Source organism: Streptomyces sp. NPDC093568, assembly GCF_044764945.1.
Classification (GTDB): Bacteria; Actinomycetota; Actinomycetes; order Streptomycetales; family Streptomycetaceae; genus Streptomyces.
Window position 1 is genome coordinate 1 of record NZ_JBIWJD010000022.1, and the last position, 52,519, is coordinate 52,519.

The following is a 52,519-nucleotide window of genomic DNA, read 5'->3' on the forward strand; positions in this document are numbered from 1 at the left end:
AACGCCGGGGGGGGGGCCCCACGCGGTGCTGGGGGGGGTCTTGTCGTTGGCCGCCCACCGGGGGCTGGTGGGCTCCGCCGGTTTCACCTTCTGACCGCCGGCGGCCCGCCCCGGGGGGGGGGGGGCGGGCCGCCGTGCCGGAGTTACAGCGTCTTGCCGGTCGCCGGGCCCACGATCAGCCCGTCGCCGAACGCGTCCACCCGGACCGTGTCGCCGTCCTTGACCTCGCCGGACAGGATCTCCTTGGCCAGCCGGTCGCCGATGGCGGTCTGGACGAGGCGGCGCAGCGGGCGGGCGCCGTAGGCCGGGTCCATGCCCTCGTCTGCGAGCCAGGCCAGGGCCTCGTCGGTGACCTCCAGGGTCAGCCGCCGCTCGGCCAGCCGCCTGGCGAGCCGGTCGATCTGGAGCCGGGCGATCCGGCCCAGCTCGTCCTTGGTCAGGGCGGAGAAGACCACCAGGTCGTCCAGGCGGTTGAGGAACTCGGGCTTGAACGAGGTCCGTACGACCTCCAGCACCTGCTCCTTCTTCTCCGCCTCACTGGTGATCGGGTCGACCAGGAACTGGCTGCCCAGGTTCGACGTCAGCACCAGGATGGTGTTGCGGAAGTCGACCGTGCGGCCCTGACCGTCCGTCAGCCTCCCGTCGTCCAGCACCTGCAGCAGGACGTCGAAGACCTCGGGGTGCGCCTTCTCGACCTCGTCGAGCAGGACGACGCTGTACGGCCGCCTGCGCACCGCCTCGGTGAGCTGGCCGCCCTCCTCGTAGCCGACGTAGCCGGGAGGGGCGCCCACCAGCCGGGCGACGGAATGCTTCTCGCCGTACTCGCTCATGTCGATGCGGACCATCGCCCGCTCGTCGTCGAAGAGGAAGTCGGCGAGGGCCTTGGCCAGTTCGGTCTTGCCGACGCCGGTCGGGCCGAGGAAGAGGAAGGAGCCGGTGGGCCGGTCCGGGTCGGAGATGCCGGCGCGGGTGCGGCGTACGGCGTCCGACACCGCCCGCACGGCCTCCGACTGGCCGATCAGCCGCCGGCCCAGCTCGTCCTCCATGCGCAGCAGCTTCTGCGTCTCGCCCTCCAGCAGGCGCCCGGCCGGGATGCCGGTCCAGGCGGCGACGACGTCGGCGATGTCGTCGGAGCCGACCTCCTCCTTGACCATGGTGTCCTTGGATGCCTCCTCCTCGGCCTCGGAGGCGGCCTCCAGCTCCTTCTCCAGGGCGGGGATCTCGCCGTACAGCAGCTTGGAGGCGGAGTCGAAGTCGCCGTCGCGCTGGGCGCGTTCGGCCTGCCCGCGCACCTCGTCGAGCCGTTCCTTCAGCTCGCCGACGCGGTTGAGGGACTGCTTCTCCTTCTCCCAGCGGGCGGTCAGGCCGCGCAGCTCCTCCTCCTTGTCGGCGAGGTCGCGGCGCAGCTTCTCCAGCCGCTCCAGGGAGGCCGCGTCGGTCTCCTTGTCGAGGGCCAGCTCCTCCATCTTCAGCCGGTCCACGGACCGCTGGAGCTCGTCGATCTCGACCGGCGAGGAGTCGATCTCCATGCGCAGGCGGGAGGCGGCCTCGTCGACGAGGTCGATGGCCTTGTCCGGCAGGAAGCGGGAGGTGATGTACCGGTCGGAGAGGGTGGCCGCGGCGACGAGCGCGCTGTCGGCGATCTGGACCTTGTGGTGGGCCTCGTAGCGGCCCTTGAGCCCGCGCAGGATCGCGATGGTGTCCTCGACGGTCGGCTCGGCGACCAGCACCTGCTGGAAGCGCCGCTCCAGGGCGGGGTCCTTCTCGATCCGCTCGCGGTACTCGTCGAGCGTGGTGGCGCCGACCATGCGCAGCTCACCGCGGGCGAGCATCGGCTTGAGCATGTTCCCGGCGTCCATGGCGGAGTCGCCGCCGGCTCCGGCGCCGACGACGGTGTGCAGCTCGTCGATGAAGGTGATGATCTGCCCGTCGGAGCTCTTGATCTCCGCGAGGACGGTCTTCAGCCGCTCCTCGAACTCACCGCGGTACTTGGCGCCGGCGACCATGGCGCCCAGGTCGAGCGCGACGAGCCGCTTGTCCTTCAGCGACTCGGGCACGTCGCCCTTGACGATCCGCTGGGCGAGCCCCTCGACGACGGCGGTCTTGCCGACGCCGGGCTCACCGATGAGGACCGGGTTGTTCTTGGTCCGGCGGGAGAGCACCTGGACGACCCGCCGGATCTCCTGGTCCCGGCCGATGACGGGATCGAGCTTGCCCTCGCGCGCGGCGGCGGTGAAGTCGGTGCCGAACTTCTCCAGGGCCTTGTACTGCCCCTCGGGGTCGGCGGAGGTCACCCGGCGCCCGCCCCGGGCCTTCTGGAAGGCCTCCAGCAGCTTCTTCGCGGTGGCCCCCTGCTTGGCGAGCACGTCCGCCGCGGGACCGCCCTTGGCGGCGGTGCCGATGAGCAGGTGCTCGGTGGAGAGGTACTCGTCCCCGAGGTCCTGGGCCCGCGCCTGGGCGTCGGCGATGACGGCGAGCAGGTCCCGGTTGGGCTGCGGGGGCGCCACCGTGGACCCGGTCACGCTGGGCAGCGCGGCGAGCGCCTTCTCGGCGCCCGCGCGCACCGAGGCCTGGTCGGCGTCGACGGCCGCCAGCAGATCGATGATGTTCTCGTTGTCCTGGCCCTGGAGCAGAGCCAGCAGCAGGTGGGCGGGGGTGAGATCCGGGTGCCCCTCGGTCACGGCCCGGTTGCTGGCCGCGTTGATCGCGTCCCGGCTCCTGTTGGTCAGCTCGGCGTCCACGTGTCCGTTCTCCTCCTGGCGTCAGCGTCTCCCAGTACTGACTGAGACAGCGTACACAAAGTTGAGTCTATTCCACTCAAGGTGCGGCGGGGAGGCCCGCGGAACGCTAAGTTCCGGGCCATGGCCGCTTACCCCCAGGACCCGGGCGCGCCGGACGCGCCGTACCTCACCTTCTGGCAGGAGAGGCACCTGTGCACCCTCACGACCCTGCGCCCGGACGGCACTCCCCACGTGGTACCCGTCGGAGTGACATACGACCCCGAGGCGCGGCTGGCTCGAGTGATCACGAACAAGTCGAGCGCGAAGGTGGGCCATGTACGGAACGCCGGCCCCGACGGGGCCCGGGTGGCGGTGTGCCAGGTGGACGGCCGGCGCTGGGCGACGCTGGAGGGCCGGGCCCGGGTCAGGGCGGAGCCGGAGCGGGTGGCGGAGGCGGTGCGCCGGTACGCCACGCGCTACGGGCGCACGCCGGCGCCCAACCCCGACCGCGTGGTGATCGAGATCGAGCTGACCCGGGCGATGGGGCACGGATGACCGGAAAGGGCCCACAGGTCGCCCGACCGGTTTTCGGCCACCGGAGAAGTCCGCGGATACCGTGAAATGTCCCGTGAAAACTGCAGCGGCGTCACCGTGTTCAGGTCACGGTGACGCCGCTGCGGGGGGAAGCACCTGAGCGATCTGTTACGACGGGGGAATCGCGTCAGGCACTGCGGGGGGTGGCTGAGATGGTCCTTGGCGTGGGGGCCTCCGGCTCCACCAGCCGGTGGTCGCGCTGATCGAGGTTGACGAAGATCATTCCGTAGCGGATGGCACACCGCACGGGCTGCGGCGCCCCCCGAGGCCGCCGCAGACACCGGTATGCCCGTACGTCCTCGTCCTCGTCCCGCGTCACGACCACCGGTTCTCCGAAGACCGTCACCATCAGTGAGTCACCGGAGTGGGGGATCGCGGTGACCAGGTCGATGAAGTGCCAGCCGGAGCGGTAGGCCGTGGCCATTTCGCGGCGGAAGGAGCGGTCGTCAGGGGGGGTGGTCATGCCGACTCCTCGGCACTGTCCTGAACGGGGGTGTTGGGCCAAGTGCTGTCCTTGGCGATCGTGACGGTCGCACTTGACGACGGCCACGTACTGTCCGCTCGCGAGTCGCCCTTCGCTTCCGAGAGGCCACTCAGGACTCCGAAGGCCACAACGGTGGAGAAGGCGGCGACAAGAATCGAGCGAAGCATTCTGTTCCGCATAGTCGGCTTCGTCCTCACTTGAAGGTCCCCTCTTCCCCCGTCGAATAAGACGATGGCTCATTCGGGCACTTCATGGCCACACGATCGGTGCATCATGTTCCTGCATGTTCAGGACCCTGGGGGGTGGAGATTTGGCAACGAATCAGACTAAAGCGACACATCCCCATGCGATGACCGAGATGTGCGCGGAAGGTGGCCGACTCTATGCGAACGCGCTGCGCACCGGGCGTATCGCACGCGCGGACCTCGAGGCTGCTCCCTGCCTGATGGAGTTCGCCCTGCTCTACCCCGACCCCGACGACGCCGACTTGCTGCGCCCGGTGCCGGCCTCGGTCGCCCTGGCCCAGCGGCTCAATCCGATCGAGCGGGAGATCGCCGAACGCAGGCGGATGTCGGTCGATCTGACCGAGGCGCTACAGCCCTTCATGGACCTCAGTACCCAGGTGACGGGCAGCACGCACTCCATCACCGTGCTCGAGGGCGGAGAACGTATCAACGCCGCCCTCAATCTGGCCACGGCTCAGTGCCGAACGGAGATGCTCACGGTCCAGCCGAGCAACCGCCTCACGGAGCGGCAGCTACTCCAGGGTCTGGAGCGTGATCGGCCGATGACCGAACGAGGCGTGAAGATACGTACCCTCTACCAGCACACGGCGCGGTACAACCCGGAAAAGCTGGCCTACGTGGCCCAGCTCTCGAACGGCAAGGTGGAGTACCGCACGATCGACGAGCTGGTGGAGCGACTCATCATCTGCGACGAGTCGGTGGCCTTCATCCCCACCCGGGACGATCAGCAAGTGGCTCTGGAGCTCCGCCACCCCGGGCTCATCCGCTACCTGATCAAGGTCTTCGAGTTCATGTGGAACCGCGCGGTCCCGCTGACCGCCGGCGCCCCGTACGAAACCGCCCCCGACGGCATCACCGACATCCAGCACTCCATCGCCAAGCTGCTCGTAGAAGGCCACGTCGACGAGGCCATAGCGCGCCGCCTCGGCATGAACGTCCGCACCTGTCGTGCCCACATCGCCAAGCTGGCCGCCGCTCTGGGCAGCGGCAGCCGAGCCCAGCTGGGCTTTCTCATAGCCCAATCAGGCATCCTGGACGGAGATCACGGACCGTCAGGAGGTGAAGGCCCGGCGTGACCATGGCTATGCACAGTCACTCGGAGGAAGAGGTGTGTGCGGCAGGCCTGACGCTGTATGCCCGCGCCCTGCGCGAGGGTTCCGTGTCAGAGCAGGAAGCCACTCCGCTGCCCTGCCTGCTGCATTCAGGACTACTTCGCCCAGACGTGGACGACATGCTCCGGCTGCGACCACTCGCCCCTGCCCTGGCTCTGCCGAGGCTGCTGCGAAATGTTGCCGAGGACATCGCACAGCGCCGACGGGCCGAGACACGACTGGCCGAGGCGTTCGAACCGCTTCTGTCCCTCGGCATGGGGCACGTGGCCCCGCCGACGCCGGCGGAGATCAGCTTTCTGAAGGGCGTCGACCAGATCAATCAGAGCATCACCAAGGCAATGGCCGAGGCCTCGCATGAACTCCTCGCCATTCAGCCCTACAACGGCCGAGATCGCGCCCCCGGCCTGGCCCGGTCCCTGGGCCGGGATCAGGCCCTACTCGACCGCGGCGGCCGTATCCGCACCCTCTACCAGCACACGCAGCGCCACTCCCCCGCTGTAATCGCCCGCTACGAGCAGCTGAACGGCGACGCCGAGGCACGCACTCTGGACCAGGTCACCAAACGCCTCATCGTGATAGACCGCACGATCGCCTTCGTCCCCGCCAGCAAGGACAGGACGCTCGCCCTGGAAATCCGCCAGCCTGTCCTGGTCGACTACTTCGCCTTGACCTTCGACCTCCTCTGGTCCATGGCCAGCCCCATGTACCCCAAGGCCGTCCGACAGCCCACTTTCAACGGCATCACCCCCCGCCAGCGTGCCATCGCCGGCCTCCTCGTCGAGGGTCACACGGACGCCGTCATCGCGAACCGCCTCGGGCTGAACATCCGCACCGCCCGCGTCCACATCGCCAAACTCGCCGCCACTCTCGGCAGCGAAAGCCGAGCACAACTCGGCTACCTCATCGGGCAGTCCGGGATTCTTGATCAGGAAGCCTGATCGATGACGTTGCGATATCCGTGGCCTGTGACGGCGTGTCCAGGCCCACCTGGGCTATGCGGACGCCCAGTTGCGTACGGCTCGCTGCCCCAAGCGTCTCCGAGAGCCGGGCGATGTGGGCACGGCAGGTGCGCACGCTTATGCCGAGCCGTTCAGCGATGACCGCGTCCTGGTGCCCCTCCGCCAGCAGCGCGGCGATCGACTGCTCGCGGTGAGAGATGCCCTCGATGCCGGTGTCGGGGAGCGGGGCGGTCAGGGGGATGGCCAGGCGCCAGAGGCGTTCGAAGACAGTCACCAAGTAGTGGACGAGGGCCGGGTGCCGGAGTTCCAGCGCCATGGTGCGGTCGGCGTTCGCCGGAATGAAGGCAACCGCACGGTCGAACAGGATCAGCCGGTCGATCACCTCGTCCATCGTGCGAGCCTCCACCGAATCGCCCATCAACTCCAGGTAGTTGAGTAGGCCTTGGCCGTGCCGCGCCACATGTGTGTACAGGTCCCGCATCCGCACACCCCGGCCACGTAACGCCAAAGCTCGGTGCAGGCCCTCCGTCAACTCATGCTCCGGGCGGATTCCGCCCGGCTGCACTGTCAGCACCTCTGTCTGGCACGACTCCGTCGCCTCATCCAACGCGACCTGAATACGGAAGGAGCCCTCCAGGACTCGGATCGCCGTTCCTTCGGCGCCGACCTGCGGCGATCCGAGGCCGGCGTACCACTCGAAAGCCGCCACCGCCGAGCCCATCCGCCTCTGGCTCGCGCTGACCTCGTCGTACACCCCCCGCAACAGCCGTGTCATTACCTCCTGCGGGGAGGTTGGCACCAGCCACTCCATGTCATCGGGGTCCGGGTGCAGCAAGGCCAACTCCAGCAGACAGGGAACCGACTCGGCGTCCCGGCGCAGCACGCGCCCCCGCCCTACGGCCCGGGAATACACCAGATCCCCGGCCGCGCACAGTCGGTCAGCTCCGTGTGGATGTTCGTCGCTTCCGCGCTCGGCCATCCTCCACCCCCCGCCTACCGTCCCTTGCCGCGCCGATACGCCTGCGCGGCACGCTCACAGCATTAACGGGCAACCGCCCATGACTTCCGCAGCGCAACTATGCGCAGAGGGGCCTGCCGCCGCAACACGGCTCTGACCTCGACTCCGCACGGTCCACCCGACTTCACGAGACCAGAGGGGCCCAATATGCCGGTCTGCGCACGTTTTTGACCCCCTCCCCTTCAGGCATGTTCAACATCATGAGGCTACCTGCAAGGTGCGCATGCCATGCATGGTTGATCAAGCGACAGCGAACAAAAGCTCGCAAGCACGCCATAGTTCGCAGAACGAGGGGATTACGACAGTGAACTCCATCCGGAATCTGCTCAGGACCACCGTGGCCGGCGCCACCCTGGTAACCGCAGTGGCAACCACAGGAGTGGCCTCCGCAGTCGACGGCTCGACGGCCAGCTAGGCCCTTGCGATTCGTGATCAGCTCCTGATTATTGCTAAGGCACGTGATGCGCGTAGCTGACTACTTCGTCGCATCCGACGGGCAGGCCTTTCCGAAGTATCGAACGACCGGTCCGTCCTGACAGACATACGGGGACAGGGGGACTTATGCCGAGCGCGACGACCGGTGCCGCGAGAGATCCGGGTTCCGTTCAACTCCGGTTACTGGGCCATGACGGCGTCCACCTCGCTGACGACGAGTCCTACCGCCTACCACCGCAGACCGCGGAGCTCCTGGCCTACCTCGAACTGCGCGAAGGGCGAGCCGCTCGCCGCCCTGCGATCATCAGGTCCCTATGGCCTGACAAGGCGGAGCGCCTCGGGCGGCGCAGGCTGAGCCGACTGCTGTGGCGGGTGAACCAGGCTGCACCCCGGGAGCTGGTGATCACGGAGGGCGAGACCGTACACATCTCGGATGTGCTCACCAGCGACTGGCAGCAGGCACACGATGCTCTCACCCACCCGGACTGGCCGCACACGCCATCCCTCACGAACGATCTCGAACTGCTGCGGCTCCCCCTGTTGGTCGACGTGCATTCGCCATGGATTGAGGAACACCAAAGGACGTGGGATCAGCGCAGGTTCTATGCCCTGCGCGAAGCGGCCGAGATGCTGCTGTCCAGCGAGCGACTGCGGGAAACTGTCGAGATCGCGGAACTCCTGGTCACCTGGGAACCGCTTGACGAGCCCAGCCATCTTCTTCTGATACGCGCCCACATGAAGCTGGGCGCCCCAGGAAGATCCACGGAGTTGTACCAGGAATTCCGGCGCCGCCTACGGAAGGAACTCGGAGTCGAGCCCGCGTTCGAGCTCGCCCAGGTAGCGTCCCTGGCCGGATAATCACGGCTTGACCGACATGGCCCTGGACGCCCTGCGTAGTAGGCGGACCAGCCGTCATGGACTCGATCAAGGTCAACTCTGCGCGACGCACAGTCTCCCATCGGCCATGCAGGCCGAACCTGCCAGAGGCGTCCGTACCCATCTGAGCACGAGCGCTCAGATGCCTGCTCCCGCACGGGTGTTGAGTGGAATTCATACTCGACGATTCACCAAATGCCTGTGCCAGGTTGCGTCCAGGGGAGTGGTTTCCCGCGCTGGTCTCCACCGTGATCACGCTTTCTGTGGGTGTCTTCCTCTTCGGTTGTGCCGCGCTTGCCCCGAGGGCCTGCGACAACCGCGATGGAGCGGAGGCCGACCGCTTCACCGACAGTTTCAACACCGCCATCGTGGTGTTCCTGGGTGGGCCTCCCGGTCTCTCTTCTCATGATGCCGGCCAGTTGATGCCTGAAATTTCCCCGTGACCTCGGGCACTCGATGGTTATGCCGCGAGGGCGTGCTGTTGCCGCTGCCTGGTCTCGGCTGGGGTGAGGTAGTCGAAGATCTTGTGCTTGCGCAGGCGGCGGCGTTGTCGAAGCATGATCCGGTGCGCCCGCACTTCTGTCGCAGCTCCAACTCCCCTACCCGGTAACGGGATTGGGCGGTGTACTCGCTTGCGCGATCACTGTGGATCACTCAGCCGAGCTGCAGGTGGCCCCGGCTGCGGGCCATGTCCAGGGCGTCGAAGACGAGTTCGGCGCGGTGGTGGTCGACCATGGCATAGTCGACGACCTCGCGGATGGCAAGGTCGAGCCAGCAAGCGAGGTAGAGCCAGCCCTCGGCGGTGGGCAGGTAGGCGATGTCGCCGACCAGCTTGGTGCCGGGCGTATCGGCGTGAAAGTCGCAGCCGATCAGTTCCGGGGCCGGCTTCGCTTGCTTGTCCGGCCGGGTCAGCGAGCGGTGCTTGCGGCAGGTGACGCCGCGGATGCCGCACTCGCGCATCACGCGGGCGATGCGCTTGCGGTTCACGCGCCGCCCGAGGCGGCGCAGATCGGCGTGGATGGGACACCGTAGGTACGGCGGGAGGCGAGGTGCAGCACGGTGATCTCGTGCGCGAGTGCGTCGTCGGCAGCCTGGCGCCTGCGGCGGGTGGCGTCGCCCTCGCGCCAGGCGTAGTAGGAAGAGCGGGCCACGTGCAGCACCCGGCACAGCAGGGTGACCGGGCAGTTCGCCTTCTCCGCCTGGGTGCCCCGGTACGACTCGCTCACCGGTCGTTGTCGTTCACGAAGAAGGCAGTCGCTTTTTCAGGATCTCGATCGGCTGCTGCTGTTCGCGGTTCTCCTTGCGAAGCCGCCGCAGTTCCTCGCGCTCGGCGTTGGTCAGCTCGCCGCTCTGGTCATCGCTCCGGTCGGCCTTGGCCTTGCGGTACCAGCCGCGCAGGGACTCCGAGCGGATGCCGAGTTCCCGGGCCACCGCGGTGATCGTCTTGCCCGAGGAGTCAACGAGCGCGACCGCGTCCCGCTTGGACTCCTCGGTGTACCGCTTGGTGTATTTGCTTCCCAGCTGGTGCTACTACCTCTGGAACCTCAGGTCCCAGTCTCCAGGTGTCCACGATCAAGGGAAAGCTTCAGGGACTGCGGGTCCGCACCGGCCTGCCCCACCCTGCTCGCGGCCGTGATCTCGCCGGGATACGGCCAAACGCCCCGCCCTGCCCAAGCGGGCGAGGCGGGGCTCGGAGAAGGGCGGCTCCGTGTGCACGGGGGAATTGCGGAACCGCAGGCTGCCGATGACCAGTCAGCGCCTCATCTCCTCACCGGGAAGGGCAAGCCTCTCGCTGCAGGGTGCATCGGCTCCTTCCCGGAGTTCAGGTGTTCCGGGTCGAGATGTCACGGCTCCCGTCGGTTCTGCACCTTGATCGCAGCCGCCAGCATGCCCGTCGTCATGGCCGCCACATAGACACAGGCCAAGTAGGGCCCGCCGGGGAAGGAGACACCGCCGGACTGGCCCTGAAAGTCGCTCAGCGCCAGGAAGGGCATCCAAGGGCCGATGTCGATTCCCCCAAGCCAGTCCCCCGTGGCCGACAGCGCCGGTTCGACGGCCAGCGCCCAGACCAGCAGGACGGTAACGGTCGCGCCACCGCTCTTCAGGAGGAGACCGATGGCCAGGCTCAGCACGCCCACGATGGCGAGCGCGACGGGAAGGGAGAGGAGTTGACGCCATTCGAGCCCGCTGGAGGGCACGACATCGGCGTCGGGCGCCAGGACGGACGCGATGGCGACGCCCCCCGCCCCCAACAGGACTCCCATCAGCGCCGCGAGCGCTGCGATCACCCCGGCCTTGCCCAGCAACAGCCGCGTCCAGGAAGGCACGGCGAGACGAGACTGCCAGATCGTGCCCGTACGGAACTCCATCGTGGCGCTGCGGGACGCGAACACCATGATCAGGAACTGCGCGAAGGCGGGACCGACCAGGACCTCCGATATGCCGGGCTCGTCCCCTTCCATGGGCGAGCGCACGGCGAGGCCGCTGAGGGTGAGCGATACGAGCGCAGTGATGCCCAGTAGCCACGGTGTGGAGGTGAGCGAACGAAGCTTGTACGCCTCGGCTTTCAGTACGGCAGTGCTGCTCATACGGCCCTCTCTTCCGCTGGTCGCACCGAGCCCCGGTACTCCACCGAGCCGCCCGTGAGTTGGAGGTAGGCATCCTCGACGGTGCCGCGGCGCGGCGTCAGTTCGAACACCACGAGGCCGGCTGCGGCAACGGCCCTGCCGATGTCCTCGCAGCTCAGACCGGTGACCAACAGGGGCTGGGCGGACGAATCGGCTCCCGGTACGCCGTCGGCCACGGCGGCGCCCGCCTGGGTGAGCAGTTCGCGCAGACGGCCGGGTTCCGGACCCCGTACGAGCACCTCGCCATGTGCGGCGGCGTCGACCGTGGTGAGTTCCGTGATGGAGCACTGCTTGATGAGCTGCCCGCGGCCGATCACCACCACCTCGTCGGCCAGTTGTGCCATCTCGGCGAGCAGATGGCTGGACACCAGAACGCTGCGACCCTCGGCCGCGAGTTGTCTCAGCAGCCCGCGCATCCACGCAATGCCCTCGGGGTCAAGGCCGTTCGCCGGCTCGTCCAGGATCAGGATTCCGGGGTCCCCCAGCAACGCACCGGCCAGGCCGAGCCGTTGGGCCATACCGAGAGAGAAGCCCCCGGCCCGCTGGTCCGCCACATCGATGAGCCCGACCCTGGACAGCACCTCGTCCACCCGGCCGACGGGAATCCGGTTGCTGTGGGCGAGCCACGTCAGGTGAGCCCGTGCACTGCGCTTTGGATGCACCCATCGCGCGTCCAGCAACGCGCCTACGACGCGCAACGGTTCGGCGTGCTCGTGATAACTGCGCCCCTGGATACGGGCCGTACCACTGTCCGGCCTGGTCAGGCCGAGCGTCATGCGCAGTGTTGTGCTCTTGCCGGCACCATTCGGCCCCAGAAACCCGGTGACGGATCCCGGGGCCACAGTGAACGACAGGCGGTCGACCACGCGCTTCTTCCCGTACGCCTTGGTCAGATCAGCGATCTCGATCGTAGACATCGTTGACACCCCGCCCCATCAGGCCGTGACGAGCTGGCGAACCACGGCGAATCCGGCGATCAGCAGCAGAACGACCACCCAGGCCGCCTTACCGAGGGCAAGACCGCGTCGCACCGCGCGCACGCACTCGACCAGCCCGATCAGCCCTGCCAGCAAGCCTATGCCGCCGATCACCGCACCCACGACGTACGCCCAGGTATGGTCGCCCAGAGTGCGCAGCAGCAGGGCGGCCACGCCGAGCGGGATCACCGGCCAGGCATCGCCACTCACTGAAGCCGGAGCCTCGTTCGGCGCCGCGGGGGGCCTCTCTTTACTCATGTCTTCCTTGGGTCGTCGAAGTGAAATGCGGCGGGAGGTAAGAGGAAGAGGGGACGCGGTGTGCGGGCCTCGGAACGAGAAGAGTCCGAGGCCCGCACACCGCTAGACCACTGCCCGTAGTCGCCCTGGAGCGGCCTGGCCAGACGGTAGGGACGTCAGAGACCGATGAAGTCCCGCACGGCCGTGTAGACCTCGTAGACGGTGGCACCGAGCTCGATCGCCTTGCGGACGAGCCACGGCACGTAGCGCTCGTAGGCACGCTTGAACGCGTCGTAGCCCGCCCGCGCCGCGTCCTTCAGCTTGTTCCAGGTGCCGGAGCCGAGGTCCTTGAGCTTGTTGATGATCCAGGTCCAGCGGCCCCGCTCCCCGGCCCGGTCGGTCTGGACGTCCGTCGACGCCGTGACGGCCTTGCCGGCTGTCGAGGCTGACGGCGTCAGCTTCACCTCGGCGGCCGAGGAGACCGCGCGGTGGGTGTCGACCGTCTGAACCTGTGCAACGCCGGCGGGGCGAGCCTGAGGCATCGCGGATGCGGCCGGAGCGCCCACGCCTATGAGCGCGCCGACGAGCACCGTGCTCGCGATGATGCGGTTCTTGTTCAAGGAATCCTCCATGAATCAACTGCCAGGCCGCCGTGGCCGGTTGGCCGGCGGCCTGCACAGGTTCACGAGGCTCTCTCTTCGCGATCGCTTCGTCGCGACTCCCTGTTGTCTCAGGCATGTGGAGATCATGCCCCTCAGGTGTCTCCGAAGTGTCTCCGCTCCGCCCCCTCTACTGGTCAGCCAGCTGGATCGCGTCAACGCACCACATTCGTGGAATCTTTTTCCCGGCGTGAGCGATCTGATGAGGGACGCACGGCAACAAAAGTCATTCCGTCGGAGCGAGCAACGACAGCCCCACGGCCGACGCCGAACCCGCCTGCCGTATCGCGGGAAATACCGTCCAGAAGCACTACCCGTGGGCGCTCAAGGAGGCGCACCGGGAAACCCATCCGGTGGGCGACAACGCCGAGTTCGGGTGGATCACCAGCTGGCGCTACCAGTCCGGCGGCGTTCTCATGCCTAGGAGCCTGGATGTCCAGGTCAACCGGGCAGGGCGAATCTCCCAACTGAACGTGCAGGATGGTCCGCAGCAGGTGCGTCTACCGCACCGGCGCGTCTCCGAACAGCAGGCGGAACAGGCTGCCCTGCGCCGTGTGGGAGCCGAAAGTCAGACCAAGGCAGAGGCCATCACCGTCAGGGCAGTCCGACGCGAAGGCGTCTGGCGCGCCGAATGGTCCATCGAGATATCGATGCCAGGAAGCGATCCGTACCTCGTATTCGTCGATGCAGAGACAGCGAAAGTCCACGAAGCCGCACCCACGATCTGAATACGGTTCGGGACTGGCGCGGTGGCTGACGCTCCGTTTCCAGTCCCCGCTCTGCGGGCGAGGGGTCGGGCTAACGCCTCCCTACGTACGCGGTGAACTCCACCCACGTCTCCGCCGTGAGCCGGAGTATCGGACCGTCCGTGTCCTTGGAGTCTCGGACGGCGACGGTGCCGGGAATGTTGCGGGCGACTTCGACGCACTCGCCATTGCCGCTGCTGTGGCTGGACTTGACGAACTCGAAGTGCGGCACGGCTCACAGCTCCTTGCGGATGCGTTCGATCAGGGCGACGGAATCGCGAAGAGCGAGCCCGGTCCTGGCGATCCGCTCGAACTTGGTGTTGTGACGTGCGGCATCGGCCTCGCTCTCCAGCCACAGGGTAGACGAGGTGGTGTCCATGTAGACCACATCCATCGCGCCGGTTTCAGCGAACGAGACGACGCTGAAGGCGCTAGTCATTCCGGGGTGGGAGCCCGCGAGGAACGGGACCACCTGAAGCTTGACATTGGGCAGGCGGGACGCCTCGACGAGGTGCGCGAGCTGTACACGCATGACCTCGCGGCCGCCCACAAGCTGGCGCAGCGCTCCCTCGCCCACTACGGCCCACAGGCTGAGCGGAGTGCCGTCCGCCAGTCGAGCCTGCCGTGCCATCTTGGCCTCGACAAAACGCTCGATCTCGTCCGGGTCGTCCCAGTCGGCGTTGCCGATCGCGAGAGCCCTGGCATAGTCCGGCGTCTGCAACAGCCCTGGTACGAAAGCGCCTTGCCACGTGCGAACGGCGGTCGCGATGTCCTCCAGCGCCACATACTCCACGACTGAGCGCAACTCGGGGTACTGGTTCCACCACCCCTTGGCCTTGCGGCGCTCGCGGTCGGTCTTCGCGAGGCTCAGCAGCCGTTCCACGGCCTTCGGGTCTGTCACTCCGTACCGTTCGCACAGGATCCGGATGTCCGGATCGCGGAAGGGCACCCAGCCGCGCTCCATCTTGGCGACCTTGGCCGCGGTCGCCGACAGCGCCTCTGCAGCCTGCGGCTGCGTCAGGCCGCACTCGTCGCGCAGTCGCAGCAGCTCGCCACCCAGCTTGCGGGCAAGGACTGTGGATACGCGGCTGCCGCGCATGAACTGACCTGCGGTCACGTCGGATTACCTCCCTGGTCGCGGCCAGTGTGCAGTTGGCCGCAGGTACTCCGCAAGCACATTTGGGGACAGATATCCCCGGGACTGTTTACGCATGATGCTGCCGCGTCGCTACTTTCAGTACTCAATCGCTCACTCAGCGACACCAGTTGGCGGAAGTGCACCATGCTGCCCAAACCAGAGCCGCCCGGCAGAGCCACCTCCCCCTACCCACCTGACGTCCGCCCCGGGCACTCCGGCCTCGCACAAGGAGGTGCGCTCCTGTGACCGATTCCTGTCCTCCCCACCACCCACAAAGCCCCAAGACGTACGGCCGCTACGACGCCGTCACCTACACCCCGTTCCCCCGCAACATCACCCTCGCCCGCAGACACGTCAGCCAACTGACCGTGGTCTGGGGACACCCCTACGCCGCCGACGACGCGGCCCTGATCGCAAGCGAGTTGTGCACGAACGCCCTACTGCACGGATGTCTACGGGACCGCCTGTTCCGGATGGAGACGTCCCTCACCGGAACTGCCCTGCGCATCGCCGTGACCGACCCACGAGGCGAGCGGCTCCCGCACTCCCGTCCCACCACCAGCAATGACCAGTTCGGCCGGGGCCTGCTCATCATCCGCACGCTCGCCGACCGCTGGTCCGTGGAGGAGCTCACCGTCGGCAAGACGGTTTGGGCGGAGCTGGACCTTAGGGGTGTGGCGGATGCGTAGTCTGCTCGGCCGACTGCGAAGGTGCCGCAGCGGTACCTTGGCCGCACGGCGAAAGGGGACGCACATGGTGATCGAGTGGCGGGACGCGGTGACCGAGGCCAAGGAAGCCACCGGGTTCAGCGGAGAGGTCGTCCCACGCACCGTCGACGGAATCGGATCCGCCCTGCGACTCGACCACCGCGCCGACTTCTACACAGAGCTGGGCGCCCTGGCCGACTCCGCCGGCTTCGACGCGTTCCTCAATCACTGGTGGACCCAGGCACTTGCCGACTCGGCGGGGGACGGGGACGCACGTGAGCAAGCGATCGACTTCGCCGACGTAGCCGTGTCCCTGTACGCACGAACAACGGGCGGCCCCACGTCCACCCAGGCCGAGATCGAGGCCCTCGTCATGGGAGCGGAAGTCTCTTGAGCTACACCATCATCTGGGAGAGGTCTGCCTCCGAAGGCCTCAAGCGGCTCAGGACCCGTGACGGCGACGCCGTGAAACCGCTCCTAAAAGCGATCAACGCCCTCGCCGACAATCCCGAGCCCCCGGCAAGCAGCAAGCTCGGCGGCACCGGCCCTCGACGGTTACGCGTCGGTGCCTACCGGGCCACGTACGAGATCGACGGCTCCAAGGTGTCGATCAAGATCCTCGTGGTCGGCAGCACATCTCTCTGACCACACCAAGAAGGCATGGGCTGCCCCCCAATCAACCCGGGAGGGGCCGCCCGGACCCCACCCCTCCGCGTGCACACCCCCGAAATCCCCCAGTGATCATGGCGTTACAGCCCGCCCTTAACGTCAGCCCATGGCGGACATATTTGACGCATACGCGTTGGCCGACGCGTGGGACGAGATGTTCGAGCGGCCGGGTGAGGTCAGGACCGCCTATGAGCCGGTGCTGGCTGCGCTTCAGCCGATCGAGCCGAGTGAACTGCGCTTCCGGGCCGACCAGATGGCCCGCGCGTTCACCGACAGAGGCGTCACGTACGCCTTCGCGGGCGAGGAGCGGCCCTGGCCGCTGGACCTGGTGCCCCGCATTCTCGACGCCCTGGAATGGGATCTCCTGCAGCGCGGGGTGAGCCAGCGGGTGCGGGCGCTGGAGGCCTACCTCGCCGATGCCTACGGGCACGCCCGCGCCTTCGAGGACGGCGTCGTGCCCTGGCGGCTGCTGCTGAACTCCCCGCACTTCCACCGAGCGGCACACGGGATCGAACCACCGGGCGGGGTGCGGATCCATGTCGCCGGCATCGATCTCGTACGGGACGAGGCCGGGGACTTCCGGGTGCTGGAGGACAATGTGCGTGTCCCGAGCGGGGTCTCGTACGTCATCGAGAACCGGCGCGCGATGACCCGGATCTTTCCCTCCCTCTTCGCCGAGCAGCACGTGCTCCCCGTCGACGGGTACGCCCAGAGGCTGCTCGCCGCCCTGCGCGCCGCCGCGCCCGACGGGACCACCGATCCGCGCGTGGTCGTCCTGACCCCGGGGACCGGCAACGCCGCGTACTTCGAACACGCCCTGCTCGCCCGCCTCATGGGCGTGCAGCTCGTCGAGGGGCACGACCTGGTGTGCCGGGGCAACCGGGTCTGGATGCGGACGACGCGCGGGGAGGTGCCCGTCCACGTCGTATACCGGCGGCTCGACGACGACTTCCTCGACCCCCTCCACTTCCGCTCCGACTCGGTGATCGGCTGCCCCGGCATCCTCGGCGCGGCCATGGCGGGCAACGTCACACTCGCGAACGCGGTGGGGAACGGCATCGCCGACGACAAGCTCCTCTACACCTACGTCCCGGACCTCATCCGGTACTACCTGCGCGAGGAACCGATTCTCCCCAACGTCGAGTCCTACCGCCCGGACGAGCCGGGCGAGTTGGAGGCGGTCCTCGACCAGATCGAGCAGCTCGTCATCAAGCCGGTCGACGGCGCCGGCGGTCAGGGCATCGTGATCGGGCCCCGGTCGGACCGCGAGACGATCGAACGCACTCGCAAAGCTGTCCTCGCCGATCCCCGCGGTTTCATCGCCCAGCGGCCGGTCGCCCTGTCCACCTCTCCCACCCTCGCCGGCGAGCGCCTGGCGCCCCGCCACATCGACCTGCGCCCCTTCGCCGTCAACGACGGCAGCGATGTCTGGGTCCTGCCCGGCGGCCTCACCCGGGTCGCCCTTCAGGAGGGCAACCTGATCGTCAACTCCAGCCAGGGCGGCGGCTCCAAGGACACCTGGGTGCTGGCCGAGGGCCCGGCCGAGCCGCCCACGCCCACCCCCGAAAGCCCGCTGGTCGATGTCGCACCGCGGCAGCTCGGACCCGACGGCACCCCTGCCGTCGTACCGGAAGGGGCGCACCAGCAGTGAACGACGTGATCCTCTCCCGGATAGCCGAGGCCCTGACCTGGACCGGACGGTATGTCGAGCGCGCCGATGCCACGGGGCGCATCCTCGACGCCTACCTCCACCGCATGCTGGAGGACCCCTGGCGCGACGAGGACGTGGCTTGCCGGTCGCTGTACGCGATCCTCGGGATGGACGCGGGCGGCGCACCGGTCGACATGCAGCAGGTCCTCGACCAGCTGGCCTTCGACGCCCGCTCGACCGGCTCCATCGAGGGCGCGCTGGGTGCCGCACGGCTGAACGCGCGCAGCGCCCGCGAGGCGGTGTCGTCGGAGATGTGGGAGTGCCTGAACTCCACCTGGCACGCGCTCGCGGACCAGCGGCTCGCGGCCAGACGGACGGGGCCGTACGCCTATCTGGAACTCGTCCGACGCCGGGCGGCGCTGTTCTTCGGCCTCGCCGACTCGACGATGAGCCGGGACGACAGCTGGCGTTTCGTCGTCCTGGGCCGGAGCCTGGAGCGGGTGGACATGACGGTACGGCTGCTGTCGGTCCGGGTGCTGGACGCCGCGCACGCGCCCGACTGGCCGACCCTGCTGAGCGCGTCCGGCGCCGACGAGGCGTACGCGCGCGTGTATGGCGGTTTCGGCGACACCCCTCGGGTCGCCGAATTCCTGTTGCTGGACCGCGAGTTCCCGCGCTCGGCCCTGCACGCGCTGACCACGGCGGAGGAGTGCCTGACCGAGCTGGGCCGCCCCCGCCAGGACCCGGCACGCCGCCCCATCGGCCGGATGCGCACCCGACTGGAGTACCTGGACACGCCGGCCCTGGAGGATCAACTCCCCATCCTGCTGGCGGACTTGCAGCAGGCCTGCATCGCCTCGGCGGACGCGGTGGCCGACCGGTTCTTCCCGTACCAGGGGCCCGTGGAGTGGGCCCAGGAAGGAGCGTGAGCATGACCCCGAACGGAACCGCGTCGCGCCGCCTCCGCATCAAGCACGTCACCCGTGTCTCGTACGCCCAGCCCGCCGCCTCCTCGCACAACGAGGTCCGGATGACGCCGCTGACGCTGCCCGCGCAGACCACGCTCGACGCCCGGGTCACCATCAGTCCGGCGGCCACCACCTGGTCGTACTGGGACTACTGGGGCACCCAGGTCACCGGCTTCGACCTGATGGACCCGCACGCCGACCTGACCATCACGGCCTCCAGCCTGGTCGAGACGCATCCGCCGGGACCGACGGGTGCGCCGCTCGCCTGGGCGGAGGTGTCCGAACGGATCGCGGGCTCCCGGCTGCTGGAGTTCGCGAACCCGACACCGCGTACGACGGTTCCGGCGGAGCTGGTCGACCGGGCCCGGGAGGCGGCGGCCGGGCTCGACCCGCACGGGACCGCGGTCGCGGTGTCGTCGCTGGTCGCCGACCAGGTGGCCTACCTCCCCGGCACCACGGGCGTGAACACCTCCGCCGCCGAGGCCTGGGAGCAGGGGGCGGGCGTCTGCCAGGACATCGCCCACCTCACCATCGCCCTGCTGCGCGGCCTGGGGCTGCCGACCCGGTACGTCTCCGGCTATCTCCACCCCGAGCGCGAGGCGGAACTGCACCGACCGGTGGCCGGGCAGAGCCACGCCTGGATCGAGTACTGGGCGGGCGACTGGTACGGCTACGACCCCACGAACCGGAACCGGGCCGACGAGTCCCATGTCGTGGTCGGACGGGGGCGTGACTACGACGACGTCACTCCGCACAAGGGGATCTACCGGGGCGTTCCGGGCGGGCCGCCCGAGGTGACGGTGGAGTTCACGCGGGTGGGGTGAACGGCCAGGGGCCCGCCGGGAGACCGGCGGGCCCTGCTTGCCGAGGGCGGGGGCCCTACTTGAGCCCGGCCGCCGAGCAGGCCGACTTGTACGGGCCCGTGCAGATGTCCGACACCTGGTAGATGCCGTCGGCGAGCACGGTCTCCTTGATGTTCTTCTCCGTCAGGGCGACCACGGGGACCAGCAGGGCCGGAATGTCCTTGTTCGTCGGGCTGTCGACCTGGTCCTGGGTGAGCGAGTCGAACTGGATGTCGTGGCCCTGGACCTTGGCGACGGCCATCTCGGCGGCGCTCTCGGCCTCCTGCGGGTACGACTTGTACACGCTCATGAACTGCTCGCCGGCCAGGATCCGCTGCACGGCGTCCAGTTCGGCGTCCTGCCCGGTGATGGGCGGCAGCTTGGTGACGCCCGCCGACTCCAGGGCCTTGATGACGCCGGCGGCCATGCCGTCGTTGGCGGAGTAGACGCCCTTGATGTTGTTCAGACCGACGGACTTGATCGCCTCGGCCATGTTGGCCTCGGCGTTCTCCGGCTTCCAGTCCTTGGTGTCGTACGACTTGGCGATGTCCACCGAGCCCTTGAGCTCGGAGAGGGCGCCCGCCTTGAACTGCTTGGCGTTCGGGTCGGTGGGCGAGCCGTTCATCATGATGATCTTGTCGGAGGAGTCGATCTCCCCCATGGCCTCCAGGAGGCTGCGGCCCTGGACCTCGCCGACCAGTTCGTTGTCGAAGGAGACGTACGCGTCGATCGGGCCCTCGGCCAGGCGGTCGTAGGCGATGACCGGGATCCCGGCGTCCTTGGCCTTCTTCACCCCGCCGGCGATGGCGTGCGAGTCGACGGCGTCCAGCAGGATCACGTCGACCTGGTCGTCGATCATCTGCTGGAGCTGGGTCGCCTGCTTGCTCGCGCTCGCGTCGGCGTTGCGGTAGACGACCTCGCCCTGCTTGTCGGTGAGCTCCGCGACCTTGTTCTTGATGATGGGGTAGTCGAACTTGTCGTAGCGCGTGTTCGCCGTCTCCGGCAGCAGCAGCCCCACGGTGATGTCGTTGCCCTTGGTCGGACTCGCCTCACTGCTGTCCCCGCTGACGCCCAGTGCCCCGCACGCGGCCAGCGAGAGGGTCATCGTGGACGCGGCGGCCACGGCTGTGGCGGTACGGCGCAGCGGGCGCAAGGGACGCATAAAGGAGCTCACTTCTGGTGCCTTCGGGACACGGGCGCGCCATAGCGCCCAGATGTCTGAAAAGACAACGCGCCGACGACCCCGGGCGTCAAGCGGAACTACTTAACGAGTGCGCAACACCACGCTCCGCTGATCATGTAAAGACATGGCGGAACCTCTCCAAACGCCCGTTACAGCCCCTCCACCGAACCTCGATGCGCCGCGTGACCAAGATCCGTACAACCAACCCCATTCCTCGCGAGTCCTGATCACGACAGCCACACGGCTGTTCCGTACTCGACCAGAGGATCGAATGAACCCAGCCAGACGCACGACCGCCGCGGCCGCGGCGACGGTCGTGCTCGCCACCGCGGGCACCCTGCTCACGACGACGCCCGCTTCCGCCGCCGTGACCTGCGTCTCGCCGGTCTTCAAGCGGCAGTTCTTCGCGAACACCGCCTTCTCCGGCACACCGAAGAAGACCGACTGCGACACCGCCATCGACCAGAGCTGGAGCGGCGCCCCCGTCACCGGCCTGCCGGCGGACAACTTCGCCGTCCGCTGGACCGTGACCCGGGACTTCGGTTCCGGCGGGCCCTTCGCCCTCTCCGCCTCCGGGCTGGACGGCATCCGCGTCTACCTCGACGGCACCCGCAAGATCGACCTGTGGAAGAACACCTCCACGACCGTCTCCAAGACCGTCAACGTCACCATCCCCGCGGGCAGTCACACCCTGCGCGTCGACTACGTCAACTGGACCGGCGCGGCCAAGGTCAACTTCGCCTACGCCCCGAGGACTTCGGCGGCCGTCGACACCGTCAAGCCCCTCACGCCCACCGGCGCGAAGGTCACGTACGACCCGGCGACGGGCAAGGCGCAGGTCACCTGGTCCAAGAACAAGGAGATGGACCTCGCGGGCTACCGCGTCTACCGCCGTCTCAAGGGCGCCGCCTACGGCAGCACCCCGCTGGCGACGACCACCTCCACCTCGTACACGGACAGCACCCTGCCGGTGACGGGAGCGACGTACTACTACGAGGTGCGCGCCTACGACAGGGCGGGCAACGAGTCGGCCGGCACGGCCGACCAGCCCGTCACCACCGTCGACCGTGTCGCCCCCGCCGCGCCCACCATCACGACGGCGACGGGTGAGGTGACCCCGACCGGCGGATCCGGCGGACTGGAGGTCGGCTGGAGCAAGGTCGCGGACGCGGTGAAGTACCGCGTCTTCCGGGCGGCGACCCGCAGCGGCACGTACACCGAGATCGGCAGCACGGACCAGCTGTCGCTCCTGGACACCGCGGCCGCCAGGAACGTCGTGTACTACTACCAGGTCTCGGCCGTAGACGCGGCGGGCAACGAGTCCGCCCGGTCCGAGGTCCAGTACGGCAAGGTCTGGGACAACGACCCGCCGGCCCTCGTCACCGGGCTGGACGTCACCCCGACCGAGTACGGCTTCCGGCTCCACTGGGACAAGAGCGCGGCCACGGACCTGAAGCACTACACGGTCCACCGGGGCGAGCTCTACGGCGACGAGGGCGAACAGGTCTGCTGGGGCAGCCTGGTGGACTACGTCGCGCCCGGCGACACGTCCTACGACTACACCACGCTCCCCGACGGCGACGAGGTCTGCTTCTTCGTCGACGCCGTGGACGACGCGGGCAACTCCGCCATCAGGTGGAGCGACGACCCGGTCCAGGCCGTGCGGGTCACCGAGCTCGACATGACGCCGAGCGTGGCCACGCCCGAGGGTTCGCCGGTGCACCTGACGGCCGACGAGAACCACGACACCGCCGTGCTGTCCTGGAACGCCGTGGCCGACGCCACCGGCTACCAGGTCTACCGCTGGAACCGGGACACCGAGTCGTACGAGAAGCTGGCGGCCACGACGGGGACCTCCTACGTGGACAACGGCGCCGGCGCGGGCACCACCCGCTACTACTGGGTGACCGCGACGTACGCGGACGGCACGGAGTCGGCGCCCGGCGGTGACTGGGCGGTCACCGATCCCGCCGACCTCTGACAGGTGCCGTACAACCAATAGGGCTCCTGGCAGGTCCTGTTCGGCAACGGTTGATCACCGCCGTTGCCGAACAGGACCGAAGGACCGCATGAACCCAGCCAGACGCACGACCGCGGCCACCGCGACCGCCCTCGTGCTCACCACCGCGGGCAGCCTGCTCACGGCCCTCGCCGCGCCCGCCTCCGCCGCCGTGACCTGCAACTCCCCGGTCTTCAAGCGGCAGTTCTTCGCGAACACGGCCTTCTCGGGCACCCCGAAGGTGACCGACTGCGACTCGGCCATCGACCAGAACTGGAGCACGAACGCACCCGCGTCCGGCCTGCCGAAGGACAACTTCGCCGTCCGCTGGACCCTCACCCGCGACTTCGGCTCCGGCGGCCCCTTCACCTTCACCGCCGCCACCCAGGACGGCATCCGCGTCTACCTCGACGGCACCCGCGAGATCGACCTGTGGCGGAACGTCTCTTCCACGGTGTCCAAGACGGTCAACCTGACCGTCCCGGCGGGGAGACACACCCTGCGCGTCGACTACGTCAACTGGACCGGCACGGCCAACGTCAAGTTCGCCTACACCCCCCGCACTTCGGCGACGGTCGACCAGGTCAAGCCGCTCACGCCCACCGGCGCGGGCGTCACGTACGACACGGCGACGGGCAAGGCGAAGCTGACCTGGGCGAAGAACCAGGAGATGGACCTCGCCGGGTACCGCGTCTACCGCCGCCTGAAGGACAGCAGCACCTGGAAGAAGCTGACGACCACCACGGCGACCTCGTACACCGACACCCCGCCCGCGACCGGTCAGACGTACTACTACGAGGTCCGGGCGGCGGACAAGGCAGGCAACGAGTCGGCCGGCACCGCCGACAGGCCCGTCACCACCCCCGACCGCACCGCGCCGGCCGTTCCCTCCGGCGTCACCGCGACCGCCGGCCAGCCGGGAATCAAGGTGTCCTGGAACGCGGTCCCGGGAGCGACGGAGTACCTCGTGCACCGGCGCTGGGAGTACGACGGCGAGAACCCCGTCGTGCGGGTCGCGCAGGTGACGGCCACCTCCTGGCTCGACACCACGGCCAAGGAGAACCTGGACTACGCCTACTGGGTCACGGCCGTCGACGCCGCCGGCAACGCGTCCGCGAAGTCGGCGGCGGTGTACGTCGCGCGGGGCAACTGGGCACCCTCCGCGCCGACCGCTGTGACGGCCACGTCGACGAGCGGCGGCATCGCGCTGACCTGGAAGCCCGCCACCACGCCCGTCACCCAGGACCTGGCGAGGTTCCGGGTCTACCGCAACGGCCGGCTCATCGCGGAACTCCGCGCCGCGCAGACCTCGTACACCGACAGCAACGTGCGGCACAGCACCTCGTACGCCTACACCGTGACCGCCGTGGACACCGAGGGCCAGGAGTCCACCGCGTCGGCACCGGCGACGGGCACCGCCCCCGCGACCGGTCTGGCCCCGGCGGCCGTCAGCGGGCTCAGCGGCGCCATGGACGGCTACGACATCGAGCTGCGGTGGCAGCGCAGCGCCGAGGAGGACATCAAGCGCTACGTCATCCACCGGGGCAAGCTCGTCGACGGCGCCTGGGAGTACGAGGAGTGGTCGGAGGTCCTGCCGCACTGGCAGGAAGGGCCGACGATGTACTACTCCCACGAGATCTACGACCTCCAGGGCGCGGACGTCCGCTGGGCCGTGGTCGCCGAGGACTTCGCCGGCAACTCCCTTCCCCTCAGCGGTGAGGGCTTCTCGTACGTCACCGTGACGGAACCGGTGGCTCCGCCCGAGGAGACCTGGTAGCCCCCCCCGCGCCCGCCAGTTCCTGATTCCAGAGGACCCATGAACCCAGCCAGACGCACGACCGCGGCCACCGCGACCGCCCTCGTGCTCACCACCGCGGGCAGCCTGCTCACCGCCGTCGCCACGCCCGCCTCCGCCGCCGTGACCTGCGTCTCCCCGGTCTTCAAGCGGCAGTTCTTCGCGAACACCGCCTTCTCCGGCACACCGAAGGTGACGGACTGCGACACGGCCATCGACCAGAGCTGGAGCGGCGCACCCGTCACCGGCCTGCCGGCGGACAACTTCGCCGTCCGCTGGACCCTCACCCGCGACTTCGGCTCCGGCGGTCCCTTCGCCCTCTCCGCCTCCGGGCTGGACGGCGTCCGCGTCTACCTCGACGGCACCCGCGAGATCGACCTGTGGAAGAACACCTCCACAACGGTCTCCAAGACCGTCAACGTCACCATTCCGGCCGGCAAGCACACCCTCCGCGTCGACTACGTCAACTGGACCGGCAGCGCTCGCGTCGAGTTCGGCTACACGCCGAGGACTTCGGCGACCGTCGACAAGGTCAAGCCGCTCACGCCCACCGGCGCGAAGGTCACGTACGACACGGCGACGGGCAAGGCGCAGGTCACCTGGTCCAAGAACAAGGAGATGGACCTCGCGGGCTACCGCGTCTACCGGCGCCTGAAGGGCGCCGCCTACGGCAGCACCCCGCTCGCGACGACCACCTCCACCTCGTACACCGACAGCACCCTCCCGGTGACCGGCGACACGTACTACTACGAGGTGCGCGCCTACGACAGGGCGGGCAACTCCTCGTCAGGGAGCGCGGACCAGGCCGTCACCACCGTCGACCGGACGGCCCCGGCGCGGGTCGAGACCGTGTCGGCGCTGGGGACGACGGCTGGCAACTCCCTGACTTGGAAGGCCTCGACGTCGAAGGACGTGCACCACTACGAGGTGTGGGGCGCGGCGAGCGGCCAGTCGGACACGGACGGCCCGGACATCGTCTTCGGCACATCCTGGACGGACCCCATAGCGCCTGCGGGTCTGGCCTACACCTACAAGGTGGTGGCCCTCGACGCCGCCGGCAACATCGCCCCGGTCTCCGACCCCGCGGTGGTCACCCGCCCCGTGGCATCAGCCGTCGCCGCTCCCACAGGTCTGACGAGCACTCCCGCCGACGACTCCACGAAGGTGGCGTGGGCCGCGTCCGAGGACGCCGGGGTCACCGGTTACCGCGTCTACCGCCGCACCGCCCCCACCGGCGCCTGGAGTCTCCTGGGCTCCACGTCCGGCACGTCGTACGCCGACACCTCCGCCCCGAAGGGCAAGGCGTACTACTACGTGGCCGCCGTCGACGCCCAGGACGCCGACTCCGTGCCCTCCGCCGAGAGCGTCGTCGACCGGCTGACGCCGGCCACCGCGAGCGGCCCGGCCGCGCCGAAGCTGGCCCTGGTCAGCACGGGCATCCCCGCGCGCAGTCCGGTCCAGATCACGGCCGCCCCCGGCACGGGCGACGAGGGACGCATCCTGAAGGGCTACTCCTGGGAGATCTCGGGCGCCTGCGGCATCAGCGGCACCCGGTTCTCCGCCACGGGGTCGCTCTCCTGGACGGCCCCCTACAACGGCCCCTGCATCGCCGAGGTGTACGCCGTGGACGCCTACGGCCGCCAGGGCACGCAAAGCGCCTCGCTGGAGTTCTTCGTCGGCCGCTGACGGCCTGCCGCCGATGACACAGCAAAGGGGCCCGGAGGTTCGTCATGAACCTCCGGGCCCCTTCCCCTGCAAGTCCGCCTAGTCCTGCCTAGTCCTTCGGCTTCTTCGGCCGCCACACCACCAGCGCGCTGGTCTGCTGCATCTCCTGGTACGGCACCAGATCGCGGCGGTACGACGCGTGGACCGCCGCCTCGCGCTGCTGCATCGCCGCCGCCGCGCCCTCGACGGCGGCCTGGAGCTCGGCCACCCGGGACTGCAGGGCCGCGACCTGGTTCTCCAGTTCGATGATGCGCTTGATGCCGGCCAGGTTGATGCCCTCGTCCTGCGACAGCGCCTGCACCTGGCGGAGCAGTTCGATGTCGCGGGCCGAGTAGCGGCGGCCCCGGCCGGCCGTGCGGTCCGGGGAGACCAGGCCCAGACGGTCGTACTGGCGAAGGGTCTGCGGGTGCAGGCCGGAGAGCTGGGCCGCCACCGAGATGACGTAGACCGGGGTTTCCTCGGTCAGTTCATACGGGTTGCGTCGACGACCGTCCATCTCCATCAAGCTCCCTTCGCGGCCTGGAACAGCTCCGCCCGCGGATCCTCACCCGCGGTCGCCTCGCGATACGCCTCAAGCGCGTCACGAGCCTTCCCCGTCACGTCCTTCGGGACACTCACCTCGACGGTGACCAGCAGGTCCCCGCGGGTGCCGTCCTTGCGGACCGCGCCCTTGCCCCGCGCCCGCATGGTGCGGCCGTTGGGCGTGCCGGGCGGCAGCTTCAGGGTGACCGGCGGTCCGCCCAGGGTCGGGACCCTGACCTCGCCGCCGAGGGCCGCCTCCGCGAAGGTGACGGGGACGGTCACCGTGAGGTTGTCGTCCTTGCGGCCGAACACGGGGTGGGCGTCGACGTGCACGGTGACGTACAGATCGCCCGCCGGGCCGCCGCGCTCGCCGGGCGCTCCCTTGCCGCGCAGCCGGATGCGCTGGCCGTCCGACACCCCGGCGGGGATGCGGACCTGCATGGTCCGGGACGACTTGGCGCGACCGCTGCCCTTGCACTCCAGGCACGGGTGCTCGGCGATCAGGCCGCGCCCCTTGCAGTCCGGGCACGGGTCGGTGAGGGAGAACCCGCCGCCCGAGCCCCGGGCCACCTGGCCGGTGCCCACGCAGGTCGGGCACACCCTCGGCGTGCCGTTCTTGTCGCCGGTGCCCGCGCACGCCTTGCACGGCGACTGCGAGGACATGCGCAGCGGGACCGTCGCACCCTCGATCGCCTCGGTGAAGCTGAGGCTGACCTCGGTGTCGATGTCCTGGCCGCGCCTGGGCTGGGTACGGGTCGTGCCCGTGCCACCGCGGTTGAACAGGCCCCCGAAGACGTCACCGAGTCCGCCGCCGAAGCCGCCGGCTCCCCCCTGTCCGCCCTGGGCGCCGCCTCCGAAGAGGTCGCCCAGGTCGAAGTTGAAGGAACCGCCCGCGCCGCCCGGCCCCGGGCGGAAGCCGCCGTTGCCGAAGAGGGCGCGCGCCTCGTCGTACTCCTTGCGCTTCTTGGGGTCGCCGAGGACGTCGTTCGCCTCGGAGATCTCCTTGAACCGCTCCTCCGCCTTGGCGTTGCCCTTGTTGGCGTCCGGGTGGTTCTCGCGAGCGAGCTTCCGGTACGCCTTCTTGATCTCGGCCTCGGTGGCGTCCTTGGGGACGCCGAGGACCTTGTAGTAGTCCTTCTCGATGAAGTCCTTGGTGCTCATCCTCGACGTCCCTCCTCTCTCCTCGTCAGGTCAACGTCAGCCCTCGTCCGGGCCACCGCTCTCCTTGTCGTCGGCCGTCTCGGCACCCTCGTCCTTGACGGTCTGCGCGCCCGGCTGGGGCTCGGCGACGGCCACCCGCGCGGGGCGGATGGTGCGCTCGCCGATGCGATACCCCGGCTGGAGGATCGCGACGCAGGTCGTCTCGGTGACGTCCGGCGCGTAGGAGTGCATCAGCGCCTCGTGGATCGTCGGGTCGAAGGGCTCGCCCTCCTTGCCGAACTGCTGCAGGCCCATCTTGGCGGCGACGGTCTCCAAGGACTCCGCCACCGACTTGAACCCGCCCACGAGCTCGCCGTGTTCCCGCGCCCGGCCGATGTCGTCGAGCACCGGCAGGAGCTCGGTCAGGAGGTTCGCGATGGCGATCTCCTTGACCGTGATCCGGTCGCGCTCCACCCGGCGGCGGTAGTTCTGGTACTCGGCCTGGAGCCGCTGGAGGTCCGTCGTGCGCTCGCTGAGCGCCGTGCGCACCTGGTCCAGCTGGGCCACCAGGCCCGCGTCTGCGGTTCCGTCCCCGGCCGGGGCCGCCCCCTCCTGAGGGGCGGCCTTCGGCTCGGCGTCGTCAGGGGTCGCGCCGGAGGGGACGTCGGGCTTCTCCTCGAAGCCCGGGGTCTCCTCCGTCATTACGCGACACCGTCCTTGCGCTCGTCGTCCACGATCTCGGCGTCCACGACGTCGTCGTCGGCCTTGGCGCCACCGGCGGCGGCACCCTCGGGACCGCCCGCGGCCTGACCGGCCTGGGCGTCGGCGTACATGGCCTGGCCGACCTTCTGCGAGACGGCCGCGACCTTCTCGGTGGCGGTGCGGATCTCGGCGGTGTCCTCGCCCTTGAGCGCGGTCTTCAGCTCCTCGACGGCGGACTCGACCTCGGTCTTGACCTCGGCGGGGACCTTGTCCTCGTTGTCCTTGAGGAACTTCTCCGTCTGGTAGACGAGCTGCTCGCCCTGGTTGCGGGACTCGGCGGCCTCGCGGCGGGCGTGGTCCTCCTCCGCGTACTTCTCGGCCTCTTCGCGCATCCGGTTGACCTCGTCCTTCGGCAGCGAGGAGCCACCGGTGACGGTCATCTTCTGCTCCTTGCCCGTGCCGAGGTCCTTCGCGGTCACGTGCATGATGCCGTTGGCGTCGATGTCGAAGGCGACCTCGATCTGCGGGACACCGCGCGGGGCCGGCGGCAGACCGGTCAGCTCGAACATCCCGAGCTTCTTGTTGTACGCCGCGATCTCGCGCTCGCCCTGGTAGACCTGGATCTGCACGGAGGGCTGGTTGTCCTCGGCGGTGGTGAAGATCTCGGACCGCTTGGTCGGGATCGTCGTGTTCCGCTCGATGAGCTTGGTCATGATGCCGCCCTTGGTCTCGATGCCGAGGGACAGCGGGGTCACGTCGAGGAGCAGGACGTCCTTGACCTCACCCTTGAGCACACCGGCCTGCAGGGCGGCGCCGATGGCGACGACCTCGTCCGGGTTGACGCCCTTGTTGGCGTCCTTGCCGCCGGTCAGCTCGCGGACGAGCTCGGCGACGGCGGGCATACGGGTGGAGCCACCGACGAGGACGACGTGGTCGATCTCGTTGATGGAGACGCCGGCGTCCTTCATGACGTTGAAGAACGGGGTCTTGCAGCGCTCCAGGAGGTCCGCGGTCAGCTGCTGGAACTGAGCCCGGGTGAGCTTCTCGTCCAGGTGCAGCGGGCCCTCGGCGGAGGCGGTGATGTAGGGCAGGTTGATCGAGGTCTCGGTGGACGAGGACAGCTCGATCTTGGCCTTCTCCGCGGCCTCGCGCAGGCGCTGGAGGGCCATCTTGTCCTTGGCGAGGTCCACGCCGTGACCGGCCGCGAACTGCTTCACCAGGTAGTCGACGACGCGCTGGTCCCAGTCGTCACCACCGAGGTGGTTGTCGCCGTTGGTGGCCTTCACCTCGACGACGCCGTCGCCGATCTCCAGGAGGGACACGTCGAAGGTGCCGCCACCGAGGTCGAAGACGAGGATCGTCTGGTCGTCCTTGTCGAGGCCGTACGCCAGGGCGGCGGCCGTCGGCTCGTTGACGATACGCAGGACGTTCAGGCCCGCGATCTCGCCGGCCTCCTTCGTCGCCTGGCGCTCGGAGTCGTTGAAGTACGCCGGGACGGTGATGACCGCGTCGGTCACCTTCTCGCCCAGGTACGACTCGGCGTCGCGCTTCAGCTTCTGGAGGATGAACGCGGAGATCTGCTGCGGGTTGAAGGGCTTCCCGTCGAGCTCCATCTTCCAGTCGGTGCCCATGTGGCGCTTCACGGAACGGATGGTCCGGTCCACGTTGGTGACCGCCTGGCGCTTGGCGACCTCGCCGACGAGCACCTCACCGTTCTTCGCGAAGGCGACGACGGACGGCGTGGTCCTGGCACCCTCGGCGTTGGTGATGACGGTGGGCTCGCCGCCCTCCAGAACGCTGACGACGGAGTTAGTCGTGCCCAGGTCGATGCCGACCGCACGTGCCATGGTGAATTCCTCCAGCTGACTTGAGTGGAACGGACTCAAGTGTGCATGACGGTTCGCCATGGGTCAACAGAGCTGAGTCGACCTCACTCAACTCTTATCCGTTCCTTACACGCAACTGGGCTCCGACCTGCGAAGATGCCACCCGGTCGGAGGCACGAGCGGAGTCCTGCACCGGAAAGCTGGGTTGACGCCGAGGCCCGTAGGGCTTGATGTGCAGCAGGGCGAGTACGGCGATCAGGGCGCCCACTCCCACCCACAACGCCCCCGACCGCGCCATCCATCCCATGTGCACGAGGACCCCGACGAGTACCCCGGCGAAGGCCCCGACGCCCAGCAGGATCGTCACGCCCTGCGGGGTGAGGCCGACCCGGCGCAGGCGATGGGCGAGATGGTCGGGCCCGCCCCGCGGCAGCGGCCGTCCGGCCAGCCGGCGCGACAGCGCCACGAGGAGTACGTCGGCCGTGGCGAGGGCGGTGAGCGCGTAGAGCACGCCCGCGCTCGACACCAGGTCGTGCCCGGCACGGGTGATCACGGCCGAGGAAGCGAGCAGGAACCCGACGAACAGGGACCCGGACGCGCCGAGCCCGATCCTGGCGGGATGCCAGTTGTGCATGAGGAACCCTGTCAGGGCGGCGGCCAGCACGCTGAGTAGCACGGCGAGTTCGTCCATCACCTCGGCCGCCGCGCAGATGCCCACCCCGAAGGCGGTGAGCACCCCGACCGTGCCGACCAGCGCGTCCGCGTGGTCGAGCGCCTTGAAGCCGACGGCGACCAGGACGATCCAGCCGACGGCCACGAGCCCCAGCAGAATGCCGGTGTCGCCGTACGGCACCACGCAGGCCGCCGCCACCGCCGTACCGCCGACGACGAACCGCGCCTTCACCCGGCGCACGTCGGCGACGAGCCCGAGCACGGCGACGGCGCCGGCGGCGATCAGCAGGCGCATGATCTCCGGGCCCAGCGGGGCGAAGCGCGTCCACTCCCCGGCGGCGGCCACCAGGCAGGTCACGAGCGCGACCGCCACACCGCCGAGCAGGGGAAGCGGCCGCTGCCGCCGGCGGTCCACGATGCCGAGGCGCAGAGCGGGCAGGCGGAGCAGCGCCGCGAGGAGAGCGGCGAGGAGGAGGGCGGTGGTGGCGGCGGCGATCCCGTAAAGCACGGGCCTAGATTAGTGGCGTATATACCATTTCGGGATGAATAACACGATCCGTTCTTAAGGCAAGCCTCAGCGACTCAGATCACCCCGCGCCTGGCTACAGTGCGGTGGAGGATGCGGGTAGTCTCAGAGGACTGCATAAGTTACCGCTTAGTAATGTCGCCTCGCAGGCCCGAGGAGCCCCGAAATGCAACTCGCCGCGATCATCGTGTCGCTGGTGCTGACCGTGGTCGGCGTTGCGCTGCTCGCACGCGCCATCGGCCAGTTCGTCCGGTACTTCAAACTCGGCCAGCCGGTCCCGGCCGGCAGCCGGACCGACAACCCCTACGCGCGCAGCGTGACGCTGGTGCGGGAGTTCCTCGGCCACACCCGGATGAACCGGTGGGGCATCGTCGGCGTCGCCCACTGGTTCGTGGCGGTCGGCTTCCTGACGCTGCCGCCGACCCTGGCCCAGGCGTTCGGCCAGCTCTTCGAGGCCGACTGGACGCTGCCGGTCATCGGCGGGTTCCTGCCGTTCGAGCTCTACATCGAGTTCATCGGCGTGATGACGATCCTGGGCATCGCGGTGCTCATCGTGATCCGCCTGCTCAGCCTGCCCTCGCGTCCGGGCCGCAAGTCCCGCTTCGCGGGCTCGAAGTCCGGCCAGGCGTACTTCGTCGAGTACGTGATCCTCACCATCGGCCTCGCGATCTACGTGCTGCGCGGCCTCGAGGGCGCGATCCACCACGTGGAGCACTACGAGGCCGCGTACTTCGCCTCGTACCCGCTGGTCCTGGCCTTCAAGGGCCTGAGCGTCGGCGTGCTGCAGAACCTGATCTACCTCACCGCGATGGTGAAGATCAGCACCTCGTTCATCTGGATGATCGTGGTGTCGCTTAACACCAACATGGGTGTGGCCTGGCACCGCTTCCTGGCGTTCCCGAACATCTGGTTCAAGCGCGAGGCGACCGGCGGGACGGCCCTCGGCGCCCTCCAGCCGATGACGTCCGGCGGCAAGCCGATCGACTTCACCGACCCCGGTGACGACGACGTCTTCGGCGTCTCCCAGGTCGAGCAGTTCTCCTGGAAGGGCCTGCTGGACTTCTCCACCTGCACCGAGTGCGGCCGCTGCCAGTCGCAGTGCCCGGCCTGGAACACGGGCAAGCCGCTCTCCCCGAAGCTGCTGATCATGTCCCTGCGCGACCACGCGCACGCCAAGGCGCCGTATCTGCTGGCTGGTGGCGGCAAGTCGATGGAGGGCGAGGAGAAGGCGTCCGAGGAGCAGCTGAAGGACGTCCCCGCAGCGGCTCTCGCCGAGGCGGAGCGCCCCCTCATCGGCACCGCCGAGGAGAACGGCGTCATCGACCCGGACGTGCTGTGGTCCTGCACCACCTGCGGCGCCTGTGTCGAGCAGTGCCCGGTGGACATCGAGCACATCGACCACATCGTCGACATGCGCCGTTACCAGGTCATGATCGAATCGGCCTTCCCCTCCGAGGCGGGCACGATGCTCAAGAACCTGGAGAAGAAGGGCAACCCCTGGGGCCTGGCCAAGAAGCAGCGCCTGGAGTGGCTCAAGGAGGTCGAGTTCGAGGTCCCGGTCGTCGGCCAGGACATCGAGGACCTCACCGAGGTCGAGTACCTGTACTGGGTCGGCTGCGCGGGTGCGCTGGAAGACCGCGCCAAGAAGACGACGAAGGCCTTCGCCGAGCTCCTCCACATCGCGGGCGTGAAGTTCGCGATCATGGGCGGCGACGAGAAGTGCACCGGTGACTCCGCCCGCCGCCTCGGCAACGAGCCCCTGTTCCAGGAGCTCGGCATGGAGAACGTCATGGCGCTGAACATGGCGTTCGGCGAGGAGATGGACGACGACGGCAAGGTCCTCCCGGAGTCCGCGAAGCCGAAGTCGGCGAAGAAGATCGTCGCCACCTGCCCGCACTGCCTCAACACGATCGGCAACGAGTACCCGCAGCTCGGCGGCGACTACGAGGTCATCCACCACACCCAGCTGCTCCAGCACCTGGTGGATGAGGGCAAGCTGGTCCCGGTGACGCCCGTCGAGGGCATCATCACCTACCACGACCCCTGCTACCTGGGCCGTCACAACAAGATCTACACGCCCCCGCGCGAGATCATCGCCAGCGTCCCGGGCATCCGCAACGAGGAGATGCACCGCCACAAGGAGCGCGGCTTCTGCTGCGGCGCCGGCGGCGCGCGGATGTGGATGGAGGAGCGGATCGGCAAGCGCATCAACAACGAGCGCGTCGACGAGGCCCTCTCCACCAACCCCGACATCATCTCGACGGCCTGCCCGTTCTGCCTCGTCATGCTCACGGACTCCGTGAACGGCAAGAAGAACGACGGCAAGGCCAAGGAGTCCATCACGGTCGTCGACGTCGCCCAGCTGCTGCTGGAGTCGGTGAAGACCCCGGTGGACCCGGCGGGCGAGCCGGAGGAGGAGACCGCCCCGGAACCGGAGCCGGTCAAGTAACCACCGCACCATCACGCAACGCCCCCTGCCCGGTCGGGTGGGGGGCGTTGGCGTGTGGAAATCCGGTGAGCGGGGTCGATGCCGCGGCGTGCCCGGTGCCGGACACTATGAGAAGTAACCGATCGAAAGGGCGAGCGGCGTGATCATCTTCGGAACCAAGGGCTATCTGTACCAGCTGGCGATACTCACGCTGGTGTGCGGCCAGTGCGGTAACCCCTCGGCGCACACGCTGCGCAAGCGCGTCACGAAGTTCACGCTGTTCTTCGTGCCGTTGTTCCCCGTCTCGACCAAGTACGCGACGCAGTGCACTTTCTGCGGCGCGGAGCAGAAGGTGACGCGGGAGCAGGCCGAGCAGCTCCGTGCGCAGGCCACCGCCGGGGGCCCCGGCGGTCAGCAGCCGTACGGTCAGCCTCAGCAGCCGTACCGGTCCTGACCCGGCCCCGGCCCCACCGGCCGGGAGTTCCGGAACCCCCGGCGGCGGCCTACGGCTTCGGCTGCTTGGGCCCGTTCATCGTGTCGGCGGCGTGCTTCGGGCCGGGGCGCGACGAGAACTGCCCGATGAGCTCGCGAAAGCAGACCAGGGCCGTGATCGGCGGAATCCCCACGACCACCATCGCCAGCAGGGAACCCGTCGACTGGCCGATGCACAGGGCGACCGCCACGCCGGAGGAGATGAACATGACCGCCCAGGACCGCCGCGCGGTCCGGCGCTGGACGGACGCCCGCAGAATGGACAGACCCGCCAGCAGCCACGGTCCGTACACCGTCAGCGGCCACCAGTGGGCCAGGTCCGGCGAGACCACGAGCAGCGCGATCGAACGCAGCTGATCGTACGAATACGAAATGGACCAGGTGAGCATCGTCACTGCACACAGGGTGATGAGTGTGACCAGGATCGAGACGGTGAGGAACCTCGGATTTCGGGTGAGACTGTGCGCGCCGGGCTGCGGCCGCTTCCGGTGAACCGGGCGGGGCTGCGGCGGAGGCGGGCGGTCCTTCTCCCGTCGGGGCGGAACGGGGTCCGCGATCTGCGTGGCACCCAGCATCTGTGCCAGCTCCTGGTCCAGGTCCCAGCCCTCCGGCGAGATCGCCGGATCCGAGACCTGCCAGAGGTTCTGCATGTCGAGTTGCTGGGTGTAATGCGGCTGTTCGCCTACCGCGTCATAGTCGGTCCTCATTTCTAGAACCTTTCCCCTTCCATCGCGGCCCGGAGATATTCACGCTCCATCCGACTGATGGTTTTCAGGAAATCCTCAAGCAGATCAGAGCAGTGCGTGATGCCTTCCGCAGCGGTCTGATCAGCTGCCTGAAGTGACGACCGGAGCGGAAGAGCATCGGCTGCGTGTTTTTCCTGCCAAGTCACGCCCGCTTAACGAGTGCCACGCGGAGCAGGACATCTGGCATTCGGGGGAATATGCGTCAACGGTGATTATCTTGGATATCCAAGATCAAGGCCCGGACGCTGAAATTCAGAATATCTGGAACACCTATGAGGCGTCCGCCCCGCCGGGCCGCCCCGGCACCGCTCCGGACGTCCCCCGTCCGCGGGCGGCGAGGGCGAGCACGGGGCCGATCGCGACCAGCAGCGCGAGGGCCGCGTAGCCGTAGGTGAGGGTGGCCGCGGCGGCCACGGCGGCGACCAGCAGCGGCCCGCCCGCGTCGCCGAGCTCCCGGCCGAGCTCCGCGGCGCCCATGGTCTGGCCGAGCCGTTCGGCCGGGGTGGCGGCGGCCAGGGCGGCGAAGCCGAGCGGGGTGATCAGGCCGGTGCCGACGCCGATCAGGGCGGCGGCGAGAAGGACGCCGGCCAGGCCGGGCAGCGTCGCGCAGGCCAGACCCCCCGCGGTGGTCAGCAGTCCGGCGGTGAGGCCGGTGCGCACGGTGAGCCGGCCGTCGTCCAGGGCCCGCCCGGCCTTCGGCTGTACGACGGCCGCGCAGGCCGCCAGCACCGACACCGCCGCACCGGTCGCGACCGTGCCGAGTCCGGCGGCCGCGCCGGAGACCGGCAGGAAGCCGACACCGACGGAGAGGGCGGCGGTCGCGGCGGCCAGGGCGGCCGTGGGGCGCAGGAACGCCGGGTCGGCCAGGCGCCGGGCCAGGTCCAGGACCGTCTGCCGCTGCTTGGGGAGCGGCGGTACGTGCGGGACGGCGACGGCGGCCCAGAGCGCGACCGCCACGCCGAGCACCGCCAGGACGACGAACAGCAGCCGCAGCCCGCCGGCCCACACCAGGACGCCGCCGAGCAGCGGGCCGAGGGTGTAGCCGAGGGACTTGTGAAAGCCGTAGCTGCCGAACGCCCGGCCGTGCTTGGCCGCCGGGTTCAGCCGGGCGACCAGCGCCGAGGCGGACGGGGAGAACGCGGAGGCCGCGGCGCCCTGACCGAGCCGGGCGGCCCAGAGCCAGCCGGGGCTGTCCGCGACCGCGTAGGCGGCGGAGGCCAGCGCGAACGCGACCAGCCCGCCGAGCAGCACCGGGCGGGCGCCGATCCGGTCCGCGAGGGTGCCGAAGACCGGCTTGAGCAGCACCTCGGCGCCGTCGTACAGGGCGAGCAGGCCACCGAGGACGAGCAGCGAGGTCACGGCGTCGTCGGAGTGGCCGCCGAGGTTGGCGGCGATGCCGTGGGCGCCGAACGCGGTGGTGAATCCGGCGGCGTAGAGGGGCCACATCCGAGGGGCGGAGGCGACCCGCCGGGGCGCCGGGGCGCTCATCGGCCGGTCCCCTCCTCGGAGGCGCGCTGTTCCGGTACCTGGTGCAGTGCGGTGAAGACCCGTTCGGCGTAGTCCTCGCAGGCGGTGACGCACACCTTGAGGCGCTCGGCGGCCGCCGCGGCCTCGGGGGCGCCGAAGACGTCACGGGCCGTCAGGTCCCGGTGCCAGCGGCGCAGCCGTTCCAGCGACTGCTCCTCTTCCTCCAGTTCGGCGAGCGTGAACTTGGCGATCCGGATCTCCTTGGCCAGCTCCGCCTCGAACTTGCCGCAGTCGGCGAGGAACTCGGACCAGTCGGCGGAGCGCGCGGCCGTGAACATGGCCCGCAGCCGGCGCCCGTCCTGGCTGCCGCGCCCGGTCGCCGCGAGCGACACCGCCTCGCCGCCGGCCCGCTCGGTCAGCTCCAGCGCCCGGCCGACGCCGTCGGCGAACACCGGCACGTCCGGTACGGCCCACACCCCCTGGCCGAGCGAGAGCGCGCCGATCTTGCGCAGTTCGCGCCAGACGGCGACCCGGTGCCGGGAGGGTTCGGCCGGGACCCGGACGACGAGGACGATCCAGCGCGTTTCGTCACGCCCGAGCTCGTCCTCGCCGCCTTCGCCGCCCTCACCGCCTCGCATCACAGTCACAATGCGAAATGTAGCAGCTGTTACATCAGCCGCACATCGGCCGACGGCCGAGTCCGGGGCCGGGTCCGGGGGCCGGTCAGTCCTGGCGCTCGACGTCCGTGCCGGGTCCGCCCGAGAGCGTGTCCCTGCCCGGACCGCCGTACAGCTTGTCGTTGCCGCTGTTGCCGTAGATCGTGTCGTTGCCGCTGTTGCCGTACAGGACGTCGTTGCCCGGGCTGCCGTACAGGAAGTCGTTCCCGGTGCCGCCGCGCACGGTGTCGTGGCCGTCCCCGCCGGTCAGCTGCTGCCGGCCCGCCCCGCCGTAGATGACGTCGTTGCCCACGCCGCCGTCCACGCTCGCCTCGTCGCCGTCGGCGTAGATCGTGTCGGCGCCGCCGTGACCGAACACGATGGACCCCTCGGCGGCGTGGACCGTGTCGTTGCCGTCCTCGGCGAGAAGCACGCCCGCGACGCCCAGCGTGACGTTGTCGTCGCCCCGTCCGCCGTGGATCGAGTTTCCGTCCACGCTGCCGGTGTGGGTGTACTTGTCCTTGCCGTCGCCCAGGTCGATCGAGGCGTGGTAGTAGGCCTGGTCGGTGGCGTCGGAGTAGGCGACGCTGTCGTCGCCGTCCTCCATGTTCAGCCACAGCGTGGGGTACGGGTCCTGGGACTCCAGGGTGGTCACCACGCACGAGACCTTGGTGCGGTCCGCGCTGTCGGGGTAGCCGCACTCCGTTGCCGCCGGGCCGATCTCGATCGGGACCACGTCGTCGAGGACGTACGTGATCCGCTCCAGACCCGCGCTCTTCTTCGCGGTGACGGTCAGCCGGTTGGTCTGGCCCTCGGCGGCTATGAAGACGACCGACCTGTCGTCGGCGCCTTGGTCCACCCTGGCCGACTGCGCCGCGGCGTCGGCCACGGCGGGCAGGGCGATCGAGGCGGTCAGGGCCGTACCGGCGGCCAGGGTCAGAGCCGACGCGGCCGTTAAGGCCTTGCGGCCGAAGTGACGAGAGGACATTGCACAACCTCCGTGGGGGGCAAGTGGTGTCAAGTGGCGCCAAGTGGCGTCAATTTGTTCCAAGCACCACGTGAGACTCCCGGTCCCTGCGGGGGGTTGTGCACGGATTTACACGAAAACATCCCCGCACCGCGCCCCACGGCGAGCGCACGACCGCCGCCGACCAGCCGTGATCAACCCGGCGGCGGTCGCGGCGACATCTGCCCGACGGGTGGAGGTCGCCGGGAATTCATGTGGGTGGGACCAGGCCCTGTCGTTTGGATCAGCCCGGCTGTGAGGATCGGTTCTTCTCGGCCGGTTCGAGCGTGGGGGAGCGTGCAGCTGCAAGGCGGAAGCGCGTGCCAGACCCCGCGACGCCGGGATGATCCAAACGGCTGGGCCTACCTCACGCGACCCGTCGTCGAGCCGAAGCCCAGCCAGGTATGCCGGTTGCCCCACCAACACCAGCCGACCTTCGGGGCGTTGCGGCGCTCGCGGCCGTCGCGTCCCGTGCCGTTGCTGATCCAGATCGCCGGAGTACGGGCGTCCAGGGTGCCGTTGGGCCTGCGCAGCCGGGAACCGATCGTCATGAAGCAGCGGTTGCGCTCCAGGGCCGCCGGCTGCTGGAGCACCCAGTGGATGCCCTCGCTCAGCACCAGCGGGCTGCGGTCGTCCTTGGTGAGCGCGGGCAGCGCCTCCTCCGGGCTCCAGTTGGCCATGTGGTCGCCGCGGTCGAGGCCGGTGACGACGTAGAGCGGGGCGTCGGGCAGCTCGACGGCGTGCGGCGCGAAGTCGTCGACGTCGGGCATGTCGACGACGACGAAGCCCGGCTTGTCGTCACGGCGGAGCAGCGGCGCGAGGGCGGAGGCGGGGACGCGGTCGGGGTGGACGGCGAGCAGGGCGCCACTCCCGGCACTCCGGCCAAGCCCGGCACTCCCGCCACCCCCCGCACTCCCGCCGCCCCCGGCACTCCCACCTCTCCCGCTCCCGCCGCTCTCGGCACTCCGGTCGCTCCCGCCACTCCCGCCGCTCCCTGCTCTCTCCGCGAAGGCGCGCAGCTCCTCGGCCGGTATCCCCGCGAGCTCGTGCACCCCGAGCTCGATCAGGCGCTCCGCCTGTGCGGTGAGCGGCGGGAGCGGGGCGGTGGCAGTGGCGATGCTGGACGACGGATCGGTCACAGTTCTCCTCAAGGTTCGCGGACGCGTGCTTCCGGAGCTGCGGGCCAGGAGGAAACGAACCCGTTGGCCGGAATGTTCCCCGTGCGTCGGCTCGGCGACGGACAGAGGCCCGCACAGGTCTGTCCCCGCACCTCGAACGCGTGCATGATTACCCAGTTGTTGACCCTGATGCTGACGAGGTGAGCGGTGCGCGCGCGAAGAAGCGGGACGTGTACGGCGGCCCTGACCGGCACCCTCGGCGCCCTCGCCCTCACGGTCGCCGCCTGCGGCCCCTCCACCGCTCACGACGACGCGGAGCCGGCCCGCCACACCCCCGTCCAGGTGGCCGACGCGCCCGCCCTGCTGCCCGTACCGCAGGGCAAGGGCAGCAGGACGCCGGACGACTTCAACGGTGACGGCCACCGCGATCTCGTCCTCAACGACCTGGTCAAGGCGCAGGCCCACGCCGACGACCCGGGCATCGGCATCGTCTACGGCGGTGAGCGCGGACTCACCCCGGGCGCGCGGCAGTTGCTCAGCCCCGAGCGGCAGGCGGCCCCGACCAAGGGGCAGCGCCCGGCCGTCTTCGACGCGGAGGCCACCTGCGACCTGGACGGCGACGGCTTCACGGACCTCGTGGTCTCCACCGACCCGCCCTTCGACGGGCAGGGGCGGCCCCCGGTGCCGTTGCAGATCCTCTTCGGCTCCCCGAAGGGCCTGGCCGGCAAGGCGGTCAAGCTCGTGATCCCGGACCGCGCCCGCGTCGGCAACGACTGGCCGGACCAGCCGGTGTGCGGCGACTTCGACGGCGACGACGCGCAGGACCTGGTCGTCCACGCGTCGGGCGGCCAACTGAGCTTTCTGCACGGCCCGTTCAGCCGTAAGGGCACTCCGCGCACGGCCGGCGCCCCGATCCAGTCACCGGGCAACGTCCCCACCGGTCCCGCGGCCGACGTCGACGGCGACGGATACGACGACCTGGTGGTCCGTACGGCGCAGGGCAGGGGCGGATCGGCGGTCGTCCTCGGCGGCCCGGCCGGCCCCACCCGCACCGGAGTCGCCCTGCCGTCCGGCATCGACGTGGCCCTCGGCACCTTCGGCAAGGGCCGGCGGGCCCTGGACGCGGCGATCGGCACGATGGGCGAAACGTCCCTGCGCTACGACCTCCCGACGGCCGCCGTACGCGCCACCCTCGACTCCCCCGGCTCCGCCCTGGACGCGGCCGACTTCGACGGCGACGGCCTGAGCGAACTGCTCTCCAGCGGCTCGCGGTTGCGCGTCTTCCACGGCCGTACGGCGGGACTCGCGACCGCGGGCATGATCACCGTGGAGCCACCCGCGCGGGGCACCACACGCGTGGTGTCGACCGGCGACTTCGACGGGGACGGGCGGGCGGATTTGGTGGTGCGGACGTACGTGGGCGAGACGAAGGACACGGTGGCGGTGTATCCGGGGGCGGAGAAGGGGCTGGTGTCGGCGGAGCCGTCGGTCACCTTCTCCAGCTCGGAGTTCCTGGCGAGGTAGCGGGCCTTCAGTCGGCGACGCGGGCACCGATGGCGCGGGCGCGGCGGCGGGCCTCCGGGCTGAGGCCTTTGCGGCGGGGGGCGGTGCGCCAGTTGTAGGCGGTGGGCTGGGTGAGGCAGGCCAGGGCGCGCGGGCCGGGCTTGGCCACCACACAGGCGAAGCGGGGATCACCCGCGTACCAGAGTTCCTCGTCGTAGTCCTTCATGGACTCGCGGGTCAGCGACCTGAACAGTCCGGCGGCCGCCTTCAGCGACACCGTCGCCTCGGGCTTGTCGGGATCCGGGAGCACGAAGAGGGCATCCTTGCCCTTCGTGATCCGGACGGCACCCCGCTGCTGCCGCCACGGATAGACCCTCAGGATGCGCAGCACCCGCCAGAACCGGAAGAACTTGCCGAGGGAACCCGAGGCGTTGTAGGCGAGCAAGGCCAGCACCAGGACCATGGGCACCACGGCCGCCACGGGCAGCAGCACGACCGTGACATACACCGCCGCCCCCCAAAGGGCCACCCAGCAAAGGGACTTGGCCAACTGGACCGCGACCGCGCGGGCCAGGGCACTGCCGGTGCCGGGCGTGTCCCACGCCACCGGGCCGTCGAAGCCGTGCTTGCCGACGTTCGTGATCATCTGCGTGTCCCCGGGTCAGCCGAAGTCGGAAGCGATGTCGTTCGCGGTGCCGCCGGGGCCGCCGGCCGCGTCACCGCGCGCGACACGCTCGATCTCGGGCAGCGGATCATGGAAGGACACCGTGTGCGCGATGCCCTCCATCAGGTCGCGGTAGTGCGTCCGGGAACCCACGGCCGTGGTGCTCAGCGTCAGCACGCCCAGCTGTGTGCCGGAGGGGGCCGGGATGTAGAGGTTGCACTGGTAGACCTCGTGGCCGGGCACCCCCTCCAGAGCCGGCATGGTGATCATGGTGTCGGAGATCGCTGCCGGACGCCCGCCCGGAAGCGTCAGCAGCCCCACGTTCTCGGCGGATTCACGCAGAGACACCGCACGCGCCGCCGTGACCTTGGCCGGAGCCCACTCGATGTCCGTGAGCGCCACCGTGAACACCGACGAGGCGGAGGATCCGTCGTCCGCGTAGTGCATGCCGAGCGAGCAGGCGATGACGCCTTCGCTCCGCATCTGCTTGGCCATGAACCGGACGTCCCGCAGTGCTCCCGTGTACCGGTCGCGCTGGTCCTCGGGGGCGGCTTCGAGGATCAACGCCAAGGCCTGCACAAGATACGTCTCGTGCTCGGAGCCCGGCTCAGGGTCGAGAGCCTCGATGGGGACGTCGACGAAGGAGTCCGGCAGCGCGTACCAGATCTTCGAACTCGGGTCCCTGGCGGTGTCGTCGATGACCAGGCCCATCGGTACCTCGGCGGCTTCCCGTGTCATCGCAGCACCGCCGCGACGTTGCGGACGACCGAGAAGGCGCCGGGGCCGTCGAACAGACCCGCACGGGCCGCGTCGACTCCGGTGGCCGTGTTCTTGCCGCCGTCGCTCTTCAAGGCGTCGATGTTCTCGGCAGCCAGTCCGTACCCGGCGGTGACGACACCAGCGACCGGCGAGACGTAGTCCATGCCCGCTCGGACCGCCTGGCTGCCGCCCGCCGCCTTGGCCACCAGGTCTCCGACGGGGTTGAAGGAACCCGCGGACGCGATCCGGCCCGCGGCCTTGGCGGTGTCGTCGGCGAACCGCCCGAGGAACTGCCCGGCGCTCACGGCCTCGGACGCGTACTTCGTCGACCGGATGGCACCGTTGAGGCCGCGGCTCACGGCCCCCACTCCCGGCACCGCGCCCAGTGCGTCACCGACGAGCCCCACCGAGTTCTCCCAGAAGTCCGCGTCGAACTCACCCTTGGTGAACCCGTCCGCGAGCGAGGCCCGCACCTTGGGGTCGGCGAGCCGTGAGCCCATCGTCGCCAGGCTCAGCGCACCGGCGGCGAGCAGCATCGCGATCCCGAACGGCCCGGTGCACAGCAGCGCCAGCAGTCCCGCCACCGCCGCCAACACACTGAGAATGTTGGTGAGGTTGTCCCCGATCCAGCTCAGCGCCTTGCTCAGCCACCCCGGCTCCTCAGGCGCCAGATCCTTCGTGGCGTCCTTCAGCTTCTTCGCGAGGTCCCGCGCCTGGTCCTCGTGCGTGCCCTCCAGCTCCCGCGCCTTGCGGATCACGTCGTCGAGGGCGCCCTGCGCGTTGTTCACGGCGGTGACCGCGTCGTTGAGCCGGGACTGGGCGGCGTTCAGACGGGACTGGGCGGCCTCCAGCTCGGGGCCCTCCTGGAAGGTCCGCCCCGCGAGCTTGAGGTCGGGGTCCTGCTTGGCCGTCTCGTGCCGGGAGTTGGCGGTCTTCAGCTCGCCCTTGTGGTCGGCCGCCTCGACGTCGTACTTGTGCGCCAGCTCCCGGCGGCCGGTCAACCCGCCGTGCCAGGCGCCGAGATGCCCGGCGGCCTTGGTCAGCGAGGTGTGCGCGTCCTTCATGTACTTCGGCAGATCGCCGTCGAGGGCCTCGCGGAAGCCGACGGCGGCGTCGCCCTCCCAGAAGCCGGACTCGCCGAGCAGCTTGTCGATCTTCTGGTACGCCGTCTGCAGCGCGCTCGCCGAGTTGACGAGCTGGGTGCGGAGCTTCTCGACCTCGCCGGGCTCGCCCGGCACGGGGTTCCAACCGAGGTGGACGTACGGGTTCTGTGCCATCGCGATCACTTCCCCGCGGCCGCGGCGCGCTTGAAGCTCTCCTCCAGGGAGGTCTCCACTTCGCGGTAGTTGTCCGTGTTCTTCTGCAGGCCCTCGGTGAGCTTGCCGATCCGCTCCTTGATCTGCTCGTTGCCGTAGCTCCAGCGCTCCTGGAACTCGTCGCACGCCTCGTCCAGCTCAGGGGTCCCGATCTGGTCGGCCCGTACGTGCTGGAGGGCGGTCCGCACCTGCTCAAGGGAGTCGTTGGCACCCTTGAGGTCCTTGGTGAAGGCGGCAAGCTGATCAATATCGGTCTTGAAGTGGTCCCCCACGCACGTCTCCCCGTTCACGCTTCGCGGTCGCATCGGCAAACGACCGCCGACGGCCGAATGGGCCCGATCATGCCACGGGAGGGTGAGGGGACCAGGTGAGCGTCACCGAATCCACTGAATCCACACGAAACGGTCCACGCCCACCCGTAAACAGTCCACGCCCCACCCGTAAACAGCCCACGCCCCACCCGCCTCGAAAAATTACCGAACTCACGTACAACCCTTGCGCCTCATCGCAGGTCTCCTGATCGCCGACCGCACGGTGAACCCGAGGCCAACGCCCGGAGAACGCCCGCGGTCGCACCCCACCGTCTGCGGATGCCCGCCAGGCATCCCCGCATGCAGCAGGAGAACCCGCATGCACAAGCACCACCTGCGACTCGCCCTCGCCACGGCCACCGCGGCCGCGCTGACGGGCGGTCTGCTCACCGTCGCCGCCTCGACGGCGACCGCCGCCGACTCGACCACCGTCCCGCACGCCGACTTCAACGGCGACGGCCGCGGCGACGTGGCCTTCTCCGCCGACGGCGCCTACGTCGGCGGCAAGAGTGACGCCGGCCAGCTCGTCGTCCTGTACGGCACCGCCACCGGCGTCTCGTCCGCCAAGCGCCACACCATCAGCCAGAACACCACCGGCACCCCCGGCACCGCCGAGGCCGGTGACCGCTTCGGCTACGACACCGCCTTCGCCGACTTCAACAACGACGGCTACGACGACATCGCCATCGGCGCGCAGGGCGAGGACGTCGGCAGCGACGTCGACGGCGGCGGCCTCGCGATCCTGTGGGGCTCCGCCTCCGGCATCACCGGCAACGGCGTCACGATCGCCGACCCGGCCCCCACCGCGCACGACCGCTGGGGCAAGAACCTCGCCGCCGGCGACTTCGACGGCGACGGCAAGGCCGACCTCGCCGTCGGCAGCAACAACTCCACCCTGTATGTCTTCAAGGGCGGCTTCTCGTCCTCCGGGATCCCCGGCGGCCGCTACACCATCAAGCCCCCGATCGTGGGCACGGAGCTGAGCGGCCCGCTGAACCTGACCGCCGGCGACGTCAACGGCGACAGCCGCACCGACCTCGTCGTCGACGGCTACGAGAACCAGACCGAGTACGGCTGGAACCGGAACTACTACATCCCCGGCTCCTCCAGCGGCCTGAGCACGGCCGGCATCAAGACCGTCAAGCCCGGCGTGATCACCGCGATCGGCGACATCGACAACGACGGCTTCGGCGACATCGTCAGCGGCGCCGCGTGGAACGCCGTCGCGGAAGACGGGACCCCGGTCCCGGACTCCGCCAAGGGCGGCAAGGTCTGGGTGACGTACGGCACGGCGAGCGGACCCGGTACGGCCACCGGCATCACCCAGGACACCGGCAACGTCCCCGGCGCCTCCGAGACCAACGACTGGTTCGGCTACGAGCTCGACCTCGGTGACGTCAACGGCGACAACTACCTCGACCTCGCCATCGGCGTCGCGGGCGAGAACATCGGCAGCGCCGTGAACACCGGAGCCGTCACCGTCCTCTACGGCGGGGCGAGCGGCCTGAACACCGCCTCGGGCGCCCAGTCCTTCGCGCAGTCCACCGCCGGCGTCCCCGGCAACGACGAGAACGACGACATGTTCGGCATCGACCTCAAGCTGGACGACGTCACCGGCGACGGCAAGGCCGACCTGATCGTCGGCTCCGCCGAGAACGACGGCAACGGCGGGGTCACCTACCTGCCCTCCAACGGCTCGAAGATCACCACCACCGGCTCCCTTTCCATCGCCCCGAGCACCTCGGGCGTCTCGACGACGGGTTCGCCGTACTTCGGCGCCAACTTCGCCGACTGAGCCACCGCAGAACCCCACCGGCCGGGCCCGTGCCTCCACGGGCCCGGCCCGGCCCCTGACACACGGGGCGACCGGGCCCGCCCCCACCGGGCAGCGGACTCGCCCCCTCCTCCCAGGAGCGACTCCACCTTGCGCAAGCGCCCCCTTCTCCTCGCCGCCGCCCTCACCACCGGTCTGCTCGCCGCCGGCCCGGCCACGACCGCCTCGGCCGCACCCTCCGGGCTCGCCGGCGACTTCAACGGCGACGGCTACCGCGATGTCGCGGTGAGCGCCATGTGCACCACCGTCGGCTCCGCGTCCTGCGCCGGCGCCGTCGTCGTGCTGTACGGCTCCTCGTCCGGTGTGTCCGCCACCCGCAAGGCCGTGATCACGCAGAACTCCACCGGCGTGCCCGGCACCGCCGAGGCGGGCGACCTGTTCGGCTCCTCGCTCGCCGCCGCCGACCTCGACCGCGACGGCTACTCCGACCTCGTCGTCGGCTCCTCCGGCGAGAGCATCGGCGACCGCGAGGGCGTCGGTTCCGGCACCGTCCTGTGGGGCTCCGCGTCGGGCCTGTCCGGCGGCAAGGGCCTGCCGCAGCCGTCCACGCTCGCCGAGTACGGCGGCTTCTCGCACGGCGCCGCGACCGGTGACTTCGACGGCGACGGCGACATGGACGTCACGCTCACCGGGCAGAGCCACACCCGCCTGTACCTCGGCCCGTTCACCCGCACGGGCGGCCCGCTCAGCCACTACGGCGTCGGCGAGATCGGCTCCACCTTCGAGGTGATCGCGGGCGACATGAGCGGCGACCACGCGGCCGAGCGCGTGTACCCCTTCTCGGTGGACGGCGACGCCGGCGGGCAGATCGACTACTACCGCTGGACCGGCGGCGGCTACAAGTTCACCGAGCTGCCGAACGCGGACGGCTTCGCGGGCTCCATCGCCGACATCAACCGCGACGGCTACGGCGACCTCGTCCTCGGCGACTCCTCGGACCCCAGCAGCGACAAGCCCGGCGGCCACAAGGGCGGCCAGATCACCGTCTGGTACGGCGGTCCGAACGGCCCCGACCCCGCGCAGCAGCCCACCGTCGTCCACCAGGACAGCACGAACGTGCCCGGCTCCGGCGAGACCGGCGACGGCTTCGGCATGGCCCTGAGCACCGGCGACATCAACGGCGACGGATACGCCGACGTCGCCGTCGCGGCCCCCGGCGAGGACATCGACGCGGCCCGGGACGCGGGCTCGGTCACCGTGCTGTACGGCTCGGCGTCCGGTCTGCAGACCTCGGGCTCGAAGTCGTACACGCAGAACACCGCGGGCGTGCCCGGCGGCGCCGAGTCCGGGGACAACTTCGGCTCCGCGGTCGACCTCACCGACATCACCAAGGACGGCAAGGCCGACCTGATCATCGGCGTCGACGGCGAGAACGGCTCCGGCGGCGTGTGGACCCTGCGCGGCACCTCCACCGGCCCGACCACGAGCGGCGCCCAGGGCCTGACCGCCGCCGCCGTCTCCCTGCAGTCGACCTACTACTTCGGCTCGGCGATCGCCCAGTGACGCGCCGCCGCCCCTCAGCCCGCTTCCCCAAGGACTCCACCATGCGCAAGCGCACCCTTCTGCTCGCGGCCACGCTCACCACGGGCCTGCTGACCGCGCTCCCGGCCACCACGGCCTCCGCCGCCCCCTCCGGCCTGGCCGGCGACATCAACGGCGACGGCTACCGCGACACCGTCATCACCGCGCCCCTCGCCAAGGTCGCCGGCAAGAGCAACGCCGGCTACGTCGCCGTCGTCTACGGCAGCGCGAGCGGCCCGAACACCGGCAACCGGCAGATCATCAGCCAGGACACCGCCGGAATCCCCGGCGTCCCGGAGAGCGGCGACACCTTCGGCGACCGCGTCACCACCGGCGACCTGGACCACGACGGCTACACCGACGTCGTCGTCGGCGTGCACGCCGAGGAGATCGGCTCGACCGGCGACACCGGCGTCCTGACCGTGCTGTGGGGCGGCGCGACCGGCATCACGTCCGGCACGGACATCACCACGCTCCCCGAGTACCGCAACGAGCTGGGCTGGTCCGTGGCCACCGGCGACTTCGACGGCGACGGCGACACCGACCTCGCGGCGGCGAACAACGCCTCCCCCGGCCTGCACGTCTTCGACGGCCCCATCACCCGCACCGGCAGGGCGGAGCAACTCGGCGGCATCGACACCTCCGCGGAGACCGGCATCAACACCGACCAGATCGTCGCGGGTGACGTCACCGGCGACGGCAAGTCGGACCTGCTGGTCATGGGTCAGGAGGAGATCAGCGGCGGCTACCGCACCCGCAGCGTCCTGTACAAGGGAACGGCGGTCGACCTCACGCCGTCGAGCAAGGTCGCGGGCGGCTACGCGGCGGTCATCGCCGACGTGAACAAGGACGGCTACGGCGACATCGTCACCGGCAACTTCATGGAGAAGTCGACCGACGAGCCCAACGGCGGCTTCGGCGGCGCGGTCACCGTCACCTACGGCGCCTCGAGCGGCCTGAGCACCCGCACCCCGGTCCGCTTCACCCAGGACACCACGGGCGTGCCGGGCGCGTCCGAGCGGAACGACGCCTTCGGCTGGAGCCTCGACGCCGGTGACACCAACGGCGACGGCTACACCGACATCGCGGTCGGCGTGGCCAACGAGGACCTCGGCACGAAGCGGGACGCCGGCTCCGTCGTGATCCTGCGCGGCTCGGCAGCCGGCCTGACCGGCACCGGCTCCAAGGCCTTCTCGCAGGACACCGAGGGTGTCCCGGGCACCGCCGAGTCCTACGACTACTTCGGCCACTCGGTGCTGCTCACCGACGCCAGCAAGGACGGCCGCGCGGAGCTGGTCGCCGGCGCCCGAGCCGAGAACGACGGCGCCGGCTCCGTCTCGACCCTGCGCGGCAGCTCCTCCGGCATCACGGCCACGGGCGCCAAGACCTTCGGCAGCGCGACGGTGGGCGGCCCGTCGGGCCTGGCGTACTTCGGCGACGTACTGGCGGGCTGACCCGCCACCCACCCCCACCACCCCACGTCAGGAGGAACCCCACATGCCCCGGCACCACCGGACCCGCGACCGCCTCCACTCCCTCGCCCTCGCCACGGCCACCGTCGCCGCCACCCTGACGGCCGCCCCGCTGCTCACCGCGGCGCCGGCGGCCGCGGCCCCCGCCAAGTACGCCGACGACTTCAACGGCGACGGCTACCGCGACCTCGCCACCGCCGCCCCCTACACCCCGGTCGGCGGCAAGCGGGACGCGGGCGCGGTCGTCGTCAACTACGGCTCCGCGAACGGCATCAGCGCCGCCCGCCGCACGGTCATCACCCAGAACACGGCCGGCATACCCGGCACCGCCGAGCAGGGCGACGAGTTCGGCCAGTCCCTCGCCTCCGGCGACCTGAACCGGGACGGCTACGCCGACCTCGTGATCGCCTCCGAGGGCGAGAACGCCGGCGCCGGCGCCGTCGTGATCGTCTGGGGCGCCAGGACCGGCCTCTCCGGCGGCCAGGTCGTCCCCGACCCGGCCCCCTCCGACCACGACGAGTACGGCCTGTCCCTGGCCGTCGGCGACTTCAGCGGGGACGGCAGGGCCGACCTCGCCGTCGGCAGCACCGGCAGCGACATCTGGATCCACAAGGGCGGCTTCCTCAAGGCCTCCGGCGCCGCGTCCCGCTACAAGCTCGCCACCGACCTGTACTCCGGCATCATCGACGGCGCCCAGGGCCTCGCCTGCGGCGATGTGAACGGCGACGGCATCGCCGACCTGGTCGTCAGCGGCCAGCAGGCGGAGACGTACGAGAACGGCACCTTCGTCTACCTGGGCTCCGCCGCCGGCCTCACCCGCCACACGTTCCTCAAGAACGGCGCCTACGAGCTGGCGGCAGTCGGCGACCTCAACGGCGACGGCTACGCCGACATCGTCGCGTCGACGTACGGCGACGACGGCGTGACCAGCCTCGGCGGCGTCGTCAGGGCCTACCTCGGCGGCGCGAACGGCGTGCGCACGTCGCCGCAGGCCACGATCACCCAGGACACCCCCGGCGTCCCGGGCTCGGACGAGGAGAGCGACTGGTTCGGCAACGCCCTGTCCCTCGCCGACATCAACCGCGACGGCTACGCGGACCTGGCCGTGGGCACGATCCACGAGACCATCGGCACCGCCAAGATCGCCGGCAGCGTCACGGTGCTGCGCGGCTCGGCCGCGGGCCTGACCGCGACCGGCGCCCAGTCCTTCACCCAGAACACCGCCGGCATCCCCGGCACCGCCGAGTCCGCCGACCGCTTCGGCGCCTCGGTACGCCTCTCCGACCTGAACGGCGACGGCAGGGCCGACCTGTCCGTCGGCGCGGACGGCGAGAACCACCCGGCGGGCGCGATCTACAGCCTGCGCGGCGCGGCGTCTGGCGTGACCACGAGCAAGGCGACCAGCTTCGGCCCGGGCTCACTGGGACTGCCGTCGGGGTACCTGCGACTGGGCCAGGTCATGCTGGGCTGAGGTGCCACACCGTTTCGGGTCCCCCGTACGGCCCAACCCTGACGGACCACCCGGAGGGGGGCGGCCGGACCCCCTAAGGGATGTCACAGGTCGGCCGCAAAGCCGGGCCCTGACCGCAGGGCCCGGCACGCGATTCTCCGGGACCAGGTACGTTCGAAGACGTGGCTGGATTCAGGATCGGACGGGGCAGCCGGAACAACGGCACCCCGCAAACGCGCCCCCAACAACCTCCGTACGGGCAGCAGGCGCCCCAGGGACCGTCGTACGGCTATCCTCCGCCGCCGCAGCAGCCGTACGGCGGCTCGCGCGGCGGCGCGGGCGGCTGGCCGCAGGCCAACGGCGGCGGCAGCCAAGGCGGTTACGGCGGTCATGGCCACGGTGGTCCCGGTGGTCACGGTGGTCACGGTGGTCCCGCCGGTCACGGTGAACCGGAGTACTTCGGCGACGGCGGCTACCCGCAGGGCCCGGCCGGCGGGGCCGACCCGTACGCGGCCAACAATCCCGGCCACACCCAGGCGTTCTCCGTAGGCGAGGACCCCTACAACCAGGGCCACACCTACCAGGCGGGCGCGGCCCCGGCCGGCCCGATCGGCCCCCGCCTGCACTGGAAGGCCCTGCTGCGCGGGATCGTCCTCTCCCCCACGCAGACGTTCCTCCAGATGCGGGACTACTCGATGTGGGGTCCCGCCCTCATCGTGACGTTCCTCTACGGCCTGCTGGCCGTCTTCGGCTTCGACACCGCACGCGAGGACGCGATCAACGCGACCCTCTCCAACGCGGTCCCGATCGTCCTCGTGACGGCCGTCGCGATCGTCCTGTCGTCCTTCGTCCTGGGCGTGGTCACCCACACCCTCGCCCGCCAGCTCGGCGGCGACGGCGCCTGGCAGCCCACGGTCGGCCTCTCGATGCTGATCATGTCCCTGACGGACGCTCCCCGCCTGATCTTCGCCATGTTCGCCGGCGGCGACGCAACCCTCGTCCAGGCCCTCGGCTGGGCCACCTGGGTCGCGGGCGGCGCCCTGCTCACCCTGATGGTCTCCAAGTCCCACGACCTGCCATGGCCGAAGGCGCTGGGCGCGAGCGCGATCCAGCTGGTGGCGTTGCTGTCGATCGTGAAGCTCGGGACGTTCTAGAACGCACCGGTACGGGAACTGAGGAAGGGCCCCCGGCGGACGGCCGGGGGCCCTTCTTGTCCCACGCGGGCGTGTCAGAGACGGACCCGCGGGCGTCTAGGCGTCGAGGACCTGGCCGGCGCGCCGGACGACGGGGGGCTCGACGCTCCAGGGACGGTTGACCGTATGAGGGTCGTAGCCCACGGTAAACAGCCACAGATCAGCCGGGTGTGGGGATGCTTTCTGCCTGCTGATAGAACACGGCCATGACCTACAGGTTCGTTGCGCGCGCAGCCGGAGCGGAGATCGACCTCGACTACGACTGCTGCATAGAGGCAGCCATCGCAGAGGGAGAAGACGGCAGTGGCTTCTTCATGCTGTTCCAGTGCAGCAGCGATGAACCGGACGAGCAGGACGTTTCCCTGGGCTTCGACACACACTGCGTGGTCACCCCCGACCAGGGAACGGCGTACGGGTGCGTACGGTCGGTCGAGCTGACCGGAAACGTTTTGCGCGTCTCCCTGGACCCTGCGGCACTGCCCGCGCTGGACCTGGAGGACGCGGAGATCGAGGCGGTCCTGGAGGCGCCGGCCGAAGACATCGCCCGCTTCCGCGAGGTGCTTCCTCAGGTCCTGGCCTACGGCCGTGAGGACGCGCTGCCGGCTCGCGTCACCGTGTGAACCGCGAACAGCGAAAGGGCCCGGCACCAGTTTAAGTTCTAGTGGTCGTTGCAACACCCCAGCTCAAGGGGTGCGATGGACTTCGAGGTCCGAGCGGACCGACGGCCGCAGGGACGTAAGAAGCTGGCCCGCGAGCGAGCTGAGTACCTTCGGCTCGTGGATCTTGGAATGGGCAGTTCGGAGGCCTGCCGGATCGTCGGCGTCAACGA

General features: G+C 69.7%; 51 protein-coding genes. 24 read left to right on the forward strand and 27 right to left on the reverse strand.

Annotated features, from left to right (window positions below; genetic code table 11):
* Nucleotides 1-143 precede the first annotated feature (143 nt).
* Nucleotides 144-2,741 carry an ATP-dependent chaperone ClpB gene (gene clpB, locus ACIRD7_RS40720; protein WP_403461143.1) on the reverse strand — a complete coding sequence of 866 codons (2,598 nt, stop codon included), beginning with the start codon at nucleotides 2,739-2,741 and terminating at the stop codon, nucleotides 144-146.
* A 120-nt stretch (nucleotides 2,742-2,861) separates the two neighbouring features.
* On the opposite strand from clpB, the gene ACIRD7_RS40725 reads away from it, so the two are divergent.
* Nucleotides 2,862-3,275 carry a pyridoxamine 5'-phosphate oxidase family protein gene (locus tag ACIRD7_RS40725; protein WP_403461144.1) on the forward strand — a complete coding sequence of 138 codons (414 nt, stop codon included), beginning with the start codon at nucleotides 2,862-2,864 and terminating at the stop codon, nucleotides 3,273-3,275.
* A 166-nt stretch (nucleotides 3,276-3,441) separates the two neighbouring features.
* Here the strand turns inward: ACIRD7_RS40725 and ACIRD7_RS40730 are convergent, their stop codons facing one another.
* A complete protein-coding gene (locus tag ACIRD7_RS40730) occupies nucleotides 3,442-3,777 on the reverse strand; it encodes a hypothetical protein (protein WP_403461145.1) in 336 nt (111 codons plus the stop codon).
* A gap of 370 nt (nucleotides 3,778-4,147) precedes the next feature.
* On the opposite strand from ACIRD7_RS40730, the gene ACIRD7_RS40735 reads away from it, so the two are divergent.
* Both ACIRD7_RS40735 and ACIRD7_RS40740 read left to right on the forward strand, forming a co-directional pair.
* Nucleotides 4,148-5,119: a helix-turn-helix transcriptional regulator gene (locus ACIRD7_RS40735; RefSeq protein ID WP_403461146.1), complete on the forward strand. Its 972-nt coding sequence runs from the start codon at nucleotides 4,148-4,150 to the stop codon at nucleotides 5,117-5,119.
* Nucleotides 5,116-6,093, forward strand: a complete 978-nt coding sequence (locus ACIRD7_RS40740; RefSeq protein WP_403461147.1) for a LuxR C-terminal-related transcriptional regulator — start codon at nucleotides 5,116-5,118, stop codon at nucleotides 6,091-6,093. Before ACIRD7_RS40735 ends, ACIRD7_RS40740 begins: the two co-directional genes overlap by 4 nt.
* On the opposite strand, the gene ACIRD7_RS40745 is transcribed toward ACIRD7_RS40740, so the two are convergent.
* Nucleotides 6,056-7,093 (reverse strand): LuxR C-terminal-related transcriptional regulator, encoded by a 1,038-nt coding sequence (locus ACIRD7_RS40745; protein WP_403461148.1) that lies wholly within the window; start codon nucleotides 7,091-7,093, stop codon nucleotides 6,056-6,058. The two genes, ACIRD7_RS40740 and ACIRD7_RS40745, sit on opposite strands and share 38 nt — an antisense overlap.
* A 600-nt stretch (nucleotides 7,094-7,693) precedes the next feature.
* Here ACIRD7_RS40745 and ACIRD7_RS40750 point away from each other — a divergent pair.
* Complete coding sequence (locus tag ACIRD7_RS40750) at nucleotides 7,694-8,425, forward strand: BTAD domain-containing putative transcriptional regulator (protein ID WP_403461149.1); 732 nt, start codon at nucleotides 7,694-7,696, stop codon at nucleotides 8,423-8,425.
* Between the two features lie 185 nt (nucleotides 8,426-8,610).
* Nucleotides 8,611-8,886, forward strand: coding sequence for a hypothetical protein (locus ACIRD7_RS40755; protein WP_403461150.1), 276 nt, complete (start codon nucleotides 8,611-8,613; stop codon nucleotides 8,884-8,886).
* A 211-nt stretch (nucleotides 8,887-9,097) separates the two neighbouring features.
* Here ACIRD7_RS40755 and ACIRD7_RS40760 read toward each other — a convergent pair whose 3' ends face one another.
* The 7 genes from ACIRD7_RS40760 to ACIRD7_RS40790 form a co-directional block, all read right to left on the reverse strand.
* On the reverse strand, nucleotides 9,098-9,430 hold the full coding sequence (locus tag ACIRD7_RS40760; protein ID WP_403461151.1) for a DDE-type integrase/transposase/recombinase: 333 nt from the start codon (nucleotides 9,428-9,430) through the stop codon (nucleotides 9,098-9,100).
* Nucleotides 9,427-9,669, reverse strand: coding sequence for a hypothetical protein (locus ACIRD7_RS40765; protein ID WP_403461152.1), 243 nt, complete (start codon nucleotides 9,667-9,669; stop codon nucleotides 9,427-9,429). The genes ACIRD7_RS40760 and ACIRD7_RS40765 overlap by 4 nt, the downstream gene beginning before the upstream one ends.
* A 13-nt stretch (nucleotides 9,670-9,682) precedes the next feature.
* Nucleotides 9,683-9,964: a transposase gene (locus ACIRD7_RS40770; RefSeq protein ID WP_403461194.1), complete on the reverse strand. Its 282-nt coding sequence runs from the start codon at nucleotides 9,962-9,964 to the stop codon at nucleotides 9,683-9,685.
* A 323-nt stretch (nucleotides 9,965-10,287) separates the two neighbouring features.
* A complete protein-coding gene (locus tag ACIRD7_RS40775; RefSeq protein ID WP_403461154.1) occupies nucleotides 10,288-11,031 on the reverse strand; it encodes a hypothetical protein in 744 nt (247 codons plus the stop codon).
* Nucleotides 11,028-11,987: an ATP-binding cassette domain-containing protein gene (locus tag ACIRD7_RS40780; RefSeq protein WP_403461155.1), complete on the reverse strand. Its 960-nt coding sequence runs from the start codon at nucleotides 11,985-11,987 to the stop codon at nucleotides 11,028-11,030. The genes ACIRD7_RS40775 and ACIRD7_RS40780 overlap by 4 nt, the downstream gene beginning before the upstream one ends.
* Nucleotides 11,988-12,005: 18 nt before the next feature.
* Entirely contained in the window at nucleotides 12,006-12,305 is a 300-nt protein-coding gene (locus ACIRD7_RS40785; protein ID WP_403461156.1) for a hypothetical protein, read from the reverse strand.
* Nucleotides 12,306-12,460: 155 nt separating this feature from the next.
* On the reverse strand, nucleotides 12,461-12,904 hold the full coding sequence (locus ACIRD7_RS40790) for a hypothetical protein (protein ID WP_403461157.1): 444 nt from the start codon (nucleotides 12,902-12,904) through the stop codon (nucleotides 12,461-12,463).
* Nucleotides 12,905-13,296: 392 nt separating this feature from the next.
* Here ACIRD7_RS40790 and ACIRD7_RS40795 point away from each other — a divergent pair, with 392 nt between their 5' ends.
* Nucleotides 13,297-13,671, forward strand: coding sequence for a hypothetical protein (locus tag ACIRD7_RS40795; RefSeq protein WP_403461158.1), 375 nt, complete (start codon nucleotides 13,297-13,299; stop codon nucleotides 13,669-13,671).
* 70 nt (nucleotides 13,672-13,741) lie between these two features.
* On the opposite strand, the gene ACIRD7_RS40800 is transcribed toward ACIRD7_RS40795, so the two are convergent.
* Entirely contained in the window at nucleotides 13,742-13,921 is a 180-nt protein-coding gene (locus ACIRD7_RS40800) for a DUF397 domain-containing protein (protein ID WP_403461159.1), read from the reverse strand.
* A gap of 3 nt (nucleotides 13,922-13,924) precedes the next feature.
* Nucleotides 13,925-14,788, reverse strand: a complete 864-nt coding sequence (locus ACIRD7_RS40805) for a DUF5753 domain-containing protein (protein WP_403461195.1) — start codon at nucleotides 14,786-14,788, stop codon at nucleotides 13,925-13,927.
* Between the two features lie 281 nt (nucleotides 14,789-15,069).
* On the opposite strand from ACIRD7_RS40805, the gene ACIRD7_RS40810 reads away from it, so the two are divergent.
* From ACIRD7_RS40810 to ACIRD7_RS40835, 6 genes are all read left to right on the forward strand, one after another.
* Nucleotides 15,070-15,516, forward strand: coding sequence for an ATP-binding protein (locus ACIRD7_RS40810; protein ID WP_403461160.1), 447 nt, complete (start codon nucleotides 15,070-15,072; stop codon nucleotides 15,514-15,516).
* Between the two features lie 64 nt (nucleotides 15,517-15,580).
* Nucleotides 15,581-15,928 carry a hypothetical protein gene (locus ACIRD7_RS40815; protein ID WP_403461161.1) on the forward strand — a complete coding sequence of 116 codons (348 nt, stop codon included), beginning with the start codon at nucleotides 15,581-15,583 and terminating at the stop codon, nucleotides 15,926-15,928.
* The gene (locus ACIRD7_RS40820; protein WP_403461162.1) at nucleotides 15,925-16,179 is read left to right on the forward strand and encodes a type II toxin-antitoxin system RelE/ParE family toxin; all 255 of its coding nucleotides are present in this window, start codon (nucleotides 15,925-15,927) and stop codon (nucleotides 16,177-16,179) included. The genes ACIRD7_RS40815 and ACIRD7_RS40820 overlap by 4 nt, the downstream gene beginning before the upstream one ends.
* Nucleotides 16,180-16,309: 130 nt before the next feature.
* The gene (locus ACIRD7_RS40825; RefSeq protein ID WP_403461163.1) at nucleotides 16,310-17,854 is read left to right on the forward strand and encodes a circularly permuted type 2 ATP-grasp protein; all 1,545 of its coding nucleotides are present in this window, start codon (nucleotides 16,310-16,312) and stop codon (nucleotides 17,852-17,854) included.
* Complete coding sequence (locus ACIRD7_RS40830; RefSeq protein ID WP_403461164.1) at nucleotides 17,851-18,783, forward strand: alpha-E domain-containing protein; 933 nt, start codon at nucleotides 17,851-17,853, stop codon at nucleotides 18,781-18,783. The genes ACIRD7_RS40825 and ACIRD7_RS40830 overlap by 4 nt, the downstream gene beginning before the upstream one ends.
* 2 nt (nucleotides 18,784-18,785) lie before the next feature.
* Nucleotides 18,786-19,646 carry a transglutaminase N-terminal domain-containing protein gene (locus ACIRD7_RS40835; protein ID WP_403461165.1) on the forward strand — a complete coding sequence of 287 codons (861 nt, stop codon included), beginning with the start codon at nucleotides 18,786-18,788 and terminating at the stop codon, nucleotides 19,644-19,646.
* Nucleotides 19,647-19,701: 55 nt separating this feature from the next.
* Here ACIRD7_RS40835 and ACIRD7_RS40840 read toward each other — a convergent pair whose 3' ends face one another.
* Nucleotides 19,702-20,826, reverse strand: coding sequence for a sugar ABC transporter substrate-binding protein (locus ACIRD7_RS40840; RefSeq protein WP_403461166.1), 1,125 nt, complete (start codon nucleotides 20,824-20,826; stop codon nucleotides 19,702-19,704).
* A gap of 292 nt (nucleotides 20,827-21,118) precedes the next feature.
* On the opposite strand from ACIRD7_RS40840, the gene ACIRD7_RS40845 reads away from it, so the two are divergent.
* The 3 genes from ACIRD7_RS40845 (at nucleotide 21,119) to ACIRD7_RS40855 (ending at nucleotide 26,327) form a co-directional block, all read left to right on the forward strand.
* Complete coding sequence (locus tag ACIRD7_RS40845; protein ID WP_403461167.1) at nucleotides 21,119-22,828, forward strand: PA14 domain-containing protein; 1,710 nt, start codon at nucleotides 21,119-21,121, stop codon at nucleotides 22,826-22,828.
* 88 nt (nucleotides 22,829-22,916) lie between these two features.
* On the forward strand, nucleotides 22,917-24,623 hold the full coding sequence (locus tag ACIRD7_RS40850) for a fibronectin type III domain-containing protein (RefSeq protein WP_403461168.1): 1,707 nt from the start codon (nucleotides 22,917-22,919) through the stop codon (nucleotides 24,621-24,623).
* Nucleotides 24,624-24,662: 39 nt separating this feature from the next.
* Entirely contained in the window at nucleotides 24,663-26,327 is a 1,665-nt protein-coding gene (locus tag ACIRD7_RS40855; RefSeq protein ID WP_403461169.1) for a fibronectin type III domain-containing protein, read from the forward strand.
* An 88-nt stretch (nucleotides 26,328-26,415) separates the two neighbouring features.
* Here the strand turns inward: ACIRD7_RS40855 and ACIRD7_RS40860 are convergent, their stop codons facing one another.
* The 5 genes from ACIRD7_RS40860 to ACIRD7_RS40880 all read right to left on the reverse strand — a co-directional run bounded on the left by ACIRD7_RS40860 (nucleotide 26,416) and on the right by ACIRD7_RS40880 (nucleotide 31,736).
* Complete coding sequence (locus tag ACIRD7_RS40860) at nucleotides 26,416-26,862, reverse strand: heat shock protein transcriptional repressor HspR (RefSeq protein WP_403461170.1); 447 nt, start codon at nucleotides 26,860-26,862, stop codon at nucleotides 26,416-26,418.
* Between the two features lie 5 nt (nucleotides 26,863-26,867).
* Complete coding sequence (dnaJ, locus tag ACIRD7_RS40865; protein WP_403461171.1) at nucleotides 26,868-28,049, reverse strand: molecular chaperone DnaJ; 1,182 nt, start codon at nucleotides 28,047-28,049, stop codon at nucleotides 26,868-26,870.
* Between the two features lie 36 nt (nucleotides 28,050-28,085).
* Nucleotides 28,086-28,730, reverse strand: a complete 645-nt coding sequence (gene grpE, locus ACIRD7_RS40870) for a nucleotide exchange factor GrpE (protein WP_403461173.1) — start codon at nucleotides 28,728-28,730, stop codon at nucleotides 28,086-28,088.
* Nucleotides 28,730-30,577 (reverse strand): molecular chaperone DnaK, encoded by a 1,848-nt coding sequence (gene dnaK, locus ACIRD7_RS40875; protein ID WP_403461174.1) that lies wholly within the window; start codon nucleotides 30,575-30,577, stop codon nucleotides 28,730-28,732. Before dnaK ends, grpE begins: the two co-directional genes overlap by 1 nt.
* 94 nt (nucleotides 30,578-30,671) lie before the next feature.
* On the reverse strand, nucleotides 30,672-31,736 hold the full coding sequence (locus tag ACIRD7_RS40880) for an MraY family glycosyltransferase (RefSeq protein WP_403461175.1): 1,065 nt from the start codon (nucleotides 31,734-31,736) through the stop codon (nucleotides 30,672-30,674).
* Between the two features lie 184 nt (nucleotides 31,737-31,920).
* Here ACIRD7_RS40880 and ACIRD7_RS40885 point away from each other — a divergent pair, with 184 nt between their 5' ends.
* Nucleotides 31,921-34,203 carry a (Fe-S)-binding protein gene (locus tag ACIRD7_RS40885; RefSeq protein WP_403461176.1) on the forward strand — a complete coding sequence of 761 codons (2,283 nt, stop codon included), beginning with the start codon at nucleotides 31,921-31,923 and terminating at the stop codon, nucleotides 34,201-34,203.
* 139 nt (nucleotides 34,204-34,342) lie between these two features.
* The gene (locus ACIRD7_RS40890; RefSeq protein ID WP_403461177.1) at nucleotides 34,343-34,636 is read left to right on the forward strand and encodes a zinc-ribbon domain-containing protein; all 294 of its coding nucleotides are present in this window, start codon (nucleotides 34,343-34,345) and stop codon (nucleotides 34,634-34,636) included.
* 49 nt (nucleotides 34,637-34,685) lie between these two features.
* Here the strand turns inward: ACIRD7_RS40890 and ACIRD7_RS40895 are convergent, their stop codons facing one another.
* From ACIRD7_RS40895 to ACIRD7_RS40915, 5 genes are all read right to left on the reverse strand, one after another.
* On the reverse strand, nucleotides 34,686-35,381 hold the full coding sequence (locus ACIRD7_RS40895; RefSeq protein WP_403461178.1) for a DUF2637 domain-containing protein: 696 nt from the start codon (nucleotides 35,379-35,381) through the stop codon (nucleotides 34,686-34,688).
* A gap of 309 nt (nucleotides 35,382-35,690) precedes the next feature.
* On the reverse strand, nucleotides 35,691-36,908 hold the full coding sequence (locus tag ACIRD7_RS40900) for an MFS transporter (protein ID WP_403461179.1): 1,218 nt from the start codon (nucleotides 36,906-36,908) through the stop codon (nucleotides 35,691-35,693).
* Nucleotides 36,905-37,525: a Chromate resistance protein ChrB gene (locus tag ACIRD7_RS40905; RefSeq protein WP_403461196.1), complete on the reverse strand. Its 621-nt coding sequence runs from the start codon at nucleotides 37,523-37,525 to the stop codon at nucleotides 36,905-36,907. Before ACIRD7_RS40905 ends, ACIRD7_RS40900 begins: the two co-directional genes overlap by 4 nt.
* Before the next feature lie 85 nt (nucleotides 37,526-37,610).
* A complete protein-coding gene (locus tag ACIRD7_RS40910) occupies nucleotides 37,611-38,531 on the reverse strand; it encodes a calcium-binding protein (protein ID WP_403461180.1) in 921 nt (306 codons plus the stop codon).
* 380 nt (nucleotides 38,532-38,911) lie between these two features.
* Nucleotides 38,912-39,688 (reverse strand): DUF5701 family protein, encoded by a 777-nt coding sequence (locus ACIRD7_RS40915; protein ID WP_403461181.1) that lies wholly within the window; start codon nucleotides 39,686-39,688, stop codon nucleotides 38,912-38,914.
* Between the two features lie 186 nt (nucleotides 39,689-39,874).
* Here ACIRD7_RS40915 and ACIRD7_RS40920 point away from each other — a divergent pair, with 186 nt between their 5' ends.
* On the forward strand, nucleotides 39,875-41,191 hold the full coding sequence (locus ACIRD7_RS40920) for an FG-GAP repeat domain-containing protein (protein ID WP_403461182.1): 1,317 nt from the start codon (nucleotides 39,875-39,877) through the stop codon (nucleotides 41,189-41,191).
* 7 nt (nucleotides 41,192-41,198) lie between these two features.
* Here the strand turns inward: ACIRD7_RS40920 and ACIRD7_RS40925 are convergent, their stop codons facing one another.
* The 4 genes from ACIRD7_RS40925 to ACIRD7_RS40940 are packed head-to-tail and all read right to left on the reverse strand — an operon-like array spanning nucleotide 41,199 to nucleotide 44,181.
* Complete coding sequence (locus ACIRD7_RS40925; RefSeq protein ID WP_403461183.1) at nucleotides 41,199-41,816, reverse strand: hypothetical protein; 618 nt, start codon at nucleotides 41,814-41,816, stop codon at nucleotides 41,199-41,201.
* A 15-nt stretch (nucleotides 41,817-41,831) separates the two neighbouring features.
* Nucleotides 41,832-42,572 (reverse strand): hypothetical protein, encoded by a 741-nt coding sequence (locus ACIRD7_RS40930; RefSeq protein WP_403461184.1) that lies wholly within the window; start codon nucleotides 42,570-42,572, stop codon nucleotides 41,832-41,834.
* Nucleotides 42,569-43,870: a hypothetical protein gene (locus ACIRD7_RS40935; protein ID WP_403461185.1), complete on the reverse strand. Its 1,302-nt coding sequence runs from the start codon at nucleotides 43,868-43,870 to the stop codon at nucleotides 42,569-42,571. The genes ACIRD7_RS40930 and ACIRD7_RS40935 overlap by 4 nt, the downstream gene beginning before the upstream one ends.
* Nucleotides 43,871-43,875: 5 nt before the next feature.
* Nucleotides 43,876-44,181, reverse strand: a complete 306-nt coding sequence (locus tag ACIRD7_RS40940) for a hypothetical protein (RefSeq protein ID WP_403461186.1) — start codon at nucleotides 44,179-44,181, stop codon at nucleotides 43,876-43,878.
* A gap of 358 nt (nucleotides 44,182-44,539) precedes the next feature.
* Between ACIRD7_RS40940 and ACIRD7_RS40945 the strand changes: the two genes are divergently transcribed.
* The 6 genes from ACIRD7_RS40945 (at nucleotide 44,540) to ACIRD7_RS40970 (ending at nucleotide 52,310) form a co-directional block, all read left to right on the forward strand.
* Nucleotides 44,540-46,015 carry a VCBS repeat-containing protein gene (locus ACIRD7_RS40945; RefSeq protein WP_403461187.1) on the forward strand — a complete coding sequence of 492 codons (1,476 nt, stop codon included), beginning with the start codon at nucleotides 44,540-44,542 and terminating at the stop codon, nucleotides 46,013-46,015.
* 129 nt (nucleotides 46,016-46,144) lie between these two features.
* Nucleotides 46,145-47,557, forward strand: coding sequence for an FG-GAP repeat protein (locus ACIRD7_RS40950; protein WP_403461188.1), 1,413 nt, complete (start codon nucleotides 46,145-46,147; stop codon nucleotides 47,555-47,557).
* A 41-nt stretch (nucleotides 47,558-47,598) separates the two neighbouring features.
* Nucleotides 47,599-49,029 (forward strand): FG-GAP repeat protein, encoded by a 1,431-nt coding sequence (locus ACIRD7_RS40955; RefSeq protein WP_403461189.1) that lies wholly within the window; start codon nucleotides 47,599-47,601, stop codon nucleotides 49,027-49,029.
* 43 nt (nucleotides 49,030-49,072) lie between these two features.
* Nucleotides 49,073-50,518, forward strand: coding sequence for an FG-GAP and VCBS repeat-containing protein (locus ACIRD7_RS40960; protein WP_403461191.1), 1,446 nt, complete (start codon nucleotides 49,073-49,075; stop codon nucleotides 50,516-50,518).
* A 161-nt stretch (nucleotides 50,519-50,679) separates the two neighbouring features.
* Nucleotides 50,680-51,651, forward strand: coding sequence for a Yip1 family protein (locus ACIRD7_RS40965; RefSeq protein ID WP_403461192.1), 972 nt, complete (start codon nucleotides 50,680-50,682; stop codon nucleotides 51,649-51,651).
* 245 nt (nucleotides 51,652-51,896) lie between these two features.
* Entirely contained in the window at nucleotides 51,897-52,310 is a 414-nt protein-coding gene (locus ACIRD7_RS40970; RefSeq protein WP_403461193.1) for an Imm10 family immunity protein, read from the forward strand.
* The last annotated feature ends 209 nt before the right edge of the window (nucleotides 52,311-52,519 follow it).

Coding starts and splice junctions, on each gene's coding strand:
- ACIRD7_RS40900 (WP_403461179.1), bottom strand. CDS start 36,908: ATGAGCGCCCCGGCGCCCCGGCGGGTCGCCTCCGCCCCTCGGATGTGG.
- grpE (WP_403461173.1), bottom strand. CDS start 28,730: ATGACGGAGGAGACCCCGGGCTTCGAGGAGAAGCCCGACGTCCCCTCC.
- ACIRD7_RS40850 (WP_403461168.1), top strand. CDS start 22,917: ATGAACCCAGCCAGACGCACGACCGCGGCCACCGCGACCGCCCTCGTG.
- ACIRD7_RS40895 (WP_403461178.1), bottom strand. CDS start 35,381: ATGAGGACCGACTATGACGCGGTAGGCGAACAGCCGCATTACACCCAG.
- ACIRD7_RS40775 (WP_403461154.1), bottom strand. CDS start 11,031: ATGAGCAGCACTGCCGTACTGAAAGCCGAGGCGTACAAGCTTCGTTCG.
- ACIRD7_RS40750 (WP_403461149.1), top strand. CDS start 7,694: ATGCCGAGCGCGACGACCGGTGCCGCGAGAGATCCGGGTTCCGTTCAA.
- ACIRD7_RS40735 (WP_403461146.1), top strand. CDS start 4,148: ATGACCGAGATGTGCGCGGAAGGTGGCCGACTCTATGCGAACGCGCTG.
- dnaK (WP_403461174.1), bottom strand. CDS start 30,577: ATGGCACGTGCGGTCGGCATCGACCTGGGCACGACTAACTCCGTCGTC.
- ACIRD7_RS40805 (WP_403461195.1), bottom strand. CDS start 14,788: ATGCGCGGCAGCCGCGTATCCACAGTCCTTGCCCGCAAGCTGGGTGGC.
- ACIRD7_RS40785 (WP_403461156.1), bottom strand. CDS start 12,305: ATGAGTAAAGAGAGGCCCCCCGCGGCGCCGAACGAGGCTCCGGCTTCA.
- ACIRD7_RS40925 (WP_403461183.1), bottom strand. CDS start 41,816: ATGATCACGAACGTCGGCAAGCACGGCTTCGACGGCCCGGTGGCGTGG.
- ACIRD7_RS40835 (WP_403461165.1), top strand. CDS start 18,786: ATGACCCCGAACGGAACCGCGTCGCGCCGCCTCCGCATCAAGCACGTC.
- ACIRD7_RS40935 (WP_403461185.1), bottom strand. CDS start 43,870: ATGGCACAGAACCCGTACGTCCACCTCGGTTGGAACCCCGTGCCGGGC.
- ACIRD7_RS40860 (WP_403461170.1), bottom strand. CDS start 26,862: ATGGACGGTCGTCGACGCAACCCGTATGAACTGACCGAGGAAACCCCG.
- ACIRD7_RS40955 (WP_403461189.1), top strand. CDS start 47,599: ATGCGCAAGCGCACCCTTCTGCTCGCGGCCACGCTCACCACGGGCCTG.
- ACIRD7_RS40945 (WP_403461187.1), top strand. CDS start 44,540: ATGCACAAGCACCACCTGCGACTCGCCCTCGCCACGGCCACCGCGGCC.
- ACIRD7_RS40730 (WP_403461145.1), bottom strand. CDS start 3,777: ATGACCACCCCCCCTGACGACCGCTCCTTCCGCCGCGAAATGGCCACG.
- ACIRD7_RS40910 (WP_403461180.1), bottom strand. CDS start 38,531: ATGTCCTCTCGTCACTTCGGCCGCAAGGCCTTAACGGCCGCGTCGGCT.
- ACIRD7_RS40725 (WP_403461144.1), top strand. CDS start 2,862: ATGGCCGCTTACCCCCAGGACCCGGGCGCGCCGGACGCGCCGTACCTC.
- ACIRD7_RS40840 (WP_403461166.1), bottom strand. CDS start 20,826: ATGCGTCCCTTGCGCCCGCTGCGCCGTACCGCCACAGCCGTGGCCGCC.
- ACIRD7_RS40745 (WP_403461148.1), bottom strand. CDS start 7,093: ATGGCCGAGCGCGGAAGCGACGAACATCCACACGGAGCTGACCGACTG.
- ACIRD7_RS40970 (WP_403461193.1), top strand. CDS start 51,897: ATGACCTACAGGTTCGTTGCGCGCGCAGCCGGAGCGGAGATCGACCTC.
- ACIRD7_RS40845 (WP_403461167.1), top strand. CDS start 21,119: ATGAACCCAGCCAGACGCACGACCGCCGCGGCCGCGGCGACGGTCGTG.
- ACIRD7_RS40905 (WP_403461196.1), bottom strand. CDS start 37,525: ATGCGAGGCGGTGAGGGCGGCGAAGGCGGCGAGGACGAGCTCGGGCGT.
- ACIRD7_RS40885 (WP_403461176.1), top strand. CDS start 31,921: ATGCAACTCGCCGCGATCATCGTGTCGCTGGTGCTGACCGTGGTCGGC.
- ACIRD7_RS40815 (WP_403461161.1), top strand. CDS start 15,581: ATGGTGATCGAGTGGCGGGACGCGGTGACCGAGGCCAAGGAAGCCACC.
- ACIRD7_RS40930 (WP_403461184.1), bottom strand. CDS start 42,572: ATGACACGGGAAGCCGCCGAGGTACCGATGGGCCTGGTCATCGACGAC.
- ACIRD7_RS40780 (WP_403461155.1), bottom strand. CDS start 11,987: ATGTCTACGATCGAGATCGCTGATCTGACCAAGGCGTACGGGAAGAAG.
- ACIRD7_RS40855 (WP_403461169.1), top strand. CDS start 24,663: ATGAACCCAGCCAGACGCACGACCGCGGCCACCGCGACCGCCCTCGTG.
- dnaJ (WP_403461171.1), bottom strand. CDS start 28,049: ATGAGCACCAAGGACTTCATCGAGAAGGACTACTACAAGGTCCTCGGC.
- ACIRD7_RS40960 (WP_403461191.1), top strand. CDS start 49,073: ATGCCCCGGCACCACCGGACCCGCGACCGCCTCCACTCCCTCGCCCTC.
- ACIRD7_RS40825 (WP_403461163.1), top strand. CDS start 16,310: ATGGCGGACATATTTGACGCATACGCGTTGGCCGACGCGTGGGACGAG.